The sequence below is a fragment of the Nocardia sp. NPDC006982 genome (genome assembly GCF_042869435.1).
Classification (GTDB): domain Bacteria; phylum Actinomycetota; class Actinomycetes; order Mycobacteriales; family Mycobacteriaceae; genus Nocardia.
In genome coordinates this window covers 1-55257 of sequence record NZ_JBIAFV010000002.1, presented here as the reverse complement: position 1 = coordinate 55257, position 55257 = coordinate 1, and the positions used below count along the sequence as shown (strand labels likewise).

58 protein-coding genes and 1 pseudogene (1 of these 59 only partly in view) are annotated in these 55257 nt (G+C 66.1%); 31 read left to right on the top strand and 28 right to left on the bottom strand.

Annotated elements, in window-relative coordinates; translation table 11 throughout:
* On the bottom strand, positions 1–1246 hold the 5' portion of the coding sequence (locus ACFYOW_RS09265) for a PLP-dependent aminotransferase family protein (protein ID WP_387286201.1). It extends 92 nt beyond the left edge of the window; 1246 of the gene's 1338 nt are visible here — the first part of the coding sequence; the start codon lies at positions 1244–1246; its stop codon lies beyond the left edge, outside the window.
* Between the two features lie 85 nt (positions 1247–1331).
* Between ACFYOW_RS09265 and ACFYOW_RS09260 the strand changes: the two genes are divergently transcribed.
* Positions 1332–1973 carry a DJ-1/PfpI family protein gene (locus tag ACFYOW_RS09260; protein WP_387286199.1) on the top strand — a complete coding sequence of 214 codons (642 nt, stop codon included), beginning with the start codon at positions 1332–1334 and terminating at the stop codon, positions 1971–1973.
* Here the strand turns inward: ACFYOW_RS09260 and ACFYOW_RS09255 are convergent.
* The 4 genes from ACFYOW_RS09255 to ACFYOW_RS09240 all read right to left on the bottom strand — a co-directional run bounded on the left by ACFYOW_RS09255 (position 1963) and on the right by ACFYOW_RS09240 (position 6718).
* A complete protein-coding gene (locus tag ACFYOW_RS09255; RefSeq protein ID WP_387286197.1) occupies positions 1963–3339 on the bottom strand; it encodes a sensor histidine kinase in 1377 nt (458 codons plus the stop codon). The genes ACFYOW_RS09260 and ACFYOW_RS09255 overlap by 11 nt on opposite strands.
* Positions 3340–3346: 7 nt before the next feature.
* The gene (locus tag ACFYOW_RS09250; protein WP_387286195.1) at positions 3347–4063 is read right to left on the bottom strand and encodes a response regulator transcription factor; all 717 of its coding nucleotides are present in this window, start codon (positions 4061–4063) and stop codon (positions 3347–3349) included.
* Positions 4064–4147: 84 nt separating this feature from the next.
* The gene (locus ACFYOW_RS09245) at positions 4148–4534 is read right to left on the bottom strand and encodes a hemophore-related protein (protein WP_387286193.1); all 387 of its coding nucleotides are present in this window, start codon (positions 4532–4534) and stop codon (positions 4148–4150) included.
* 144 nt (positions 4535–4678) lie between these two features.
* Entirely contained in the window at positions 4679–6718 is a 2040-nt protein-coding gene (locus ACFYOW_RS09240; protein ID WP_387286191.1) for an AMP-binding protein, read from the bottom strand.
* Positions 6719–7037: 319 nt separating this feature from the next.
* Between ACFYOW_RS09240 and ACFYOW_RS09235 the strand changes: the two genes are divergently transcribed.
* The 6 genes from ACFYOW_RS09235 (at position 7038) to ACFYOW_RS09210 (ending at position 15083) form a co-directional block, all read left to right on the top strand.
* The gene (locus ACFYOW_RS09235) at positions 7038–11153 is read left to right on the top strand and encodes an ATP-binding protein (RefSeq protein WP_387286189.1); all 4116 of its coding nucleotides are present in this window, start codon (positions 7038–7040) and stop codon (positions 11151–11153) included.
* Positions 11150–11563, top strand: coding sequence for a roadblock/LC7 domain-containing protein (locus ACFYOW_RS09230; RefSeq protein ID WP_011207200.1), 414 nt, complete (start codon positions 11150–11152; stop codon positions 11561–11563). Before ACFYOW_RS09235 ends, ACFYOW_RS09230 begins: the two co-directional genes overlap by 4 nt.
* Before the next feature lie 7 nt (positions 11564–11570).
* Positions 11571–11945: a DUF742 domain-containing protein gene (locus tag ACFYOW_RS09225; RefSeq protein ID WP_040686485.1), complete on the top strand. Its 375-nt coding sequence runs from the start codon at positions 11571–11573 to the stop codon at positions 11943–11945.
* A complete protein-coding gene (locus ACFYOW_RS09220; protein WP_174414979.1) occupies positions 11926–12528 on the top strand; it encodes an ATP/GTP-binding protein in 603 nt (200 codons plus the stop codon). Before ACFYOW_RS09225 ends, ACFYOW_RS09220 begins: the two co-directional genes overlap by 20 nt.
* Positions 12529–12620: 92 nt before the next feature.
* Positions 12621–14123 carry a carboxyl transferase domain-containing protein gene (locus ACFYOW_RS09215; RefSeq protein WP_387286187.1) on the top strand — a complete coding sequence of 501 codons (1503 nt, stop codon included), beginning with the start codon at positions 12621–12623 and terminating at the stop codon, positions 14121–14123.
* 105 nt (positions 14124–14228) lie between these two features.
* Positions 14229–15083 (top strand): aldo/keto reductase, encoded by an 855-nt coding sequence (locus ACFYOW_RS09210; RefSeq protein WP_387286186.1) that lies wholly within the window; start codon positions 14229–14231, stop codon positions 15081–15083.
* 4 nt (positions 15084–15087) lie between these two features.
* Here ACFYOW_RS09210 and ACFYOW_RS09205 read toward each other — a convergent pair whose 3' ends face one another.
* A complete protein-coding gene (locus tag ACFYOW_RS09205) occupies positions 15088–16215 on the bottom strand; it encodes an NAD(P)-binding domain-containing protein (protein WP_387286184.1) in 1128 nt (375 codons plus the stop codon).
* A gap of 90 nt (positions 16216–16305) precedes the next feature.
* On the opposite strand from ACFYOW_RS09205, the gene ACFYOW_RS09200 reads away from it, so the two are divergent.
* The 5 genes from ACFYOW_RS09200 to ACFYOW_RS09180 all read left to right on the top strand — a co-directional run bounded on the left by ACFYOW_RS09200 (position 16306) and on the right by ACFYOW_RS09180 (position 21165).
* Positions 16306–17031, top strand: a complete 726-nt coding sequence (locus ACFYOW_RS09200; RefSeq protein ID WP_387286182.1) for an enoyl-CoA hydratase — start codon at positions 16306–16308, stop codon at positions 17029–17031.
* On the top strand, positions 17032–18174 hold the full coding sequence (locus ACFYOW_RS09195; protein ID WP_387286180.1) for an MBL fold metallo-hydrolase: 1143 nt from the start codon (positions 17032–17034) through the stop codon (positions 18172–18174).
* 34 nt (positions 18175–18208) lie between these two features.
* The gene (locus ACFYOW_RS09190) at positions 18209–18535 is read left to right on the top strand and encodes an antitoxin (protein WP_387286178.1); all 327 of its coding nucleotides are present in this window, start codon (positions 18209–18211) and stop codon (positions 18533–18535) included.
* Positions 18536–18584: 49 nt separating this feature from the next.
* Entirely contained in the window at positions 18585–20894 is a 2310-nt protein-coding gene (locus ACFYOW_RS09185) for an ATP-dependent DNA ligase (protein ID WP_387286176.1), read from the top strand.
* Between the two features lie 91 nt (positions 20895–20985).
* Positions 20986–21165: an antitoxin gene (locus tag ACFYOW_RS09180; protein WP_040686491.1), complete on the top strand. Its 180-nt coding sequence runs from the start codon at positions 20986–20988 to the stop codon at positions 21163–21165.
* 44 nt (positions 21166–21209) lie between these two features.
* Here the strand turns inward: ACFYOW_RS09180 and ACFYOW_RS09175 are convergent, their stop codons facing one another.
* Positions 21210–21857, bottom strand: a complete 648-nt coding sequence (locus ACFYOW_RS09175) for a cysteine hydrolase family protein (protein ID WP_387286175.1) — start codon at positions 21855–21857, stop codon at positions 21210–21212.
* 281 nt (positions 21858–22138) lie between these two features.
* Here ACFYOW_RS09175 and ACFYOW_RS09170 point away from each other — a divergent pair, with 281 nt between their 5' ends.
* Positions 22139–23380, top strand: a complete 1242-nt coding sequence (locus tag ACFYOW_RS09170; protein ID WP_387286173.1) for a lipase family protein — start codon at positions 22139–22141, stop codon at positions 23378–23380.
* A gap of 58 nt (positions 23381–23438) precedes the next feature.
* Here the strand turns inward: ACFYOW_RS09170 and ACFYOW_RS09165 are convergent, their stop codons facing one another.
* The 5 genes from ACFYOW_RS09165 to ACFYOW_RS09145 form a co-directional block, all read right to left on the bottom strand.
* Entirely contained in the window at positions 23439–24083 is a 645-nt protein-coding gene (locus ACFYOW_RS09165) for an ammonium transporter (protein ID WP_387286171.1), read from the bottom strand.
* A 214-nt stretch (positions 24084–24297) separates the two neighbouring features.
* Positions 24298–24981, bottom strand: coding sequence for a hypothetical protein (locus ACFYOW_RS09160; RefSeq protein ID WP_387286169.1), 684 nt, complete (start codon positions 24979–24981; stop codon positions 24298–24300).
* An 18-nt stretch (positions 24982–24999) separates the two neighbouring features.
* Positions 25000–25737 (bottom strand): energy-coupling factor transporter transmembrane component T family protein, encoded by a 738-nt coding sequence (locus tag ACFYOW_RS09155; RefSeq protein WP_387286168.1) that lies wholly within the window; start codon positions 25735–25737, stop codon positions 25000–25002.
* Positions 25737–27851, bottom strand: a complete 2115-nt coding sequence (locus tag ACFYOW_RS09150) for an ATP-binding cassette domain-containing protein (protein ID WP_387286166.1) — start codon at positions 27849–27851, stop codon at positions 25737–25739. The genes ACFYOW_RS09155 and ACFYOW_RS09150 overlap by 1 nt, the downstream gene beginning before the upstream one ends.
* An 88-nt stretch (positions 27852–27939) precedes the next feature.
* Entirely contained in the window at positions 27940–29406 is a 1467-nt protein-coding gene (locus ACFYOW_RS09145; RefSeq protein WP_387286164.1) for a flavin-containing monooxygenase, read from the bottom strand.
* Between the two features lie 134 nt (positions 29407–29540).
* Here ACFYOW_RS09145 and ACFYOW_RS09140 point away from each other — a divergent pair, with 134 nt between their 5' ends.
* Positions 29541–30599 (top strand): AraC family transcriptional regulator, encoded by a 1059-nt coding sequence (locus ACFYOW_RS09140; RefSeq protein ID WP_387286162.1) that lies wholly within the window; start codon positions 29541–29543, stop codon positions 30597–30599.
* Here the strand turns inward: ACFYOW_RS09140 and ACFYOW_RS09135 are convergent.
* Together ACFYOW_RS09135 and ACFYOW_RS09130 are read right to left on the bottom strand one after the other, a co-directional pair.
* Positions 30596–31375: a metallophosphoesterase gene (locus ACFYOW_RS09135; protein ID WP_387286160.1), complete on the bottom strand. Its 780-nt coding sequence runs from the start codon at positions 31373–31375 to the stop codon at positions 30596–30598. The genes ACFYOW_RS09140 and ACFYOW_RS09135 overlap by 4 nt on opposite strands.
* A 161-nt stretch (positions 31376–31536) precedes the next feature.
* Entirely contained in the window at positions 31537–31971 is a 435-nt protein-coding gene (locus tag ACFYOW_RS09130; protein WP_387286158.1) for a MarR family winged helix-turn-helix transcriptional regulator, read from the bottom strand.
* A gap of 86 nt (positions 31972–32057) precedes the next feature.
* Here ACFYOW_RS09130 and ACFYOW_RS09125 point away from each other — a divergent pair, with 86 nt between their 5' ends.
* Positions 32058–32702 carry a TIGR03086 family metal-binding protein gene (locus tag ACFYOW_RS09125; protein ID WP_387286156.1) on the top strand — a complete coding sequence of 215 codons (645 nt, stop codon included), beginning with the start codon at positions 32058–32060 and terminating at the stop codon, positions 32700–32702.
* A gap of 58 nt (positions 32703–32760) precedes the next feature.
* Here ACFYOW_RS09125 and ACFYOW_RS09120 read toward each other — a convergent pair whose 3' ends face one another.
* From ACFYOW_RS09120 to ACFYOW_RS09100, 5 genes are all read right to left on the bottom strand, one after another.
* Entirely contained in the window at positions 32761–33120 is a 360-nt protein-coding gene (locus ACFYOW_RS09120; RefSeq protein ID WP_387286155.1) for a hypothetical protein, read from the bottom strand.
* 82 nt (positions 33121–33202) lie between these two features.
* Positions 33203–33994: an RluA family pseudouridine synthase gene (locus tag ACFYOW_RS09115; protein ID WP_387286153.1), complete on the bottom strand. Its 792-nt coding sequence runs from the start codon at positions 33992–33994 to the stop codon at positions 33203–33205.
* Positions 33995–34327: 333 nt separating this feature from the next.
* Complete coding sequence (locus tag ACFYOW_RS09110; RefSeq protein ID WP_387286152.1) at positions 34328–35335, bottom strand: adenylate/guanylate cyclase domain-containing protein; 1008 nt, start codon at positions 35333–35335, stop codon at positions 34328–34330.
* Between the two features lie 52 nt (positions 35336–35387).
* A complete protein-coding gene (locus ACFYOW_RS09105; RefSeq protein ID WP_387286150.1) occupies positions 35388–37727 on the bottom strand; it encodes a galactose oxidase-like domain-containing protein in 2340 nt (779 codons plus the stop codon).
* Positions 37728–37791: 64 nt separating this feature from the next.
* Positions 37792–38391 carry a PadR family transcriptional regulator gene (locus ACFYOW_RS09100; RefSeq protein ID WP_387286148.1) on the bottom strand — a complete coding sequence of 200 codons (600 nt, stop codon included), beginning with the start codon at positions 38389–38391 and terminating at the stop codon, positions 37792–37794.
* Positions 38392–38504: 113 nt separating this feature from the next.
* Between ACFYOW_RS09100 and ACFYOW_RS09095 the strand changes: the two genes are divergently transcribed.
* Positions 38505–38960 carry a hypothetical protein gene (locus ACFYOW_RS09095; protein ID WP_387286146.1) on the top strand — a complete coding sequence of 152 codons (456 nt, stop codon included), beginning with the start codon at positions 38505–38507 and terminating at the stop codon, positions 38958–38960.
* A 58-nt stretch (positions 38961–39018) separates the two neighbouring features.
* Here the strand turns inward: ACFYOW_RS09095 and ACFYOW_RS09090 are convergent, their stop codons facing one another.
* Positions 39019–39507 carry a dual specificity protein phosphatase family protein gene (locus tag ACFYOW_RS09090; protein ID WP_387286144.1) on the bottom strand — a complete coding sequence of 163 codons (489 nt, stop codon included), beginning with the start codon at positions 39505–39507 and terminating at the stop codon, positions 39019–39021.
* Positions 39508–39582: 75 nt separating this feature from the next.
* On the opposite strand from ACFYOW_RS09090, the pseudogene ACFYOW_RS09085 reads away from it, so the two are divergent.
* The 4 genes and pseudogenes from ACFYOW_RS09085 to ACFYOW_RS09070 form a co-directional block, all read left to right on the top strand.
* Positions 39583–39810: pseudogene (locus tag ACFYOW_RS09085) on the top strand (DUF6480 family protein); the annotation flags it as partial.
* Positions 39811–39902: 92 nt separating this feature from the next.
* Entirely contained in the window at positions 39903–41123 is a 1221-nt protein-coding gene (locus ACFYOW_RS09080; protein WP_387286143.1) for a cytochrome P450, read from the top strand.
* On the top strand, positions 41120–41686 hold the full coding sequence (locus ACFYOW_RS09075; RefSeq protein WP_387286142.1) for a TetR/AcrR family transcriptional regulator: 567 nt from the start codon (positions 41120–41122) through the stop codon (positions 41684–41686). Before ACFYOW_RS09080 ends, ACFYOW_RS09075 begins: the two co-directional genes overlap by 4 nt.
* A gap of 83 nt (positions 41687–41769) precedes the next feature.
* The gene (locus ACFYOW_RS09070; protein WP_387286140.1) at positions 41770–42753 is read left to right on the top strand and encodes an aldo/keto reductase; all 984 of its coding nucleotides are present in this window, start codon (positions 41770–41772) and stop codon (positions 42751–42753) included.
* A gap of 1 nt (position 42754) precedes the next feature.
* On the opposite strand, the gene ACFYOW_RS09065 is transcribed toward ACFYOW_RS09070, so the two are convergent.
* Entirely contained in the window at positions 42755–43087 is a 333-nt protein-coding gene (locus ACFYOW_RS09065; protein ID WP_387286139.1) for a hypothetical protein, read from the bottom strand.
* A 218-nt stretch (positions 43088–43305) separates the two neighbouring features.
* Between ACFYOW_RS09065 and ACFYOW_RS09060 the strand changes: the two genes are divergently transcribed.
* The gene (locus ACFYOW_RS09060; protein WP_387286137.1) at positions 43306–43638 is read left to right on the top strand and encodes a hypothetical protein; all 333 of its coding nucleotides are present in this window, start codon (positions 43306–43308) and stop codon (positions 43636–43638) included.
* A 92-nt stretch (positions 43639–43730) separates the two neighbouring features.
* A complete protein-coding gene (locus ACFYOW_RS09055; protein WP_387286135.1) occupies positions 43731–44249 on the top strand; it encodes a hypothetical protein in 519 nt (172 codons plus the stop codon).
* A 399-nt stretch (positions 44250–44648) separates the two neighbouring features.
* Here ACFYOW_RS09055 and ACFYOW_RS09050 read toward each other — a convergent pair whose 3' ends face one another.
* Genes ACFYOW_RS09050 through ACFYOW_RS09025 form a run of 6 tightly spaced genes read right to left on the bottom strand, consistent with a single transcriptional unit; the run spans position 44649 to position 48181 of the window.
* The gene (locus tag ACFYOW_RS09050; RefSeq protein WP_387286133.1) at positions 44649–45536 is read right to left on the bottom strand and encodes an ABC transporter substrate-binding protein; all 888 of its coding nucleotides are present in this window, start codon (positions 45534–45536) and stop codon (positions 44649–44651) included.
* A 24-nt stretch (positions 45537–45560) separates the two neighbouring features.
* On the bottom strand, positions 45561–46325 hold the full coding sequence (locus ACFYOW_RS09045; protein WP_387286131.1) for an SDR family NAD(P)-dependent oxidoreductase: 765 nt from the start codon (positions 46323–46325) through the stop codon (positions 45561–45563).
* Positions 46326–46350: 25 nt separating this feature from the next.
* Positions 46351–47085: an SDR family oxidoreductase gene (locus ACFYOW_RS09040; RefSeq protein WP_387286129.1), complete on the bottom strand. Its 735-nt coding sequence runs from the start codon at positions 47083–47085 to the stop codon at positions 46351–46353.
* A gap of 31 nt (positions 47086–47116) precedes the next feature.
* Entirely contained in the window at positions 47117–47491 is a 375-nt protein-coding gene (locus tag ACFYOW_RS09035; RefSeq protein WP_387286128.1) for a hypothetical protein, read from the bottom strand.
* Between the two features lie 26 nt (positions 47492–47517).
* Positions 47518–48051, bottom strand: a complete 534-nt coding sequence (locus tag ACFYOW_RS09030) for a nuclear transport factor 2 family protein (protein WP_387286126.1) — start codon at positions 48049–48051, stop codon at positions 47518–47520.
* 1 nt (position 48052) lies between these two features.
* Complete coding sequence (locus ACFYOW_RS09025) at positions 48053–48181, bottom strand: hypothetical protein (protein ID WP_387286125.1); 129 nt, start codon at positions 48179–48181, stop codon at positions 48053–48055.
* Positions 48182–48281: 100 nt separating this feature from the next.
* Between ACFYOW_RS09025 and ACFYOW_RS09020 the strand changes: the two genes are divergently transcribed.
* Genes ACFYOW_RS09020 through ACFYOW_RS08990 form a run of 7 tightly spaced genes read left to right on the top strand, consistent with a single transcriptional unit; the run spans position 48282 to position 51864 of the window.
* Positions 48282–48893, top strand: coding sequence for a TetR/AcrR family transcriptional regulator (locus ACFYOW_RS09020; protein ID WP_387286123.1), 612 nt, complete (start codon positions 48282–48284; stop codon positions 48891–48893).
* Entirely contained in the window at positions 48890–49849 is a 960-nt protein-coding gene (locus ACFYOW_RS09015) for an NADP-dependent oxidoreductase (RefSeq protein ID WP_387286121.1), read from the top strand. Before ACFYOW_RS09020 ends, ACFYOW_RS09015 begins: the two co-directional genes overlap by 4 nt.
* Complete coding sequence (locus ACFYOW_RS09010; RefSeq protein WP_387286120.1) at positions 49813–50055, top strand: WXG100 family type VII secretion target; 243 nt, start codon at positions 49813–49815, stop codon at positions 50053–50055. The genes ACFYOW_RS09015 and ACFYOW_RS09010 overlap by 37 nt, the downstream gene beginning before the upstream one ends.
* Before the next feature lie 5 nt (positions 50056–50060).
* Entirely contained in the window at positions 50061–50294 is a 234-nt protein-coding gene (locus ACFYOW_RS09005; RefSeq protein ID WP_387286118.1) for a hypothetical protein, read from the top strand.
* 5 nt (positions 50295–50299) lie between these two features.
* A complete protein-coding gene (locus ACFYOW_RS09000) occupies positions 50300–51301 on the top strand; it encodes a hypothetical protein (protein ID WP_387286116.1) in 1002 nt (333 codons plus the stop codon).
* Positions 51271–51489 carry an EndoU domain-containing protein gene (locus ACFYOW_RS08995; protein ID WP_387287409.1) on the top strand — a complete coding sequence of 73 codons (219 nt, stop codon included), beginning with the start codon at positions 51271–51273 and terminating at the stop codon, positions 51487–51489. The genes ACFYOW_RS09000 and ACFYOW_RS08995 overlap by 31 nt, the downstream gene beginning before the upstream one ends.
* A 12-nt stretch (positions 51490–51501) precedes the next feature.
* Entirely contained in the window at positions 51502–51864 is a 363-nt protein-coding gene (locus ACFYOW_RS08990) for a hypothetical protein (protein WP_387286114.1), read from the top strand.
* Between the two features lie 534 nt (positions 51865–52398).
* Here the strand turns inward: ACFYOW_RS08990 and ACFYOW_RS08985 are convergent.
* Positions 52399–52914, bottom strand: a complete 516-nt coding sequence (locus tag ACFYOW_RS08985) for a nuclear transport factor 2 family protein (RefSeq protein WP_387286112.1) — start codon at positions 52912–52914, stop codon at positions 52399–52401.
* A 53-nt stretch (positions 52915–52967) separates the two neighbouring features.
* Here ACFYOW_RS08985 and ACFYOW_RS08980 point away from each other — a divergent pair, with 53 nt between their 5' ends.
* Together ACFYOW_RS08980 and ACFYOW_RS08975 are read left to right on the top strand one after the other, a co-directional pair.
* Positions 52968–53615 (top strand): winged helix-turn-helix transcriptional regulator, encoded by a 648-nt coding sequence (locus ACFYOW_RS08980; RefSeq protein WP_387286110.1) that lies wholly within the window; start codon positions 52968–52970, stop codon positions 53613–53615.
* On the top strand, positions 53612–54343 hold the full coding sequence (locus ACFYOW_RS08975; protein ID WP_387286108.1) for a hypothetical protein: 732 nt from the start codon (positions 53612–53614) through the stop codon (positions 54341–54343). Before ACFYOW_RS08980 ends, ACFYOW_RS08975 begins: the two co-directional genes overlap by 4 nt.
* Positions 54344–55257 lie beyond the last annotated feature (914 nt).

Here is a 55257-nt window from a genome sequence, read left to right as displayed (position 1 = left end):
GCGCGTGTGGCACATGCGCGGACGTGGCGAACGGTTCCGCCGTGGACACCAGTACCTGTTCGCGCAGCAGCGCGGCCGCTGTCTGGTCGGCTCGCACCTCCTCGGGCAGGGGGAGCCAGAGGAAATACGACGACGGATGGCTGATCTGAGGGAGCCCCGCCAGAACCGCACGGGCGATCGACTGCCTGATCCTCGCATCATCGCGCTTTTGCGCTTCCAGCCTGGTGACGGTGCCGTCGTCGAGCCACCGGCACGCGATCGCTGTCATCACCGCGGGGGTATTCCAGGTGGTGGTGCGGATCGCGCGTTCGATGGAGGGCACCAATGTGGTTGGGGCAGTCACGAATCCGAATCGCAGACCGGTCGCTACGTTCTTGGAGAGCCCGGAGACATAGACGGTCCGTTCCGGTGCGAGCGCCGACAGTGGGGGTGGCGGCTGCTCGGCCAGGAAGGCGTACGCGGCGTCCTCGATGATGAGCAGTTCGTATCGGCGCGCGATCTCGACCAACTGCTCACGGTGGTGCTCCCCGATGACCCAGCCCAACGGGTTGTGCAGTGTCGGCATCGTGTACACGGCACGGACCCGCCGCGTCGCGCAGAGCTGTTCGAGGGCATCGAGATCCGGTGCGTCACCCACAGCGGGAAGCGGTGCCAGTTCCAGATGCAGCGCACGGGCGAGCACCTTGAAGCCCGGATAGGTCAGGGCATCGGCCGCCACGACGTCTCCCGGCCGCAGCGTCGCCATGGCAGTGGTGGCCAATCCGTGCTGAGCGCCACTGACGATCAGCACCTGATCCGCGCCGACCGGCAAACCATTACGCCGCAGATGGCGGGCGACTGTGGCCCGCTCATCAGGTCGTCCGCCGTGCGGCTGGTAGCGCAGCAGGGCCTCCAGGTCACCCCGGGACGCCAGCTGACGCAATGCCTGCCGCAGCATATCGGCCTGGCCAGGTAGTGCCGGGTAGTTGAAGTTGAGATCCACCACGTCCGACGCGGCCGCCTGCAGGTCGATGCCGTGGCTGGGCGGCAGCGCGATTTCGCGAACAAAGGTGCCTCGGCCGGGTTCCCCACTCACCAGACCCATGGCTTCGAGCTCGGCATAGACCCGCGACGCGGTCACCAACGCCAGCCCTTCGCCGGCCGCGAGTTGGCGATGGGTCGGCAGCCGAGTCCCCGAGGGCAACCGCCCCGCTCGGATGTCGGACGCCAGCGCGTCCACGACGCCTTTGTATCTGGAGACGGCCACGCTCAGATTGTATGCATGACAATTTCTTGATTGTATTGGGTCGCGGTCATACGGTGCCTGGTAACGACCGGGAAAGGCAACCGTTATGCACATCGCCATCCTCACCTTCGAGGGCTACAACGAACTCGATTCCCTCATCGCGCTCGGCGTTCTCAACCGGGTCCGGAAGACCGACTGGCGGGTATCGATCGCCAGTCCTACGGCGCGAGTCCGTTCGATGAACGGTGTGGTCATCGAGTCGATGGCGACGCTGGAAGAAGCCGGTAGCGCGGACGCGGTCATTGTCGGTAGCGGTGCGCAGACCCGCGAAGTCGTCGCCGACCGGGAGCTGATGGCGCGGTTGCGACTCGACCCGTCGCGACAACTGCTGGCCGGACAATGCTCAGGGACATTGGTTTTGGCCAAGCTCGGACTGCTCGACGGTGTTCCCGCCTGCACCGATCTGACGACCAAACCGTGGGTCCAGGCAGCCGGGGTCGATGTGCTCGAGCAGCCCTTCTTCGCCAAGGGTAATCTCGCCACCGCGGGCGGCTGCCTCGCATCGCACTACCTCGCGGCCTGGATGATCGCCCGCCTGGAAAGTATCGAAGCGGCCGAAAGTGCTCTGCACTATGTCGCTCCGGTCGGCGAGAAGGATGACTATGTGGCCCGCGCGATGCGCAATATCGGCCCGTACCTGTACGAGGAACCGGCCGCTGTGTCGGCCGGGCGGTCTTTCAGGTGGTAGTCCGGCGCTCCGGAAGGTCGAGTACCAGGCGCACACCGCCAAGCGGACTGTCATCGAAATAGGCTCGGCCACCGTGTAATTGGGCCTGTTGGGCGACCAGGGCGAGGCCTAGTCCGGAGCCGCCCTTGCTGGCTTCGCTGCCGCGGAAGAAGCGCTCGAAAACGGCGGTGCGTTCTTCGACGGGGATGCCGCGGCCATTGTCGTCGACGGTTATCAGTATGTGTCCGTTGGGGATTCGGTGAGCGGAGACCACGGCCTCGGTGGCGCGGCCGTGTTTGACGGAGTTGGTCAAGGCGTTGTCGACCGCGAGGCGCAGTCCGGCGGGCAGGCCGCGGGTGATCAGCTCGGCGTCGGTATCGATGCGGACGGTTACGCCGGGGAAGTGTCGCATGGCGTCGTGGGCGGCTTGGTCGCACAGGTCGCCGACGTCGGTGTCGACGTGATCGCGTTCGTGGGTGAGGTCGCCCGAGGCGAGGCGTTCCAGTGCGGCCAAGGTGGTTTCGACGCGGCCCTGGCTGCGTTGCAGGTCGCCGAGGATTTCGGCGCGTTGCGCCTCGTCGAGGTCGAGGGTGCGCAACACCTCGAGGTCGGTGCGCATGGCGGTGAGCGGAGTACGCAGTTCATGGGCGGAGACGGCGGCGAAATCGCGTGCGGTCTCCAGTGCGGCGGCGGTTTCGGTTTGTGCCTGATCAACCCGTTGCAGCAGGGTGTTCACCGCCTCGGCGAGTTTTTCTGCCTCCCGGACTCCGGAGCCGTCGACCGGTGGCTGTGGATTGTCCGGATCGCGGTAGCCGCTGCGTGCGCCGACCTGCCGGGTGAGATCGACGATCGGGCGGACTGCCCGGCCCGCGAGCAGCCAGCCGAGTGCCGCGGCGGTGGCGATCGCCAGTCCGGCCCCGGCGAGCACCCAGCGCTGTTGCTCGGCGGTTGTGCGTGCCGCTGCGGTGGACGGAATGCCAAGGGAGACAACGCGTCCCGCCGGTTGATTCGCGGTGGTGGTGAGCACGCGGAACGGGGTGCCGTTCACGGCGACGGTATGCGATCCGATCGGCTGCTCGGGCAGGCGGATCGGTGTGCTCGCCACGATCGTGTTGTTGTCGCGGACCGTCACCGCCATGTCGTAGTTCGGACCGACCAGTCCGAGCACACCGACAGCCAAGACCGAGTCGATGAGCACCAATCGCGACGCGATCGCCAACTGCTGGTCGGTCTGGGCCACATTGTTGCGCTCGATGGCCCGTGAGGAGATCACACCGATGATGGTGACGATGATGATCGCGCCGACCGCGGCCGCACCGGCCACCCGGGTGCGAAGGGAGAACGTGCGCTGCCGCCGTTTCCGGGGAGCCGGGAGCTGCGGCGTCATCGCCAACTCACTTGGGCGCTCGCAGCACGAATCCGACGCCGCGGACCGTGTGCAGCAGCCGTGGCGTGCCCTCGACCTCCAGCTTGCGCCGCAAATATCCGACGAAGACGTCGACCACATTGGTGTCGGCGGCGAAGTCGTAGCCCCACACCAATTCCAGCAGCCGCTCGCGGCTCAGCACCACGCCCGCATTGCGGGCCAGCGTGGACAGCAGCTCGAATTCGCGCTTGGTGAGCTCGATTTCGCGGCCGTTCAACAGTGCCCGGTATCCGGCGACATCGACTTCCAGCGGGCCGACCGTGATCGCGCCCGGCGTGGCGGGGGCCGGAACGTCCGAGCGGCGGCGCAGCAGCGCCTTGATCCGCGCCACCAATTCGGCCAGGACGAACGGCTTGGTCAGATAGTCGTCGGCGCCGGACTCCAGTCCGGAGATCCGGTCGTCGACGGAGGCGCGGGCGCTGAGCACACAGATCGGGACTTCATTGCCCAACGCCCGAAGTGCCGTCACCACGCCCGCACCGTCGAGCACCGGCATATTCATATCGAGCACCACCGCGTCGGGCGCTTGGTCGGTCACGCTGCGCAGCGCCTCGGCGCCGTCGCGGGCGACCCGCACCTGGAAGCCGGACAGGCGCAGGCCGCGCTCGACCGACGCGAGCACGTCCTCGTCATCGTCGACGACAAGGACGGTCGGGTTCGCGCTCCGCTCGGTCACATCACTCATTGTGCTCGCCGGACTCCCCGATCTTCCGTCCACACCGACAGGTGTTGCCGATCATCTCCGATGATGACGGGCCGACTGATGAGCTCAGTAGCTGTGGCAGGCTTCGGCCACGGTGCGGATGGTCTCGGCCAGCCCGGATGCACGCGGGTCGTTCTCGGCGTCCTGCGCGGCGCCGGGGTTCTCGTTGATCGCCGCCTGGAGTTCGGCGCGACGCTGTTCGACCGGCTGATCGAACTTGCGCTGCAGTTCGGCCTTCTGGGTCGGGTTCGAGTCGAGCATCGCCGCCAGCTGCGGGGCCTTGGCGTGCAGCGCCGCATCGACCTGGGCGAAGGAGCAGTCGGAGGTCAGCAGCGGCCCGGCCAGCGTCATCGGATCCGCGGCCGCGATGGCCGGGGAGAGCAACACGGCCACACTGGCCATGCCGCCTGCGGCGAGAGCGGCGACGGCCGGGCGACTGCGGAAGAGCTTCATGGGGTGTGCCTCCAGATTTTCGGGGTCATGATGCTTCGAGGGTGCTGTGGATCCAGCGCCCTAGACGCTATTGCCCCGCACTGGCGCATGTGTGAATTATCCCTGAGGATTCTCTAAGGGGTGAAACGCAATGCAATCGCAAAGTTATGACGGCACAATCGGATCGCCGTTGGGTGCAACGACTTCCGGGCCGGGCTCCTGCGGGCGGCTGGCCCGGATCTGGACCTCGAGTGCGGCGAGCACCGAGGCATCTTCGATGGTGGACGGCACCTCGTAGGTATCGCCCGCGGTGATCTGCCGGATCGTCTTGCGCAGGATCTTGCCCGACCTGGTTTTGGGCAGCGCGGTGACGACGACGGCGTCGTGCAGGGTGGCGATCGCGCCGATCTGCTCGCGCACCCGGGCGATCAGTTCGTCGCGCAGGCGGTCCGGATCGATCTCGACGCCGGACTTGAGTACCACGTAGGCGATCGGCCGCTGGCCCTTGAGTTCGTCGGGCAGGCCGATAACCGCGCATTCGGCGACGGCTTCGTGTCCGGCGATGGCGGCCTCGATGCTGCCCGCCGAGAGCCGGTGCCCGGCCATATTGATCACATCGTCGCTGCGGCCGAGCACGTAGAGGTACCCGTCGTCATCGAAGTATCCGGAGTCGCCGGTGAGGTAGTGACCCGGGAACGCCGACATATAGGAGCGTTGGAAGCGGTCTTCATCGCGCCATAGCCCGGTTAGTGTCCCTGGTGGTAGTGGCAGGCCGATGACGATATTGCCTTCGGTGCCCGGTGCGACCGGATTGCCCTCGGCATCGAGCACCCGCAGCCGGAAGCCGGGTACCGGCACCGACGCCGAACCCGCCTTGATCGGAAGTTGCTGCAGGCCGAGTAGATTCGCGCAGATCGGCCAGCCGGTCTCGGTCTGCCACCAGTGGTCGACCACCGGGCAGTCGGGCCGATCGGCGAGCAGTGTTTCGCTGGCCCACTCGTAGGTGGCCGGATCCAAACGCTCACCGGCGCAGAACAATGCGCGCAGCGAGGACAGGTCGTGGCCGTGGGCGAGAGCGGCGTCCGGATCGGCCTTGCGAATGGCGCGCAGCGCGGTCGGCGCGGTGAACAGCACCCGCACGTTGTGCTCGGCGACCACCCGCCAGTACGCGCCCGCATCCGGTGTCCCGACCGGTTTGCCTTCGTAAAGCAGCGTTGTCGCGCCGACGAGCAGCGGCGCGTAGACGATGTACGAATGTCCGACGACCCAGCCGACATCCGAGGCGGCCCACATCACCTGGCCCGGCCCGACGTCGTAGATATTGCGCATGGACCAGGACAGGGCGACCGCATGTCCGCCGTTGTCGCGGACCACGCCCTTGGGCTTCCCGGTCGTGCCGGAGGTGTAGAGGATATAGAGCGGATCGGTCGCGGCGACCGGAACCGGATCGGCGGGTTGCGCATCGCGCACCGCGTCTGCCCAATCGAGCCATTGCGCCGCGACGGTCTGGGTGGAACTCGGCAGTGATTCGGTGGCGGGCTGTGGCGTGGGGAAGTGGATGGTCGGAAATTCCGGTCGCTGCTTGACGATCACGTGACGCGGTGCGCTCGTCTCGGCGAGGTCGAGGGCCTGCAACACGATCGGCGGGTAGTCGATCGTTCGGCCCGGCTCCAGCCCGCCCGAGGCAGTGATGATCAACACAGGTTCGGCATCATCGATGCGGGCGGCCAGCTCGGGTGCGGCGAAGCCGCCGAAGACCACCGAATGCACCGCGCCGATGCGGGCGCAGGCCAGCATGGCGATCACCGCCTCGGGGATCATCGGCAGGTAGATGACCACGCGGTCGCCCGCGGCGACACCCAAACGTGCCATCGCACCGGCGAACTCGGCCACCTCGGCGAGTAGTTCGGCGTAGGTGAAAACGCCTCTGGTGCCGGTCATAGCGGAGTCGTATATTAGGGCGGGCTGATCGGCCCGGCTTGCTTCGTCCGGAGTGTTGCCGCCGTGCACATGCCGGTCGAGGGCGTTGAAGGAGGTGTTGAGGCGAGCATCCGGAAACCACCTGGCCATCGAGCGAGCCGTGGTGTCGACGATGTGGGCCGGCGGGGTCACCCAATCGATCGCCTCGGCCGCCTCGGCCCAGAACTCAGCGGGATCGACCAAGCTGGTCTGATAGACCGGCCGGTACGTCTGGTTTTCCGTCAATCCCGTGACTCCCTAGCCTCGCCTCGATGCCCGCCTCGATAGATCAGCACGATTGTGGCAGACTTCACGCGACGCCCGGGTGGGTGCCGCGACCTTTGGTTTTGCCAGCTATCGGCAGGTCAAGGCCCGTAGCTATACTCAACGTCACCCAAGCTGTTATTGATCCGTTAGAATCTGATGTCACTTATTTGGGCCGTCGTAGACGCAATTTCTCGGCCAGCCGCAGTTCCTCGGCCAGCTCTGCCTGTCGAGCCAGCATGCGATTGTCTAGGTTCGCTGATGGCACGTGGTTGGGGCCAGTTTGGAAAGTGAGTGGGAGATGCGTGACGCCGCAAGGTCCGGCAGCAAACGCTGGGCGCTCGGCAACTGGGACCTGCGCTGGAAGGTTACGGCGGTCCTGGCCGTTCCGCTGGCAGTCGCGGTTGGGCTCGGCGTGTCCAGGATTACCACCGAGTTCGCCGAGGCGAACCGACTGGACGCCGCCGCGAAGAACATCGAGGCGATTCCTGCCGTCACCGCGCTGAGTGCGCAGACGGCGACGACCGCCGGTTCGCAGATGATTTCGATCATGCCGAACGTGTCGATCGTGTCGGACAAGAACCTGGCCGACCTCGACAAGGTCATCGCCGATGCCGAGCAGTCGGTCGGCAAGGTCGACGGTGTTGCCGGCGCGCGCGGCGCGCTGGAAGACATGATCACCCAGGCCAAGGCGGTGCGCGCCCAGGGCAAGAACGTCTCGACGCAGACCCCGGCCGAAGTCATCGGGACGATCGACAGGGTCCGCAACGACAGTGTGCACATTGTGGAGTCCACGGTCGGCCAGGTCAGTGATCAGGCCATCGAACAGGCGAAGCTGCGGCTGGTCGACTCGTTGAACACCCGTTACGCGCTGGTCGCTGAGGTCGCCGCATTCCCCGAGGTGCTGCGCGGTTCGGCGGCGGGCGTGCAGAGCGCGATCACCGCGGCCAATACCGAGCGGGCGATGCTCAACGTGCTTGCCCACCGCTTTTCCGATGGCGATACCTCGATCGCCGATCTGCGGGCCGGTATCGATAACCGGATCTCACTGCTGACCAGCCCGGAGGCCCAGTCCGGCAAGATCCCGGTCGGTGATCTGAAGAACTCGCTCACCGGCAGCCTCGATGTCTACGAGCGCGTGGTCGCCAAGTCCACCAAGGACATCGACTCGGCGATGAGTTCGCTGGTGTCCAACGCCAACACCGGCGCGTGGACCTATACCGCGGTCGTCATCGCGACCATTCTCGCCGCGCTGTTGCTCGCGGTGTTCGTCGCGCGCTCGATGATCGTGCCGCTGCACCGGCTGCGTCTGGCCGCGCTGCGCGTGGCCGAGAGCGATCTGCCGCACGAGGTCGCCCAGCTGCGTAACGGCGCGTCCCCCGAGGATGTGCCGCTCGAGCCGATGCCGATCCGCAGCCACGAGGAAATCGGTCAGCTGGCCCGCGCCGTCGACGATATCCACGGCCAGGCGCTGCGTTTGGCCAGTGACCAGGCGCAGATGCGTGTCCAGGTCAACGACATGTTCGAAACCCTGGCGCGGCGCTCCAAGTCTCTCGTCGACCATCAGCTCAGCCTGATCGAGGCGATGGAGTACGACGAGAAGGATCCGCGCCTGCTGGAAAACCTGTTCCGGCTGGACCACCTCGCGGCTCGTATGCGCCGTAACGGTGACAACCTGCTGATCCTCGCCGGTACCCGGCAGCGGCGCAGCAAGTCCGCGCCGGTCGAGATCGCGGACGTGCTGCGTGCGGCGATCTCCGAGGTCGAGGACTACGAACGCGTGAAGCTCGGTGCGACACCGCGTGGTTCGCTGGTCGAGCCCGCCGCCTCGGATATGGCGCACCTGTTCGCCGAGCTATTGGACAATGCGCTACGCGCGTCGCCGCCGGAGACCGACGTGAAGTTCACCTTCGCGCAGGGACACGACCAGGGCATGCTCATCGAGGTCGCGGACCGCGGCATCGGTATGCCGCCCAGTGAAATGGCCGATATCAACCGGCGGCTCGAGCAGACCGCCGAGCCGGGTCCGGACACGGCGCGGCACATGGGTCTTTTCGTGGTCGGCCGGTTGGCCGAGCGCCACGGACTCACCGTGCGCCTGCGCCCGACCTTCGATACCGCACGCGATCCAGGCGTCACGGTCACCGTGCAGGTCCCGGCCGGTCTGATCGTGCTCGGACAGGGCCAGACCACGGCGATGCCGCAGGCCGCACCGCAGGTCGCCGCGGCCGCTCCGCAACGGCAGTCCGCCGCGGCATCGATGCAGATGCGCGCGATCACCAGGACGCCGGGTGGCAATGTCATGGTCACCGTCGATCCCGGTGTGAGCGGACCGATTTCGACGAGCAGTCCGGCACCGGCAGCGGGCAGTGGTCCGATCCCGACGGCGGGCGGGCTACCACAGCGTTCGCCCGGCTCGACCATGTCCTCGGGCGCCTCCGGGCTGCGTCAGGAACCGGCGCAACCGAATCCGACCCTGCGCCCATCGGCCGGACAGGCACCGAGCGGTCCGCAGCGCGGCAAGCTCGCCGCGGCGAATCTGCCGAGACGCAATGTCACTCCGGGCGGTCCGCCGCCGAGTCGGCCGGGCGCCGAGCCGACGGTTTCCGGTGGCGGTCTGCCGCCGCGGAATTTGAACTCGGGTGGACTGCCGCAGCGTCAGCCCGGCACGAATGGTGTGCCGGAGGGCGGTCAGCCCAGTGGTGGTCTGCCGCAGCGTCAGCCGGGCAGCAACGGTGCGCCGCCGCGCGAGGGCGCGGGCGGTCTGCCGCAGCGTGCGTCGGGACTGAACGGTCTGCCGCAGCGCGAACCGGGTGCAGGCGGCGTGCCGCCGCGCGATACCGGATCGGGTCTGCCGCAGCGTGATGCGTCGGGTGGATTGCCGAAGCGTGAGCCTGGTTCGACCGGACTGCCGCAACGGGATTCGGCCGCCGGTGGCCTGCCACAGCGGGATTCGGCCGCTGGCGGTCTGCCGCAGCGGGAGCCGGGCGCGACCGGTTTGCCGCAGCGTCAGTCGCCTGCGAGCGGTCTGCCGCAGCGGGAAACGCCGAATGGTTTGCCGCAGCGTGAGAGCACGGGTGGTCTGCCGCAGCGTGAGAGCACGGGCGGTTTGCCGCAGCGTGAGAGCACCGGTGGCCTGCCGCAGCGTGAGAGCACCGGTGGCCTGCCGAAGCGTGATCCGTTGCGTGATCCGTTGAGCAGTCTGCCGCAGCGTGAGAGCTCTGGCGGTTTGCCGCAGCGTGAAAGCGCCAGTGGCTTGCCGCAGCGTGAGAGCACCGGCGGTCTACCGCAACGGGATTCCGCATCGAATGGTCTGCCGCAGCGTGAGTCCCGCGTGACCGGTATCCCGCCGCGGGACACCGGTTCGGGCTTGCCGCAGCGGGATTCCGCTTCCGGTGGTCTGCCGCAGCGTGATGCTCTGGGTGGTCTGCCGCAGCGTGAGAGCACGGGCGGTTTGCCGCAGCGTGAGAGCACCGGTGGCCTGCCGAAGCGTGATCCGTTGCGTGATCCGTTGAGCAGTCTGCCGCAGCGTGAGAGCACCGGCGGTCTACCGCAACGCGATTCGGCCTCGAATGGCCTGCCGCAGCGGGACACCGGTTCGGGCTTGCCGCAGCGGGATTCCGCTTCTGGCGGTCTGCCGCAGCGGGAGTCCGGTGCCACCGGTCTGCCACAGCGTCAGTCACCCGCGAACGGTTTGCCGCAGCGTGAGGCTCCGACCGGTCTGCCGCAGCGTCAGTCGGGCGGGACGCCGAGCGGCCTGCCCCAGCGCGACGGTCTGCTACCTTCCCGCGACAGCCTGCCGCAGCGGGAGTCGGCTGCTACCGGTCTGCCGCAGCGCGATCCGGGAGCGACCGTGCTGCCGCGCAAGGAAGTTCCGCCGGGTGTCGGTCTGCCGCGACGGGATCGTGGTGCGGCCCAGCCCGCGGCCGGCGGTGAGACACCCGCGATGTCCGAGAGCGGGGCGACGACCGCACCGCGCGATCCGGGCCGGCACAGCTTCAAGCCCGATCCGGAAAAGGCGGCGTCGTTCTTCCAGACCAGGTTGCAGCCAGCCGTCGACTCTGATTCGGTGATGGGCGGGACACCGATCTTCGCCGAAATGATGTCGGCGTGGCTATCGGATCCCAACCAGGACCGGTCCCAAGTTGCTGCCTCCTTCGAATCACCCGGCGACGAGGGCTGGCAGGCGGCCCGCCGCGCCAGCGAGGCCCAGGCCGAAACAAAGACGGCCGCCGGGTTGCCTCAACGCAATCCGGGCGGGAGGCTGGTCCCCGGCGGTGTCACCGGCAACGCCGATCGCGCGCCGCGTCGCGATCCAGAAACGATCAGGTCCAGCTTGAGTCGTCACCAGCAGGGCGTCCGGGATGGCCGCGCAATGAAGGCAATGAACCTAACCGGAGATAAAGGAGACCGATGAACCCCGATCTAGGTGGTACGAATCGTCAGCTGGATTGGCTGGTTTCGAACTTCGCCAACGAGGTTCCTGGCGTAGCTCATGCCGTCCTGGTCTCGGCTGACGGCCTACTCATGGCGGCGAGCGCGCAGCTGCCGGTGGACCGTGCCGAACAGCTGTCGGCCGTTACCGCCGGACTGGCCAGCCTCTCGGTAGGCGTCTCGAATCTATTCGAGGGCGGCACCGTGCTGCAGTCGGTAGTCGAGATGGAGCACGGCTACCTGCTACTCATGGCAGTCGGCGACGGCTCGTATCTTGCGGTGCTGACGAATACTTCCTGCGATATCGGCCAGGTGGGCTACGAAATGGCCCTGTTGGTCGAGCGTGTCGGCCAGACGGTGCAGGCCACGCCACGCGTCACGATGGGTTCCTGATGGTGGGATGGACATAGACGATCACCGCATGGGGAGCGCCGAGCCGAGTCTCGTTCGCCCGTACTCCTTGACTGCGGGCCGAACCAGGCCCGCGGTCGAGTTGGCGTTGGAGGCACTTGTCGCATCGCATCCGGTCGCCCTGGAGCGGCAGTTCGAACTGACCAACATCGAGACGTCCATCGTGGAGTTGTGCAGAGAATCGCCGTCCGTTGCTGAAGTGGCAGCGCGTTTGGGTATACCCATCGGGGTGGCCCGCGTGCTCGTGGCCGACCTCATCGAGGCCGGGCATGTGCGAGTTTCGGCGACTTTGAAAGACGATTCCAGCGACGATGAACGTCGCGAGCTGATCGAAAGGGTTCTCAGTGGACTCCGGCGTATTTGATTCGACGGCACAGGTCGATACCCGCACCAGCAAACCGACTTCGGCGAAGATCGTGGTCGCTGGCGGCTTCGGTGTCGGTAAGACCACGTTGGTGGGTGCCGTCTCGGAGATCGTTCCGCTGCGCACCGAGGCATTGGTGACCAATGCCAGTACCGGAATCGACAATCTGACCGGTATTCCGATGAAGTCGACCACCACGGTGGCGATGGACTTCGGCCGGATCAGCCTCGCCGACGATCTGGTTCTGTACCTGTTCGGCACGCCCGGCCAGTACCGCTTCTGGTTCATGTGGGACGACCTGATCCGCGGCGCCATCGGCGCCGTGGTGCTGGTCGACACCCGCAGACTCGAGGACAGCTTCGCGGCCGTCGACTACTTCGAAGCGCGCAATCTACCGTTCCTGGTTGCGCTCAACGAATTCGACGACGCACCGCGGTATCCGATCGAGGACATCCGTCAGGCCCTTGCGGTGCCTGCGGATGTGCCGATCCTGTCCATCGACGCCCGCCGGCGCGAACCCGCCAAGCAGGCGCTGGTCTCGCTCACCGAGTACGCCCTACGCAAGGTCATGCAGGGCTACTGAGCGTTCGCGTCTGTCGCGTCGGCCCCGAATCGAGTGGCTGAGCCTTACCCACCCCGCCGGCTCCGCCGGCTGCCATCCCCTAGGCTCGCTCGGTGAGGATTTCGGCGCGGGAGTTGCTCGGGCAACTGCTCGACTCGGACTCGTTTATCAGCTGGGATCGGCCACCGGTGACGGTGGCCGCATCCCCGCGATACCGCGAGGATCTGCGCAAGGCTGAGCTGGCGGCCGGCACAGATGAGGCGGTGCTGACCGGCGAAGGTCTGCTGCGTGGTCGACGCGTGGCCGTAATCGCCTGCGAGTTCGGATTTCTGGCGGGTTCGATCGGGGTGGCCGCGGCCGAGCGCATCGTCTCGGCGGTCGAGCGCGCCACCGAACTCGGCCTGCCCCTGGTTGCGTCGCCGACCTCCGGCGGTACCAGAATGCAGGAGGGCACAGTCGCTTTCGTGCAGATGGTGAAGATCGCGGGTGCGGTCGCGGCGCACAAGGCGGCCGGGCATCCGTATCTGGTCTATCTGCGCAATCCCACGATGGGCGGCGTCTTCGCGTCCTGGGGTTCGCTGGGGCATATCACCTTCGCCGAACCCGGCGCACTCATCGGCTTTCTCGGTCCGCGCGTCTATAAAGCGTTGTACGGCAGGGATTTTCCGGCAGGTGTGCAGGTCGCGGAGAATCTGTACCGCAGCGGCGTGATCGATGGTGTGCTGCCGGTTTCGGTGTTCCGCCGGATCGCGCATCGTGCGTTGAGTGTGCTCAGTGGTGTGCCGGATCCTGTTGCGGCGGAACCCGGTTGGGCCGCGCCGGTGCGCAGGACCGGGAATGCGGCCGCGGATGTTCCGGCTTGGGAATCGGTTCAGATCTCGCGCCACCCAGGTCGGCCCGGTATCCGTGACCTATTGCGCCATGTGACGCAACGGGTTCCGCTCAGCGGCACCGGGCAGGGCGAATCCGATCGCACCATGGTGCATGCGCTGGCCCGTTTTCGTGGGCAGCCGTGCATTGTTTTCGGTCACGACCGCTCGGGGCAGCAGGGCGAACACACCATGGGACCCGCCGCATTGCGCGAGGCCCGGCGCAGTATGGCGCTGGCCGAGGAATTGCGGCTGCCGCTGGTGTTGGTGATCGACACGGTCGGTGCGGCCCTGTCGAAGGAGGCCGAGGAGCGTGGGCTCGCCCCCGAAATCGCCCGCTGCATAGCCGATCTGGTGACGCTCGACACCCCGACGGTCTCGGTCCTGCTCGGTCAGGGCACCGGCGGCGGCGCATTGGCGCTGCTGCCCGCCGACCGAGTCTTGGCCGCCACCCACGGCTGGCTCGCGCCGCTGCCGCCGGAAGGGGCGAGTGCCATCGTCTACCGCGATACCGAGCACGCCCCCGAACTGGCCGACGCACAGGGCATCCGCGCCACCGACCTGCTCGCCGACGGTGTCGTCGACCGCATCGTCCCGGAATTTCCCGACGCCGCCGACGAACCGGTCGACTTCGCCCGCCGCATGGTCGCCGCCATCGCCGAAGAGCTCACCGGGCTGCGTGCCCGTCCGCTCGACGAGATCCGCGCCTCCCGCCATACCCGCTATCGCCGCCTCGGTCGGTCCTGACGACCCTCGGTAACCAGCACAAACGCGATCCCGCGAGGAAAACCGGAGGTCAACACACCAGGGGTTCTCGTTGACGACGCGGCGCGGCACTTCTACGGTCGGAATGTGACCTTCAGAAGCGAGACCAGCGCCATTCCCTCGATCGTGCTGAACGACGGGAACGTAATCCCGCAGCTCGGCTTCGGTGTGTTCCAAGTACCGCCGGAGGACGTCCAGCCGGTCGTCACCGCCGCGCTGGAGGCGGGCTATCGCAGCATCGATACCGCCGCGATCTACGGCAACGAGGAGGGCACCGGCCGCGCCATCCGGGAATTCGGGCTGCCGCGCGACGAGGTCTATCTCACCACCAAGCTGTGGAATTCCGACCAGGGCTACGACTCCACGCTGCGCGCCTTCGACGCCAGCATGGCTCGGCTCGGCCTGGACTACCTCGATCTCTATCTCATCCACTGGCCGGTGGCGCAGGCCGATCGCTTCATCGAGACCTTCAAGGCCCTGCAGACACTGAAGGCGCAGGGCCGGGTGCGTTCGATCGGTGTGTCGAACTTCACTGTGGCCGATCTGGAGCGGGTCATCGGCGAGACCGGCGAGATTCCGACCGTCAACCAGGTCGAATTGCATCCCCGGCTGGCGCAGCGCGAGCTGCGCGCCTTCCACGATGCGAATGCCATTGCCACCGAGGCGTGGAGTCCGCTCGGGCAGGGCACGCTGCTCGATGATCACACCATCGTCTCCATCGCCCAAGAGGTCGGCGGCACCCCGGCCCAGGTACTCATCCGGTGGCACCTCCAGCAGGGCATTGTCGTCATCCCGAAGTCGGTCACCCCGTCCCGCATCGCCGCCAACTTCGACGTCTTCGGTTTCGAACTCACCCGCGACCAGATGAACGCCATCAACGCACTCGACACGGGCGCCCGCATCGGCCCCGATCCGACCACTTTCACCGCCGGACTCCTCTAGAACTTCAGCGCAGGCCGAGGTGGGCCGTCAGCTCTTGGGCGGCGGCGCGCCCGGCTCGGTTGGCGCCGATGGTGCTCGCGGACGGGCCGTAGCCGATCAAGTGGATGCGCGGGTCGACGGCTACCTGGGTGGCGAGGCGGCCGGTCATGGTGATGCCGCCGCCCGGACCGCGCAGGCGTAGTGGGGCCAAATGATCCAGGGCACTGCGGAATCCGGTCGCCCACAGGATCACGTCTGCGTGCTGGAACGTACCGTCGGGCCAGCGCACCCCATCCGGTTCGATGCTCGCGAATATCGGATGCCGCTGCAGCGCCCCGCGAGCTCGTGCGGCGCGCAGTCGATCGTCGAGCCGCAATCCGGTGACCGAAACCACAGAACCCGGCGGCAGACCGTGCCGCACCCGATCCTCCACTATGGCGACGGCCGCGCGGCCGTCCTCCTCGGCGAACGGCGCGTCACGGAATACCGGCTCGCGACGAGTCACCCAGGTAGTGGTGGTGACCTGCGAGATCTCATCCAACAACTGAACGGCCGACACTCCGCCGCCGACCACCACGACATGCTTGCCCGCGAACTCGTCGGCGGTGCGGTAGTCGCGGGTGTGCAGCTGGCGTCCGGCGAAGGTCTGCGCACCCGGGTAGCGCGGAATGAAGGGATGTTCCCAGGTGCCGGTGCCATTGATCAGGCCACGCACCCGGATCGTGCCCGCGGTATCGGTCTCGACATTCAGCGTCGTGCCCCGACCCGCCGCGAGATCGGGCCCTGCGGCACAGGGGCTTCCGTCGGTATTGCGGTCGCAGACCACGGTCACCGAGACCGGTCTGCGCACCCGCAGATCGAATCTCTTCTCGTACAACTCGTAATAGTGCGGCACCGCGGTGGCCGCCGGCACGGCGTCGGAATCCGGGGGCAATGTCTCGGCGAAGGACATGCCCGGTAGGTCATGTACCCGATTGACGGTGGTCAGGGTGAGCGATGGCCACCGAAACTGCCAGGCCCCGCCGGGTCCCGGTGCGTGATCGACGATGAGGAAGTCCCGTTCCGGGCGCAATCCGATGCGCTGCAGGTGGTGACCGGCCGACAGCCCGGCCTGACCAGCACCGATCACCAGGATGGGGAAGTCTGTCGGCACAAACCGAGATCGTATCGGCTTGGTCGGTATGTTCGGCCACCTGTGGCAGAGTTGATGTAACCACTCGAACCGGTCAGTTGGGGAGGATGCATGCTCGACGTTAGCCGCGATGGCGATGTCGTCACTATCGAACTACAGCGCGAGGAACGGCGTAACGCGCTGAACTTCGAACTCGTCACTCGGCTCCGCGAAGCAGTGTTGACGGCGGCCGAGGAAGCCAAGGTGATTGTGCTCACCGGTCGGGGATCCCTCTTCAGCGCGGGCGCGGACCTGTCCGGGGTCTACGCGGAGGAATTCCTGACGGCCCTGCCCGACATGCTGCACACGATCGAATCCGTGCCGGTTCCGGTGATCGCGGCGATCAACGGCGGTGCGCTCGGCGCGGGCGTGCAGATCGCGCTGGCCTCGGATCTGCGGGTCATGGAACCCGACGCCTATATCGCCATTCCGGCCGCCAAGCTCGGCATCACCGTGGACCGCTGGACCGTGCGGCGGCTGGCATCGCTGATCGGCGGTGGCCCGGCCCGGACCATTTTGCTCGGCGCGGAATCGGTATCGGCCGCCGATGCCTACGCCTTCGGCTTCGCCAACCGACTCGGCACGCTGGCCGACGCACAGGCCTGGGCCAAATCGATCGCCCAGCTGGCCCCGCTGTCGCTGCGGCATATGAAGTTGGAGCTCAACGATGACGGCACCCGCGATCCGGAGAGCGCGCAGCAGCGTGCGGCGCTCGAGGCGGCGTGGACCAGTCAGGACGCCCAGGAGGGGCGGCTGGCCAGGGCAGAGAAGCGCGCGGCGAAATTCGTGGGGCGATAAATGAATCCGAAGAAGATAGTGGGCATTGCCGCCGGTGCACTCGGCCTCGCGTGGGTGGTGCGCGCGGTCTGGGACATCCCGTCGGCGATCGGCGCCTCCATCAATGCCATTGCGCCCTATGCCACCGGCGCGGTGAGCTATCGCAATCGGCAGTTCCACAACACCGAGCCGAGCACCCAGTTCGTCTCGGGAGCCGCTCCGTCCCTGCTGATTTCGGCGCTGACCCGGCGTAATGCCGGTCGTCCGCGCAATGCGGTTCCGCTGGCCACCCCCGACGTGCCGACTGAGGCCGCCGATCTCGCGGTCACCTGGTACGGGCACGCATCGGCGCTCATCGAGGTCGACGGCTACCGGATTCTCACCGATCCGGTTTGGAGCGAACGGGTTTCGCCGTCCGCGCTGGTCGGTCCGGCCCGGCTGCATCCGGTGCCGACGCCGCTGTCGGAACTGCCGCAGGTGGATGCGGTGCTGATCTCGCACGATCACTACGACCATCTGGACAAGGCGACGATCCGTCAGCTGGTGGCTGGGCAGGCCGCGCCCTTCCTGGTGCCGATCGGCATCGGCGCGCATCTGCGGCACTGGGGCGTGCCCGAACATCGGATCGTCGAATTGGATTGGGGTGGTTCGGTTTCCCTCGCCTCGCTGGGGCGTGAGCGCGACGGTACGGATCTGGTGCTCACCTGCACCGAGGCGCGGCACTTCTCCGGACGTGGCCTGATGCGCAACACCACACTGTGGGCGTCCTGGTCCATCATCGGTCCGACGCGGCGGGTCTACTTCGGCGGTGATACCGGATACACCAAGGCTTTCGCGGAGGCAGGGGCCGCGCTCGGACCGTTCGATCTGACGCTGCTGCCGATCGGCGCCTACGACGAGGCCTGGCCGGACATCCACATGAACCCGGAGGAGGCGGTTCGCGCACATGCCGACCTCGGCGTCGGCGATCCGGGACACGGACTGCTGGTGCCCATCCACTGGGCGACCTTCAACCTGGCATTCCACGGGTGGTCGGAGCCGGTGCGCCGGATGGTCGCGGCGGCACGGGCGGCCGGTACCGCGGTGGCGGTGCCGATGCCCGGGCAGCGCATCGACCCCAATGACCTGCCGAGCCGGGATTCCTGGTGGGAGGATATTGGGTGAATACCTAGGTTCGTCGACAGGAAGGAATGCAGGCATGAGTCTCGTGGACACCCTGAAAGGCCTGGTCGGCAAGGGCAGGGACGCGGCAGCCGAGAACGCCGACAAAATTTACGATGCGGTCGACAAGGCCGGTGGGTTCATCGACGAGAAGACCGGCCACAAATACTCCGACAAGATCGGCAAGGTGCAGCAGGCCGCCAAGAAGGCGGTCCCGACGGACCACTCCGCATCGGAGCCGCCCGCGTCCGCACCGAAGCCGCCCGCGCCGGAGCCGCCCACGGCCGCGGCTGAGGAGCCGTCCGTGCCACCGGCTCCCAAGCCGGCTCCCGAGCCCGAAGAGCCGGGACAGCCGCAGGCCTGATCTGTGGCGGGGGCCGATATCTGTCGGTCCCCGCCCCTAAACTTCATTTATGGTGACCCGCCGGGAATTCGGTGGCAGCCCGGGCCGGCCGGGCATCGAGGTTGAGCTGAGCAACCTCGACAAGGTGCTGTATCCGGCGACCGGAACCACCAAGGGTGAGGTCATCGCGTACTACTCGGCCATCGCGCCCGCGATGCTTCCGCATATCGCCGGGCGGCCGGTCACCCGGAAGCGCTGGCCCAACGGGGTCGACGAATCGTCCTTTTTCGAAAAGAATCTCGCTGAGCACGCACCGTCGTGGCTGGAGCGCCACACGATCGAGCATTCCGGCCGCAAGGTCGTCTATCCGGTCATCGATTCCGAGGCCGGACTGGCCTGGATCGGGCAGCAGGCGGCGCTGGAAGTCCATGTGCCGCAATGGCGTTTCGACGGCGACAAGGTCGGCTACGCCACCCGGTTGGTTTTCGATCTGGATCCGGGGCCGGGTGCGGGACTGGCCGAATGCGCGCGGGTCGCGCTGGCGGTGCGCGAGATGGTCGAGGGGATCGGGCTGCACGCCTTCCCGGTGACAAGTGGTAGCAAGGGAATTCACATCTATGTGCCGCTGGATCGGGAGTTGAGTCCGGGCGGTGCGTCCACCGTGGCAAAGCAGGTGGCGACGAATCTCGAAAAGCTGCACCCGGATCTGGTCACCGCGACGATGGCGAAATCGGCGCGCGGCGGAAAGGTCTTCCTGGACTGGAGCCAGAACAATCCGTCCAAGACCACCATCGCACCGTATTCGCTGCGCGGCCGTACCGAGCCGAATGCGGCCGCACCGCGCACCTGGGCCGAGCTGGAGAGCCGGAAGAAGCTGCGGCACTTGCGCTTCGATGAAGTGCTCGCGCGCTGGCGCGATGACGGCGATCTGCTCGCCGAATTGGATCCGGCCGGTTCGAACAGCGATGCGCTGACGAAATATCGCTCGATGCGCGATGCCTCGGCGACCCCGGAACCGGTGCCGTCCGAAACGCCTACCCCCGGGGCGAATGATCGGTTCGTCGTCCAGGAACACCACGCGCGGCGGCTGCATTGGGACGTGCGGCTCGAACGCGACGGCGTATTGGTGTCATGGGCTGTTCCGAAGGGTCCGCCGACCTCGTCGGATCAGAACCGGCTCGCCGTGCACACCGAGGATCATCCGTTGGAATACTTGGACTTCCACGGTGCCATCCCGAAGGGCCAGTACGGCGCGGGGGAAATGACGATCTGGGATTCCGGCACCTATGAAACCGAGAAATGGCGCGAGGACGAGGTCATCGTCACCTTCCACGGCAAGCGACTGCGTGGTCGCTACGCGATGATCCGAACCAATGGCACCCAGTGGCTGATGCATCTCATGCGCGATCAGAATCCGGCCGAGGAAGAGGCGGACCGGGTGTCCAGTGGTCCGGTCGGCCCCGAGGCCGCGTTCATCGTGCCGAGACCGGCTGGGCCCGCGCCCTTTCCACGTGGACTGCATCCGATGCTCGCCACCCACGGTGAGGTCGCCGATCTCGATGACGTCGAGTGGTGCTTCGAAACCAAATGGGACGGCTTCCGGCTGATCGCCGAAATAGACTCCGGGACACTGACTCTGCGCAGCCGGGCGGGCAATGTGGTGACCAAACGTTATCCGGGTATGGCGGTGCTGGCCGAGGAGTTGGCCGGACACGATGTGGTGCTCGACGGTGAGGCCGTGGTGTTCGACGATCACGGCGTCGCGAATGTCGGTCTGCTGCAGGCCGACGCGGCGCGCGCGGTCTTCGTCGCCTTCGATGTGCTGTATCTGGACGGGACTTCACTCATCCGCAAACGGTATTCGGATCGGCGTCGGGTACTGGAAGCAATCGCCGCCAACGCGCCGTCACTGCGGGTGCCGCCGCGACTGGACGGCTCCGGCGCCGAAGCGCTGCGCTACAGCCAGGAGCAGGGCCTGGAAGGTGTGGTCGCCAAGCGCAAGGATTCGGTGTATCTGCCCGGTAAGCGCGGGCATTCGTGGGTCAAGCAGCGCAACTGGCGCACCCAGCGTGTCCTGATCGGCGGCTGGCGGCGCAGCGACGCGCGCAACTTCAAATCGCTGCTGGTCGGCATTCCGCACGAGGGCAGGCTGTATTACGTGGGGCGGGTCGGCACCGGGTTCAGCGAGCCGGTCATGCGGGATCTGGCCAAAAGGCTCGGCAAATTGGAGCGCAAGACCACTCCGTTCGACAACGACCTCACCGCCGAGGAACGCGAGGCCGCGGTGTGGGTGACCCCGAAGCTCAGCGGAACCGTGCGCTTCATGAACTGGACCGAGACCGGCCGCCTCTGGCATCCGGCCTGGCTCGGCGAGATGTGACGGCGGTCGCTGATGGTTTGCCGGGTCATCGGGGAGTTCGCTCGGTATCGTTTGTTCGCGGTTGTGTCGGCTCGAAAACGAGGAGTGCGCGGTGGATTTCAAGAACCTGGCGAACAAGGCGCTGGACCTGGCCCAGCAGAATGCGGACAAGGTGGATACGGCCATCGATAAGGTGGGCGATCTCGTCGACAAGCAGACCGACGGTAAGTTCGCGAGCCAGGTCGACGCCGCGCAGGATGCCGCCAAGAAGGCCGTCCGCAAGGACAGCTGAGTCGCCGATGGCGGACCGGGCGTACCGATCCGCCATTCCCGCGGTCAGTTCTGTTCGCGGGCGAGCAGCGGAATGATGGTCGCGCTGTCGGTGACCATCGCGTGCCCTTGGAATTCGAAATCGTCGTAGGCGCGCGCCATTGCCTCTTTATCGCGGCCGCCGACGGCATCGCTGATGATCACCGGCACGAAGCCCAAATCGGTCGAATGGGTGACTGTCGGCGCGATGCCGATCTCCAGTGCGACACCTGTGATCGCATATGCGCCGATGCCGAGATCACGCAGCACCGCGGCCAATGGCGTGCCCTCGAAGGCCGACATGGAGGTCTTGTCGAAGATCACCTCATCGGCCGTTGGCCGCAGCTCCGGAACCAGTTCGAAGGCCGGGGTGTCGCGTTGCAGAATGAATTTCACGTCATCGACACTGTCGACCTGCTGCCAGCTCATCGCCATGCGCAGCGCGAAGGTGCCGCTCAGGCGGCGCGGCAGGAAGAAATGCCGCAGGAAGATAATCGGATAGCCGCCGCGCCGTGCCGCTTCGACCACGCGCGCCACCCGCTCGATGATCTCCGGACCGTCCGGTAATTGGGAGAGCACACCGACCTGCATGTCGTAGACGATCACCGCCATGCGGTGCGGCGCACACACATCGGCGAGTTCTTCGGGAATGTCCAGTCCGTTGCCATGCCGCATGGTCAGCTCACTCCTGTTCGGTACCGGTCACGTTCGGGGTTCGTCCCGACGGTGATCCGGTTGCGCGTAGCCACTTTCGAAGCGCGCTCCAGGCGTGCTCCGCACCAACTGTAACCATGTCGGAAATCGGACACGTACGGCGTAGCCGATGCCCGCCGATGACCGTTGCTGGGCCCTCTGATCAGGCAGTACGGTGGTTTCATAAGAGGCCGCGCGAAGTCGGCGCCGACGTGTTCCCGGCGCACTCCGCGTCGCGTCGCGTCGGAAGACTGGAGGCCGCGATGAACATTTCGGCTGCACCATTCGTCGGCGGTAACCGGAGATTCGGTGCGATATCGACCTTTACCGTTCTCGCGGTCGCGGCGTTCGCATGCGTGCCGATTGCAAGGGCGGTGCCGCCGCCGGATCAGGACCTCTTCTACGTGGCAGCGGTCGATCCGGCTTCGCAGCCCGATGGTGCTGTGCTGCGGACCCGCTCGATCGCTCTATACGGTCTGCCGCTTCCGGTTTCGGCCTGGCAGGTGCAATACCGGACCAACGATACGAATGGCTCGCCGATCGCCGGTATGGCCACCATGCTGGTGCCGAATTGGCCGTGGTTCGGTCCCGGCCAGCGGCCGCTGCTGTCGTATCAGATTGCCGAGGACAGTCTCGATACCCGGTGTGCGCCGTCGTACGCGCTGCGAGGCGGCTGGGATCTCGGCGGCGCCAACACCTATATCGACACACTGTTCATCGCCGAGGCGTTGCGCCGCGGCTGGGCGGTGGTGACAAGCGATTACGAGGGGCCGGACTCCAGATTCCTGGACGGCGTCAACGCTGGCCGCGCGGTGCTCGACGGCATCCGGGCCGCTCGGGCGTTCGCACCGGACGGCGTCGGTCCGGCGAGCCCCATTGGGGCGTGGGGTTATTCGGGCGGTGCCTTCGCGACGCTGTGGGCGGCGCAGATACAACCGGAGTACGCGCCCGATATCCAATTCGCCGGTATCACCTCGGGCGGGGTGCCCGCCGATTGGACAAGCGTGGCGCATGGTGTCGATGGTGGCGTGCAAGCGGGACTGGCAATGCTGGTATTGATCGCTATCGCGAAGAACGAGCCGAATTCCGGTGTGGCGGAACTACTCAACGAACGCGGTCGGATCGCCCTCGCCGAGGACGCCTCGGCCTGTGGTCCGGATCTCCTTTCGAAGTACTTCAACGCGCATGTGGATGATTTCGCGGCGGTGCCGGATGTGTTGTCTCATCCGGTATTGCGGGCGGCGACCGACCGGCAGGAGCTCGGCGGCAGTGCACCGATCATGCCGATGTACCTGTACCACAGTGCAACTGACGATGTGATCCCAGTCGCCGGTTTCACCGATCTGGTCGGGCGCTACTGCGCACAGGGTGCCGATCTCACCTCGGTGCATTCGGCGCTGCCCGGACACAATGCGACCGCGATCGGTGAGGCGGCCGGTGCGATGGGCTTCCTCGCCGATCGTTTCGCGGGTGTTCCGATAGCGCCCGGTTGCCACGGACGATAAACGAAAGATGCGGCGCGCTGAGATGATTCGTTGCGCGCCGCGTCGCCGATGCGCGGTCTTACTTGACCGGACCGTCCTGCCATTTGGTGGTGCCGGGCGGGGCGGACAGCGTGTCGAGCAGATCGATGCCCGCGATGATCAGTGCCGGACCGCCGACCACGAGTGTGCCGATAATCCCGCCGATACCCGCGCCCGCGAGGACGCTGGCGATGACGGTCGGTCCGCCGATAATGCCGGTGAGCCCGACCAGCGCGCCGATCACTGTGCCGATAAAGCCGCCGATGGCGGTGGCAATGCCGAACTGGGACAGGAAGTTGTCCTGTGCGCGCAGATTCTCCCGTGCCGACGCGACGGGCGTGGCCGCCTGCCGCGCCGTCGTGAAGTCCTTGACCGCGGTCAACTCCAGCACCCGGCCCGCGTCGCGGATCTCATGCGGCATGCTGAACTCCAGGCCCTCCTGCCGGAACGACAGCGGCAGCGTGACCACGGTATTGCCCGCGATGTCCTTGATATCCACGGTGTTCGCCGACATTTGGAAGGACCCGTCGGTCAGCGTGGTAATGATCTTGTCGCCCACCAGTTTTGCCTCGTATCCGATGTTCGGTACGGGCGCGGTATCCGGCTGTGCGTACGAAGTGCCCGCGCCGACCGCGACAGCGGCGACGATCGGCACGGCGGCCGCAGTGATCTTGCGGAAAATCATTCCGGTGGTCCAATCTTCATCAGTTCTGGTAAGCCGTAGCAACGCTCCGCACACGAAAAATCCTTCCCCCGACGCTGTGCAGAGCCACGATGTGATCTAGAGAACGCACTCCGATGACACGGTACCGCGCACAAAAGGTTTAGAGGAATGCTTTTCGGGGTATTCAACAATGCTCACATGATGAGTCTTGTTATAGCTCTTCGCTATCCGGTCATCATCCGGGCTGCTGCAAGACATTGATCGCGCGGGCGATCACCAAGATCACCAGCACCAGCGAGATCGCCGATTGCAGCATCATCGTCGCCTTCGCCCATCGCGACATCGGCATCACATCGGTCGGGCTGAACGCCGTCGCATTGGTGAATGCCAGATACAGATAGTCAGGGAACTGTGGCTCCCAGTCGGGTCCGGCCAGGTCCGGGCTCTGCATCTGCACGAACAGGAAGTCCGGCAACGGCTTTCGCGCATGTGCACGAGCCGCGGGTCCGCCGCGATCGAACTCCCAATACCAGAGTCCGAACACCACCACATTGGTCAACCAGACCGAACCGCCCGAGACGAGTAGTTGCACTGGATCGGTGAGAGTTCCATTGAGCAGTTGGAACACCAGTCGACCCGCCGAGACCGCTGTGGCCAGACTCAGCAACCCGGTCAGCAGCAGGCCGCCGCTGCGCAGCCAGCGCTCTTCCCGGTTGAGCCGGAACGGATTCGCCACCACCAACACACCGAGCAACAGGACTTCGAGCACGGGCAGCACCAGCCAGGCGGGCTGTTGGCGAAGTTCCTTCGGCGCGACCTGCAGCACCACGATCACCACCACGGCGAGTGTCGCGGCCAACCGCGACTCACCCTCCGTCTTGCGTTGCCAGGCAGGTACATCCTCGTCTTGGTCCCGCACAGAGGCCAGTATCGCCGATCAGGTCAGCAGATCCAGGACGACCGCGCCGAGGCAGACCGTGACAACAATGGTCAACGCGATCGCGTCATTGCGTCCTGGAGCGCTCGGATGGGCGGTGAGCTGGCCGGTGCCGCCGCGCGCGGTGATGGCCTCGCCCAGTTCGGTTGCCCGGCGGCTGGATACCGCCATCGCGGCGGTGAGGATATCGACGAGCGGATTATCGGCGGCGCGAGTGAGCAGGCCATCCTTCGGGCGCAGTCGGCGTGCCGCACGCAGCACCCGGATCTCGTCCATCAGCAGCGGCAATCCGCGCAATGTCAACGCGATGACCACTGCCCATTCGTCTACGGGCACGCGGAATCGGCGCAGTGGGGAGCCGAGTTTGGCCAGCGCGGGGGCGATATCGCCCATCGGGGTGGTCCAGGCGATCAGGAACGAGGAGGCCAGCAGGATCAGGCCGAAGACAGTGACATTGGTGTAGCGCAGCACGGCGTCGCGGCCCACCGGCACATTGAGCAGGGCGCCGATGCCGATCGCCGCCCAGAACCACCACGGCAGGCGCGGCAGCGTGCTCAGCGGCAGTCGGGCCACCAACCCGATCGCGATCACGAAGACGACCATCAAGCCGAGTACCGGCCAGGACGGCAGGAACATCAGCACCACACTGATCAGGAACGCCCCGATGATCTTGGTTCCGGCCCAGAGGCTGTGCACCGGACTGGAAACCGGCACTTCGCGGAACAGCACCGTACTCATTACCGACCTCCGTTCCCGAGTCGCCAGGCCGGATCGCCTGGGCGCGTTCCCGGCATTGTCGTGCGGGAATCCAGCTGGTGCGTGGGCACATTCGCGGTATCGCGGATCGGATCGGTCTCCAGAATGCGTCCGGCCTCGAGGTGTACGGCCCGGTCGCAGACCGCGGCCAAATCGTGCACGTCATGGGAGATGACGATCAGGGTGAGCCCGGAATCGCGCAGGCGGGCAAGCAGTTCCACGATTTCGGCGCGACCGTGCGGGTCCAGTCCGGCCAGCGGCTCGTCGAGCACGACGACCGGCGCGTGGCTGGCCACAATGGCCGCGAGCACCACGCGCTTGGCTTGGCCGCCGCTGAGTTCCTCGATGGAACGTGCGGCCAGTGCGCGATCCAGACCGACCGCGTCCAGTGCGCGTCCGACCGCACCGGATCCGGTGGCCCGGCCGCCCCAGTCCGCGATTTCGTCGCCGACCGTCTGCTTCTGCAGCTGCAGCCGGGAGTGCTGGAAGGCCAATTCCACCCGGCCGATCTGCTTCGCGATCGGCTTACCGCCCAATTCACAACGGCCGGAACTGGGTTCGATCAATCCCGCCATGATCCAGGCCAGCGTCGATTTGCCGGAGCCATTGCCGCCCACCACGAGTAACGCCTCGCCGCGCCGTACCGTCAGGTCGACGCCGTGCAAAGCCGGTGCGGCCCACGGTGTTCCGCGGTTATAGGTGTGGCGGACCTCGCTCAGCTGCAGGATTGTTTCGCCCATCGGCCGACGCCGGATCTCGCCGGCCGGTCGCGGCCAGGCGGGCAGCCGCTCCACGGTCCGGCCACCGGCCAGATGCACCACCCGGTCGGCTGCGGCGGCATCGGCCTCGTGATGGGTTACCAGCACCACGGCCATCGGATGGCGTTTGGGCAGTTCGGCCAGGAGTGCGACGAGATCGCGGCGACCGTCCGGATCGATCATCGAGGTGGCCTCGTCGGCAATGAGCAGCGCGGGGCGGCGGGCCAATGCCGCTGCCACTGCCAGTCGCTGCTGCTGACCGCCCGAAAGCGTTGCGGTCTCGCGATCGCCCATACCGTCCAGGCCGACCTCGCGCAGCAGGCCATCGATATCGATCGCGGCGGCGAGTTCGGTGGACAGACCCCACACCACATCGTCGGCGACGAGTACACCGAGCGTTTGACTCTCCGGCCGCTGCAGCACCAGCGCGGTACCACCCAGATGGCCGAGGCCTGCGGCGCCCGGCCGGTCCACGCCGCCGGTAGTCGGCGGATGTCCGGCCAGCAGCCGGGTCAGTGTCGATTTGCCCGATCCGTTGTGGCCGACAATGGCCACGAATTCGCCGATATCGACCGTGAGATCGATTCCGGATAGCGCATCCACCGGCGCGCCGGGATAGCGGAAGCCGACCTCGCGCAGTCGCACCGGGAGCGGCGCGATCGGCCGGTCGTCGGGTGGTGCGTCGAGCCGGTCTCGACTGGGCAGCCAGGACAGCCGGTCGAGTACCGAGCCGAGTACGAACCAGGAAAACACCGCTGTCGCGATGAAGCCCGCCAGCACACCACCGCCGACCAGGACCCACCACCAGCGGATCGCGGCATCCGCGGCGTCGGCGACTCCGCGTCCGAGGGGTTCCAGCTGGGGCTGCCGCGCCGCCGTCCGCTCCAGGCCCTCGGCGGTGCTGCGGATGGTGTTGAACAGTAGATTCCGTGACCGGGACAGCACGAACAGCGTTCCGACGGCGAACGCCGCGAAGCCGAGACCGGCGATTACCGACAATCCGAGCACCGCGGGCAAGCCGCCGCGTCGACGTTTGACTATGCCGATAATGCCCGCGACGGTGGCCGAACTGAGAATGCCGAATGCGGGCACGATGCCCGCCGCGACGAAGCAGACCAGCACGGCCGAACCGGTCGCGGTGACCAGGGCGCGCAGCCGATAGCGGTGCGCGATCATGGCCAGCGGCACCGCGGCGACCAGCTGCAGCGCCGCGGCGAACGGAATCAGCGCACCGACGGTGACCAGGCCGACGGTGGCACCGCCGAGTACCGCCCCCACCGCCAATTCGATCGGGCGCAGCGGGCCGCGCTCGGTAGGGCGGGCTGGCAGATCACTCACGGGTCAAGTCTGCCAGGATCGGTGTGGACAGTTCGTGTGGTCTTTCTGTGGAGTGCTTGAGGCTGTGTTGATTTGCTCGCTGTGCTCGCTAGGTGACCCGGGTCAGCTCGTAATCGGCGGCCTTCAGCTTGCGGACGCGACGGCGATAGGCGAGCTGGGGACCCGGCCAGTTGTTCGTGATCCGGCCCGAAGCGGTGCGATACCAGCTGGAGCAGAAGTTCCACGGTGTGCGCGCGAGGCGCTGCTGAACCGCGGTATTGAATAGCTCCTCCGCCTCGGGACGCACCTCGAGCACGTGGCCGGGACGTTCGGCGAGCAGTTGGACGGCCTGGCGGATATAGCGGGCCTGCGATTCGATCATGTAGATGATCGAGCCGACGCCGAGATTGGTATTCGGTCCGTAGACGAGGAACAGATTCGGGAAGTCGGGCACGGTAATGCCGCAGTAGGCGTGCGCGCCGCCCTGCCAGGCGTCGGAGAGCTTGCGGCCCGCGCGGCCGTAGATATTCATGGGCCAGAGGAATTCGGTGCCCTTGAACCCGGTGCCGTAGACGATAACTTCCGCCTCATGCACCTTGCCGTCGGCGGTGCGCACGCCGTTCGGCACGATTTCGGTGATGGCGGCGGTCTCGACCTGCACGTTCGGTTCGAGCAGAGCCGGGTAGTAGTCGTTGGAGAACAGGCCGCGCTTACAGCCGATCGGATAGTCGGGGGTGAGTTTGGCACGCAGTTCCGGATCCGGGACCTGCACTTCCAGATGTTTCGACGCGATTTTCGCGACCAGTCGCACGATCCACGGGAATTCGACCAGGCCGAGCGCGATGAATTCGGCGATGGCCCACCAGCCGAAGCGTTCGACGAGCAGGGCGCCGGGCAGCCGCGCGAAGAGTTTGTGCTGGACCGGGGTGTAGTCGGTATCGAATTTGGGCAGCACCCACGCCGCAGTGCGCTGGAACAGGGTGAGATGTTCGACCCGCGGCTGGATCTCCGGAATGTACTGGATGGCGCTGGCGCCGGTGCCGATGCAGGCGACGCGTTTACCGGCCAACTCGACGCCGTGATCCCATTCGGCTGAGTGGAACGCCTGACCGGTGAAGGTATCGATGCCGGGAATATTCGGCAGCGCGGGCCGGGACAATTGGCCGACCGCGGAGATGAGCACGTCGGCGGTGCGGGCCGTGCCGTCCTTGGTCCGTACGGTCCAGCGGCCGGAAGCGTCGTCGAATTCGGCGTCGGTCACCTCGGCGCCGAAATGGATCGCCTCCAGCAGGCGGTGCCGCTGGGCGACATCGCGCAGGTAGTCGTGGATCGCGGCCTGTCCGGAATATCGCTGCGGCCAGTCCGGCTTGGGCTCGTAGGAGAACGAGTACAGCGGCGACGGCACATCACAAGCCGCGCCGGGGTAGGTGTTCTCCCGCCAGACCCCGCCGATGTCGGTGCCGCGCTCCAGGATGGCGATATCGTCGAAACCGTTGCGCCGCAATTCGATCGCCATCCCGACGCCGCCGAAACCGGCGCCGATGATGATGACCGAGGGTCGTTCGCCGGCTGTCATATGTGGCACTCCTCACAGCACTGTAGATGAGTTCCACTCTAAGACCGCTGGTCGTGTATGTGGGATGATCCTTTCGAGCGACCTGCAAGCAGTCGCTACGGGTGCTATCGAGATTTTCGGCCATAATGTCCGCTGTGGAGCGGGTACAGGATCCGGGCATCCGCGACTGGAACTTTCCGCGCGGCATCGCCAGCGTGGCACTCATGGTCGGCTATGCCGGTGAGCAGGGCGTGCCCGTCGCGCGCATGCTCGCCGGAACTGGGCTGACCGAGGCCATGCTGCACGATCCGGACGCGCAGATCGACGCACGCACCGAACTCGCCGTCATCCGCAATCTCGTCCGCGAACTCGCCGATACGCCTGCGCTCGGTATCGAGATCGGTCGCCGGTATCGGATCACCACCTTCGGCATTTTCGGCTTCGCCTGCGTCAGCAGTCCGACGCTCGGTGAGGCGATCTCGTTCGCGCTGCGCTATCTGGAGCTGAGCTTTACCTTCTGCCTGCCTGTCGCGGAATGGGGGGAGGGCGAATTCATCGCCTGGGTGCACGACGAATCGATTCCGGCCGATGTGCGCCAGTTCCTGGTCGAGCGCGATGTGACCGCCATGCATCAGGTCATGAGCGATCTGATCGGTAAACAGCTGCCGCTGACCAGGGCCGAATTCCGTTTTCCCGAGCCGGCATACGTCGATCGGATCATGGAGGTCACTCATGTGCGGCCGCGTTTCGGACGGCCGGACAACCTGTTCACGATCGATCCGGCCATGCTGGAGCAGCCACTGCCGCAGGCGAATGAGCACACCTGGGCCATGTGCCTCGCGCAATGCCGTGATCTGGTGGATCGACGCCGAGCCCGCACCGGTATCGCGGCCGAGGTACGCGAACTCCTCGTGCCCGGCGGTGCCGACGGATTCGCCGCGCCGCGCGGAATCGACTCCGTCGCACGCGATCTCAATATGAGCACCCGCACCCTGCGCCGCCACCTCGATGCCGCGGGTACCAGCTACCGCGCGCTGCTGGACGAGGTGCGCCGCGCTCTCGCCGAGGAAATGCTCACCGCCACACCGCTTTCGGTGAGCGATGTGGCCATCCGGCTCGGCTACGCCGAATCCTCCACCTTCATCTACGCCTTCAAGCGCTGGACCGGCGCGACCCCGGCCGCCTACCGCCGCGAACGGGTGGTGCGCCGCTAATTCGGCTGCACGCCGATCCGGCCGCCCATTGCAACGCTGCGGAAATGCGTTGTGATGCGGCGATTTTCATCGATGATGTGCAGGGCGATGGCCGGATCCGGCGCGTAGTCCATCACGCGATGGGGGAGCTCGAGTTCCCACTCCCCGCCGAGGACGGACGCGGTGCTCGGGGAGATCAGCAGCGGGCGGCCCGCGAAGGTGGTCGTGGCGGCGGAATGCGCATGTCCGGTGATCACGCCGACGATGCGTTCGTCGGCGGCGACCACCTCGGCCAGTTTCTCGGGCTCGGCCAGCGAGATCTCATCGATGACCGGACTGAACAGATGTGCGGGCGGATGGTGCAGCGCAAGGAGAATGGGCGCGTCGGCGGGTGCGGCGGCGAGTACGCCGCGCAGCCAGTCGTAAGTTTCCTCGGTGAGTCGGCCGCCGGATTCGCCAGGGACGCTCGAATCCAGCAGGACCACGGTCGAATTGCCGACTCGGTGTGCGTGGTTGATCGGCGCGGTCGACCCGGATTCGCCGAGCAGGATCGTGCGGAAGGCGGCGCGGTCGTCGTGATTACCGGGCAGGGCGTAGACGGGGATATCGGCATCGAGTGCGACGCGCGCCTCGGCATATTGCTCGGGCTTACCCGAATCGGCGATATCGCCGGTCACCAGAATGGCATCGGGCCTGCGTCGCAGCTCGGCGAGATAGGCCATGACCCGCTCGACGCGTTCGGCATTTCGGGTGCCGAGATCGAAATGGGTATCGCTGACCTGAGCCACCAGGATCATCGGCGTTCGCTTTCTCTGGGGGATCGCTCCATTGCGTCAGAGGGTGTCGCCGTCGTGTGCCGACACGTTTACAGGCTAGATGACCTGCGGGTTACGCGTCGCCATGAGGCTGACCACCGGTAGAAGGCCGCGGGGTCGGAAGTGGTCGCGCGCACATCGGGTCAGCTCGACGGGTCGACGACCGATGCCCACAGCGTCTGCAGTGACCGCAGGAACGACTTGCGATCGGCGGCGGAGAGCTGGGACAGCAGGCGGTTTTCCTGCTCCTGGATATCGCGTTGTGCCTGGTCGCGGGTGGTTCGACCGGCCGGGGTCAGCGAAATCAGGCGTGCGCGCCGGTCGGCCGGATCGAGGTCGCGCTGGATGAGGCCGCGCTGCTGGAGTTCGTCGAGTGTGCCGATGATGCGCGTCTTGTCCGCGCGGATCTTCTTGGCCAACGCCGCCTGGGTGTAGACGGGTTCGTCGCCGAGTCCGAGCAGGACCACATAGCCCCACATGGTCAGGCCGTGCCGCTCGAGTATGGGCAGTTCCGCCATGGCGAGGGCGCGGCCGAGCGGCGCGATCATCGCGGCGAGGTCGGGGCGCTTTTCCGGCATGGGTAGAAAATACCGCTTGGCTTATGATAAGCAGGAGCTTATGATAAGCATGCGCTTATCAATTTGGATATATCGAGAGGACAGCGATGACCACCGATTCCGACACCGCCCCCGAGTTGCAGACCCTTAAATCGCTGGGAACACAGGTCGATTTGATCGCCCTCAATGCCCAGGCCGTGCGCACCAGCATCGAAGTTGTTTCCCAGCTGACTCCCGCCGATTTGGCCAAGCCGACGCCGTGCGCGGGCTGGACGCTGCACGGGTTGCTGGCGCACATGATCACCCAGCACTACGGCTTCGCGGCCGCCTCCCGCGGCGAGGGCGACTTGTCGCTGTGGCGGCTGCGTCCGCTGGGCGATGACCCGGTCGCGGACTACCGTGCCGCCGCCGAACATGTGCTGGCGTCCTTCGCCGAGGACGGCGTGCTCGACCGGTCCTTCCCGCTGCCGGAGTTCACCCGCGCCTTCGAATTCTCCGGAGCCGAGGCAGTCAGCTTCCACTTCATCGACTACGTCGTGCATTCCTGGGACGTCGCCCGAACCCTCGGCCGCACAGTACATTTCGACGACGACCTGCTCGCGGTCGCGCTATCGGTAGCCGAGATCGTCCCCGGTGGTCCGGCCCGCCTGGCCCCTGGCTCCGCTTTCGGACCGGTCGTCACCTGGTCCGGTGACTCCATGCTCGACCAGATCGTCGCGATCCTCGGGCGGTCCCCGAGCTGGCCTGAGTAGTGTTGCTCGAGCGTGATCACCGCGCACTAATTATCTTGCCGCGCACGGAGTTTCCTGGTCATTCCGCGCGTGGGGTGTGCGGCGGTGAGCCCGTGGGCATCGTCTCCTGTGCACCTCCGCTTCCGTGACGCCGCCCCGCGTAGATCCCTTCTCGCGACAGCCGCGACACATCGGCGGTGATTGCCGTGCGTGATTCGGCCTGCCGCGCATGGAATATTCCGTGCGCGTCGGGCTGGAACGTGCGCGGCAGTGCGCTCGCGTGGGCGGCGTCTCCTTCCCTCGGCATATCCGCTCTGGCGAATTGCGCGATTTTGGTGCCGTACCCGGGATTTCCAGTCATTCCGTACGCGGCGCGCGAGAACGTGAGCAGGGTTGGGTGGCCCGGAGAGAGCTGGTCCTCGTGGCTGCTGTGCCACATCGGCTCTGGTTGTCGCCGCGCGGTTTTGGGTGCCGCATTGGAATCGTCTGGTTCCGTGTGCAGCGTTTGGGTCGGGTGAGGGCTATTCAGTTGGGGGGAGCGGGGATTCGGCGGTGCGCAAGAGTTCGTCGGCGTGTTGGAGGAGGGTGGCAGGGTCGGGGATGGGTTGGAGGGGGTGCCAGAAGTCCGGAGTTGGGGTTGCTTGAAGGGTGAGGGTTGGGGGTGTGCGCCAGGGGGCGGCGAGGGCGAGTTGCCAGGAGTGGAGGTAGGTGCGGTCGTATCGGGCGGTCTTGTCGAATAGGGGGTCGCCGACGATGGGGTGTCCGATCCAAGCCAGGTGTACGCGGATCTGGTGGCGGCGGCCGGTGATCGGGCGCACTGCGAGCACGGTGTGGGTGTCCGTGCCCAGGACCGTGGTGAACTGGGTTGTCGACGGATAGTTCTTGGTGGCCAGGAGATCCGCGTCATCGACGAACCAGCGACCGGCCTGCTCGCGAATGGATTCGCGGGGCGCGGCGATTCGCACGCGGTTCTTGCGGCCGACACTGAGTGGCAGTTCGATGACGCCGCGATCGGGCAGGCCGGTCGATTCCACGATCGCCAGATACGCCTTCTCGGCCGTCTGCTTGTTGAACTGCCTGGTCAGCTGCCCGTGCGCGCCCAACTCCTTGGCCAGCAGCACGAGTCCGGAGGTCACCTTGTCGATCCGGTGCACCGGATACAGCGTTTCCCCCACCGCGGCCGCCGCCTCGACGATATCGCTGTCGTGCCGCTCCCCGGTCACCGAAATCCCGGCGGGCTTGTTCAGCGCCAGCACCGCCGCGTCCTCCTCGATAACGCAGCTCTTCCGCAACTCGGCCCACTCGAACTCCACCGGACGAGCTTAGGTCGTGCGCTGCCGGTGTTTGCCGTTGTGGTGCAGCGTGTGGGGCCCGAGGTGGCGAGCTTAGGTCGTGCGCGGCCGGTGTTTGCCGTTGCGGCGCAGCGTGTGGGGCCCGAGGTGGCGAGCTTAGGTCGTGCGCCACCGGTGTTTGCCGTTGCGGCGCAGCGTGTGGGACGCAGGTGGCGAGCTCGGGTCGTGCGCTACCGGTATTCGCCTTCGGCGCAGCGTGTGGGGCCCGAGGTGGCGAGCTTAGGTCGTTCGCCACCTGTATCGCCTTTGCGGGGCAACGTGTGGGACGCAGGTGGCGAGCTCAGGTCGCGTGCGCTATCTGTACTTGCCGTTACGCCGGAGGGTGTGGGGCCGCAGGCGGTTGAAACCGCGGACGCGCACGCTGCGCAGATTGCGGATATCGAACTCCGGATTGCCGTCCAGGGCCGCGGCGGCCTCGTCATCGACGAGTACGGTGCCGGGGCGGGCGACGCCGGTGAGCCGGGAGGCGATATTGACCACCGAGCCGTACAGATCGCCGAAGCGTTGCAGCACCGGCCCGTATGCCACGGCGACCCGCAGCTCCGGCGTGCCGCCGACCATCATCGTGCTCTCCTGGATGGCCAGCGCGATGCGGGCCGCATCCGTTGGATCCTCGGCCGCGAACATGACCTCGTCGCCGACATTCTTGATCACCCAGCCGCCGTTCTCGGTGATCGCGGCGGTGGTGGTGGATTCGAATGCCTCCAGCAGCATGGAGAGTTCGTCGGGGTGCAGATGCCTGGTGAGCCGGGTGTAGCCGACCATATCGGCGAAGCCGACCGCCAGCTCGCGCACCGACTCGCCCGCCGTGGTGCCCGGATCGAGGGAACGGGCCAGGGCCGCGGCGAGGTGGCGGCGCCACGCGTAGGTATTGAGCTGTTCGAGCGTGGAGATGGCCGCCTCGGTGGCGTCGCGCGCGATTTCGGCCGGATCGGTGCCGGGCGCGGCCGCGGCCATCCGAGCGCTGATTTCGGCGAGCACCACATCGACCTGCCATTCGGCCAGTCGTGCCATGCCCTGACCGAGGGTGCGTGCGGTCGCGGCCTGCTGACGGGAGTCCGCCGAGGCGAGCACATTGAGCGCGCGGAAATTGCGCACCGCTGCGATATCGGCGTCGGCGTAGTCGACGGCGGCATCGTCGAGGCCGGCCGGGAAGCCGAGTGCCATCCACAGTCGCTTGGTCAGGTCGGTGGTGGTCCCGGATTCCTCGGCGACCTGGGTCCGGTTGTAGCGACGCCGTCCGTCGAGCAGATACGACTCCACGACCGACTCGACCAGCTCGGATATCTCGGTGGGAACCATGATCGGTACCTTACGGGCCGGGCAGGCGGTCCGGGACTGTGATCGGTCACAATCAGCCCAGGTGCAGCCACTGTCCGATCGACGGCACGCCCTGGTCGTTCACGACGAACACCAGATACCAGCCCGGCGGCGCGAGTGCCGGATTCGACGGCAGCGTGATCGTCACGGAATCTGCTGCGGCGCTGGTGAATTCGAGATCGATCAGGCGTTGCTCGTTATCGGAGGAGTGGGTGCATGCCCCAGGTCGAACGAGGTTCACCTCGCGCAGGGCCGCAGTAGTGGTCGCGGTAACGGTCGCGCCGTGGGCGACAGTGTCCGTCGCGAGCGTGAGCTGCGGTCGGTCGCCTTGGAAAAGATAAGGCGGCCAATAGGTTTCGATGCGCAATTCCTCGGTCTTGCGCGCCGGGTTCGAGCCGGCGGTGATCACCTTGCCGTCGGGGGTGAGCAGGGCGACGGAGTGGTACAGCCGCGGCACCCGGCTGGGCGCGGTGTGCATCCAGGTGCCCATCGCCGGATCGAAGATCTCGGCGTGCGGCGGCGCGTCGTGCGCCATCTCCTCCATACCGGAACCACCGGTGGCCAGCACCGTACGGTCCGGGAGCAGGACCGCGCTCAGATGCATCCTGGCATGATCCATCGGCGGGGCCGCCTGGTATTCCGGTGTGGCAGAGGTCAGATCGACGATTCTGGTATCGGCCAAAGCCGGTGCGGGGCTGTGCATATCGTATCCGCCGCCGCCGAGAATCATGACCCGCTGTTGCTGCGCGGGCGGCAGCAGCACGCTCGCCGACTGATTGCGTGAACCCGGATCGGTGAGACCGGGTACCTCGACAGTCGTGCCGGTCGCCGGATCCCAAATCGAGGGCCGCATGCCGTTGTTCGCACCGTACTGGCCGCCGGTGTAGAACAACCTGCCGTCGGCGAGTAGCACGAGATGCCCGTACATCGGGATCGGACCGGGAGATGGCAGCTGGGACCAGGTTTCGGTGCCGGCGTCGAATAGTTCCGGCACGACGGATAGGAAGTTGTCGGCACCCAGACCCGACACCGCGACGATATTGCCGCTCGGCAGCGGCGCCAGCGACGGGTACCAGCGGCCGAAAGTCATGTCCGGCTTGGTATTCCAGGTCAGCGTCGCCGGATCGAAGATGAGTGCGTCCTTCAGCCCGTAGAACGGGTCGTAGCGTTCGGTACCGCCCGCCGCGAGCAGTCTGCCGTCCGGCAGGAACGCGTGTCCGACGCAGAACATATCGATCGGGGTTCCGGGTGCGCTCAGTCCTGGTCGCGGGTAATGCCAGACGCGCGTGCGGAATTCGTGGGCGTCGTGGCGGTCCGGATCGTTACCGGAACCGGCGAAAAACAACACATCGCCGGTGTGCAGTACGGCGGCGTGCACCGGGTTGATCTCGGTGCCGAAATCGAGAATGCGCCACAAGCCCATATGTGGTGCGTGCGTCAGATCGGTCTCCAGTTCGAGCACGCGCATATAACCGGCATTGACGCCGTCCGGTGCGTCGATGGTGAAGACCACCAGTTCCGCAGGTGTGCCGTCGTGCGGCAGCAAAGCCAGTGCCGCGCCTTGGTTTTCGGCGAAACCCCACTCGGTCTTGGTCCACACGCTCCAGCCGTCGACCGCGTGCCCGGAACCTTCCAGGCCCCAACCGATGGTGTACACACCGGCATTCACACCGTCGGGGTTGTCCACCGCGAAGACGATCAGTTCCGGCCTGCCGTCGCCGTCCAGATCCGCGGCCGTGATGCCCGCGCCTTGGTTCTCCCAGCCGTACCAGTCGGGCACCGCCACCCACGGCGTCCATTCGCCGACCGCGCCGTCCGCGGTCAGTCCCTTGGCCAACCGGAACTGTCCGCTGTTCTGGCCCGGCGGATTGTCGACCGCCAAAACGACCAGGGTGAGCTGCCCATCGACGGACGTGAGGCAGATATCGGCACCCTGGTTTTCCCAGCCGTACCAATCCGGCACGGTGATCCACGGCGTCCAGCCGCCGGTCACCGTGCCGTCCTCGGCCAGATCGCGCCCGATCCGGTAGCAGCCCTGGTTCTGGCCGGGTGGATTGTCCACGACGAACACCACGAGATCGGGTCGGCCGTTGCCGCTCAGATCGCCGATCGCGATGCCTGCGCCCTGGTTCTCCCAGCCGTACCAATCCGGCACCGGCAGCCACGGGCCCCAACTCTTCGTCGAGCCGTCGGGGGCGAGCCCCATGCCCACCCGATATGACGCGGTGTTCTGACCAGCCGGATTGTCCACCATGAGTACGGCGACATCCAGGGCGCCGTCACCATCGATATCCGCGATCGCGATCCCGCAATCCTGGTTCTCCCATGCGAACCAGTCGGGAACGGGAACGAATTGTCCTGCCACGCAATACATCGTCGCCCCGAACGCGCCATCTTGCGTGTCATGTGCCGAAGTTGTCCGATGATGTGGGTTACGGCTACTGGTGCGGCAGAAGGGATTCCCTGGACCAGGTGAGGGCGCCCGCGGCCAGATCGGCGATAACAGCGTCGAGCCAACGCAATTCGGCCTCGGTGACCGTGCGCTGGTACTCGTCCTCCAGCATCACCACCCTGGGCAGCTGCATCGCGGCGGCCTGGGTCGCATCGGCATCCATCTCGGCGAGCTTGGCGCGCACCGACTTTGCCCGCCGCTCCAATTCCGTGCGAGCACCTTCGGGTCCGAGCAGCATCAGGAACGACAGCGCCGCAGGGAATTCCGGGTATTCGTTGCGAGGTTCGCCGATCATCTCCGCGAGCCAAGTCGCGCAGGCGGCGCGGCCCGCATCGGTGATCTCGTAGACGGTTCGCTCCGGATATTGCTGATCGCGGCCGGTTTCGCGGACCGTGACCAGTCCGGCCTCCTGCAGCCTGCCGATCGTCTTGTACAGCGCGGCGCGCTGGGCGACATTGACGACCTTGTCCTTGCCCCACTCCTTGATCCGCCGCTGGATCGCATAGGGGTGCATCGGTTCCAGATGCAGGATGCCGAGCAGCGCCATCGCCAGGGGAGAGCGCTTGAACTGCGTCGATGCCGTCATGTCGACCATTCTAGTGGTGTCCCGACAACTAGGTTCACACAAACTAGTTGCAAAGAAACTAGTTTGTGTGCCACTATTGATTCACCAGCAGAAGCCGCCCGAAAGGATCGAAAATGACCGCCAAGACCGCCGCCCGCATCCATGTCGACCACGAGACCACCAAGCGCCTCGGCAACTGGACCGACGCCGGCACCTTCGAAATCACCGCCCGCTACGGCAGCGTGGTGATCGACCTGCGTTCGCCGCAGATCACCGGGGAGATCGTTGTCCACGCTGATCTCGACCACGCCATGGTGAAACTGCTCGTCCCGGACGACGCCGTCATCGACCAGACCGAACTGCGCTGGACCGGCCGCGGACGGGTGAAGGATTTCGCACGGCCGCAGGATGCCGCGGGTCGCGTCATCCGGCTCACCGGCACCAGCAACCGCAGCGAATTCCGGGTGCACCGTGCGGGTATCGCCGTGCTGTCGGCAATGTTCTCGCGGGAGTTCTTCGAGGATGCGCGCCGCGCGCATCGCGAAGGCATGCACCCGACCGTTGCCGATCCGGTCAACGCGCCGCGTTGATGCGCATCTGTTGCCGAAACCGCAGTGCCCCGACCGTTAGGTTGGGGCACTTGGCATTTCAGGTTCGGTCTAGGCCGATCGTCAGATACTTCACGAAGAACTCGTTGTTCAGCGCGTAGCGGGAACGCCGCTGCCGAATCAGGTCGATGGCGTCATCGACCGAATACCCGAGATCCAGCAGCGTCTGCGCGACAACCAAACCCGAACGGTTGTATCCGTACTGGCAGCGCACCATGACGCTGCGATGGGCACGTACCGCCGCTGCGGCGATCCTGGCCAATTCGCGCGCCGCCGCCAACTGATCGGCGTGCAGCTCTGCGTCCGGAATCGCGAGGTGATGGTGTTCGATATCGGGTCCCGGCCCGTGCCCCTCGGCCTGGAACAGGCTGATCACCACATCGAATTCGATCCCGACGATCGCGGGCACCCGCGCGCCTTCGATGTTTCCGTAATGATGCCCACCCATCCACAGCTGCGGCACGATCTCGTTCCACGGCGCTTGCGCATCCGGTGTCTTCATCCTGGGCGGCCGTTCCCACTGCACCATCGTTGCCTCCCCACGTTTCGGCCCAGCTTCTACGGTACCGCCGGGCAACGGCCTGGGAACTGCCCCGAAGTCTGGCAATCTTCGAGTGAAGATCCGCGGCGCACTCCCGATCTCGAAGCGGGCGGCGGCGTCCGACCCGGATCGACCCCACCCGAGACGGCGCAGACCTCCGGACTGTCCGCGCCCGAACCGCGCACCAGCCGACACTTTCCGCCGACCGGAGTCGGCTTCATCGCCATGGCCGCGGCGCTGGCAATCCTGTTCATCGTGGTGGCGGTGTTGCTGGTGGTAACTCTGCTCTGACCGCAAGGCCGGTTCGAAGTGGTGCAGGCTTCCCGCTGAACGATGTAGAACGCGTTCTAGACAGTTCTAGTCTTTTGTCTTATGCTCGGATCATGACGACAGAGTTGTCTCACCGACCGCATTTCGAATTGAGATCCGCGGAGACTTGGCGCGACCCGTGGCCGATGTATGCCGAACTGCGCGCGCACGACCCCGTGCACCACGTTGTGCCCCAGGATGATCCGGCGAGCGACTACTTCGTCCTGTCCCGCTATTCGGATGTATATGCGGCGGCGCGGGACGTCGCGACCTTCTCGTCGGCGGGCGGCCTGACCGTCGACTACCACGACCTCGCCGAGATCGGGCTGCCCGAACCGCGGCCGTTCGTCTTCACCGATCCGCCGGATCACACCACCTTCCGCAGACAGGTCATGAAAGGCTTCACGCCGCGGCAGGTGCGATCGGTCGAACCGCAGGTACGCGCGTTCGTCGTCGAGCGAATCGAACGGCTGCGGGCGGCGGGCGAGGGCGATATCGTCGTCGAACTTTTCAAGCCGCTGCCGAGCATGGTGGTCGCGCACTATCTCGGTGTGCCGGAACCGGATCGGCCGAAATTCGACGAGTGGACCGATCTCATCATGACCGCCTCGGCAGGCGGCAGTCCGCTCGATGCCCAGGAGGCCATCGGCGAATTGATGCAGTACTTCACCCATTTGATCGAACGCCGTCGCGCCGAACCCGCCGACGATACGATCTCGCATCTGGTAGCTTCCGGCCTCGGCGCTGATGGCGACTATGCGGGCATCATCTCGATTCTCGGCTTCGCCTTCACCATGATCACCGGCGGAAACGACACCACCACAGGTAATCTCGGCGGTGCGGTGCAATTGCTGACCGAGCGTCCGGATCAGCGGCGGCTGCTGATCGAGGATCCGTCGCTCATCCCTGATGCGGTCGAGGAGTTCTTGCGGCTCACCTCGCCGGTGCAGGGTTTGGCGCGAACCATGGTGCGCGGCATCGAGATTCACGGCACCACCATCGCGGCCGGACGTCGGGTGCTGCTGCTGTATGCCTCGGCGAACCGGGACGAACGCGAATTCGGTCCCGATGCAAGCGAACTCGATGTACGTCGGCGTCCCAAACAGATCCTGACCTTCAGTCACGGTAACCATCACTGTCTCGGCGCAGCCGCCGCGCGCATGGTCGCGTGCGTCGCGCTGGAGGAACTGCTCGCGCGCTGCCCGGATTTCGTCGTGGACATCGACCGGGTGCGTTACGCCCCTGGCAGTTATGTGCGCTGGCCGGATCGTGTGCCGTTCCGGGTGATCGCATGACCGGAGATTGGTTGCGCCCCAAGCGCGCCGATATCGCGGCTGAGCAAATTCTCGACGCGGCCGCGCAGTTGTTCGTCGAGCGCGGGGTCACGAATACCGGGATGGGCGATGTCGCGAAGGCCGCGGGCTGCTCGCGCGCCACCCTGTATCGCTATTTCCCGAACCGCCAAGCGTTGCGAATCGCGTTCGTGCACCGCGAAGCTCGTCGAGTCGGCGCGGCGGTCGCCGAGCGAACTCGGGAGATAACCGATCCGGGCGAGCGCATTGTCGCGGTCATGCTCGCATCGCTGCGCGAGGTCCGTGCCGCCCCGACTCTGATCGCGTGGTTCACCGCGGGCGACGCGGGCATTGCCAATGAAATCGGTCAGTCATCGGAGGTCATCGAGGCCATAGCGGCCGGGCTGCTGCCGCCGACGGCCGATCCGGACCGCTTCCGGCTCGCCCGCTGGTTGGCTCGTATCATTATGTCGCTGCTCACCGCGCCCGGTCGCGACGAGGCCGATGAGCGGGTCATGCTGGAGCAGTTCGTCGCACCGGTCGTCATGGGCGCATTCGCGAACTGACCGAACTCCTTGCATTTGACTTGGAGCGCTCTCCAGGTCGTAGCGTCGATGACGAGATCGTCGACCAAGGAGGAGAGCCCCGCATGATTCCGACCAGGAAACTCGGCCAGTTGACCGTCGGTGCACAGGGTCTGGGCTGCATGGGTATGAGCCAGGCCTACGGCGTGCGCGATAACGACGACGAATCCATCGCCACCATCCACCGTGCGCTGGATCTGGGCGTGACGCTGCTCGACACCGCAAATGTCTACGGCCCGGAGACCAACGAGCGCTTGGTCGGCAAGGCCATCGCCGACCGCCGCGATCGGGTGGTGCTTGCGACCAAATTCGGCATCGTGTGGGGCGAGGACGGGAGCATGGGCGCCCGTGGTGACGCCGCATACGTCAAGCAGAGCTGTGACGCTTCGCTGGCCCGGCTCGGTGTCGACCACATCGACCTCTACTACCAGCACCGCGTCGATCCGAATGTCCCCATCGAGGAGACCTGGGGCGCGCTGTCGGAGTTGGTGCAGGCGGGCAAGGTTCGCTATCTCGGCATCTCGGAGGCATCGGCGGCGACCATCCGCGGCGCGCACGCGGTCCATCCGGTGACCGCCCTGCAGAGTGAATGGTCGCTGTGGACAAGGGATATCGAGGCCGAGGTGCTGCCGACCTGTCGTGAACTCGGCATCGGCATCGTGCCCTTCTCACCGCTCGGCCGCGGTTTCCTGACCGGCGCGATCATCTCCACCGCAGATCTGCCCGCCGATGATTTGCGCCGCCGGCTACCGCGATTCGCCGGGGACAACCTCGACAGCAATCTGGCCATCGTCGCGGCGCTGCGCGAGCTGGCCGCCGAAAAGGGCATTACTGCAGGACAATTGGCGCTCGCCTGGGTGCACAGCCGCGGCGACGATGTGGTTCCGATTCCGGGCACCAAGCGCCGCACTTACCTCGAGGAGAATGTCGCCGCCGCCGAGATCACCCTGACCGCAGACGATCTCGCTCGCATCGATGCCGCTGCCCCTGCCACCGCGTTCGCCGGTGCGCGCTATCCCGAGCACCTCGCCAAGGCCGCCGGTCGCTGAACTATTCGGGAGGCACGCCCATCATCAAACGGACAGCGTGTGCGGAAAGCTCTGGAGGCGTTCCGGTGGATAGTGCGCGGGATCGCTGACTGCCGAGCATCTCGGCAACGGTCAGCAGCGAATTGGCGAGCAGCGCGGCATCCACACCCGCCCAGCGGGGTTCGAGCGCCAAGCCCATGCGCACCAATGCCTGGGCGTGGTCGAGAATGATGGCGCGCGAATTGCGTAGTGCCTCACGGTATTCCCTGGGAGCCCCGCCCGGGGTGGCGAGAATCAGCCGCCACCGGGGTGGGATTCTCCAGGGCCATACCGACGAATGCCTCCACCGGTGCATAGTGGCAGATCTTGTAAATCATGTGGAATCGGTTCGACCGCACGACTTTCGGTGTCGAGAACATACGTTCCTGTTGTATTCGGCGGGAGAAATTGCTACGGTTGCTTTATATTTGCTGTGACAGTGTGCGATGGCGGGGCGCCAACGACGGTAGCTGCACCCGACCTGTATGGATCGAGCATCAGAAGATCTGGTACACGACGGAACGAGGCAAGTCGATGAGGCCGACGCCGACCGCGATCGGATACCTTCGTCAAGACGTGTCGGGCGATGCGATGGACTGGGACATTGCCCAGATCCGCAAGTTGGCAATGCGATACGGATATGACCTCGCCGAGATCGTGCGGCTGGAAGGTGCGGGCACGCATATTCTCGCGGCATTGCGCGAGGTCATCCGCAAGACGGACGCGGAAGCGGTGATCATGCCGAATCTCGCGCATTTGGACGATCGACCGGAAGAACTTGTGCGGGCGTGTGACGTTATCACCGTCAACCCGAACAATACCTATGCCCGACGGGCATATCCCGGGGAATGTGTGTGGGCTGATTAGCCTGCGTCGCACGCGCCGTCTACGATCTTGGCGTTTGCTTGTCGTCAGCTGCTCCATCAGATCAGTTCGATCAAAAGGAGAAGGTATTCGTCATGGCAATTTCCCGGAAGATCGCTACAGCTTCGGTCGCAGTCGCCGCACTCGCCGCCGCATTGGTCGGCACCCAGCAGGCCGCGGCCGAGCCGATTGCCGGCGGCTGCTCCGGCGGCCAATTCAGTTACAACACCAGCCCGCTCGGGATGTCGGTCGCGCCGACCACGGCCACCTGGAACGGCAATCTCACCGGTTGCGCGGGCGCACCCGCGTCCGAGGCCGCGGTCAGCGGCACCTTCAGTGGAACCGGTAGCTGCAACGGTGCCGACGGTCAGATCGACGGCAAGATCAACTGGTCCAACGGCGCGGTCAGCCGGATCAGCGGGCCGTGGCACGTGCCGGGTGGTGTCGCCAGGTCGATGTCCAACACCGTGACCATTACCGACGGCCCCGGCGCGGGTGGCCATCTGGTGGTCGAACAAGGTCCGATCGGCAATGCCATGGCAATGGCGGGGGCGTGTCTCGCGGGCGATCTCCGCAATGCCGACGCGCCGATCCTCGCGGCGCGTTTCAACTGAACCGATGAACGAGTAACGGGTACCGGGCCGTGTGCCCGGTACCCGTTTTCCGGTGGGTGCGAATTTTCGGTCCTCACATAGCACGCCGACCGGTCGAGCCGCGAAATCTGTAGTGCATCACCATCGCCCGCGCCCTCGGTGGTCCCCGCGCCAAATCCAGCTCGCGCTCCAGCACGCAGGCAGGACTACTCGCGAACTCATCAAGCAAGAACGCCTGCGTCTCGCCCAACTGCGCCTGCGGAATCCGGCATACCGGCACTGGAGCATCGCCGACATCCCCTGGGACTCGGCTTCGCTCGGCCACCGCCTTCCGTCAGTGCTACGACGCGAGTCCTCGGGACATCCGTCAGGGTCGAGCAGGATAGTTCAGAGCGCGCGCCTCGCCAGCCCCTCCGACGGCTACGCTGCGGACTGCTCGGCTGGTTCGGTGTGATAGATGTCGGCCGCATCGGGCACGGTGGCCACGCCGAGTTCCTCCGCCACGCTCGATATCGCCTGGGCCGCAACGGACGGATCGTGGCGGCCGTCGGCGGTGAAATACGGTGCGAGGTAGCGTTCGTAATACCGGCGGGCCTCGGTCTCGGCGAGGCTCGGGATGAGGGCGTTGACGTACCGAACGGCGAGATCCGGCTCGTCGTGGATGGTGCGCAGGGCCCGGCGGTTGGCCCGCACAAGGGCCAGAAGCGCCGGATCATCCGTCGCGATGTGGGTGGGGTCCACGGCGACGCCCACCGTGGGGATCCGGAAGTGGTCTCCGACGAAGGCCAGCAGGCGCAGGCCGTGCTGGCGGGCCGTGACCTCGGGCGCCAGGGTGCTGCCGACGAACGCCGCGTCCAGGGAGCCCTCGGCGAGCTCGCGCAGGTGGCGGCTGTAGTCACCCGGTCGCATGACGACCGACTGGACGTCGTGGTCCGGATCCAGCCCGTGTTTCCTGAGCACGATGCGGGAGAAGCATCCAGGAGCGGTGGTCGGCGGGTGGATGCCGATCCTGCGGTCCTTCAGCTCCTCGAGCGACGCGTAGGCGTCGCGGGCGAGCAGCCAGAACAGCGGCCGGTCGGTGTTGACGCACAACACCGTCCACGGGATGCCGCCGGTCACGCGAGATAGCACCGCCCGGCCCAGACCGATCGTGGCGGTCCGCCGGACCCGTTCACCGTCCCAGGCGCATCCGTCGCGCAGCGCGACGTGGACTCCCTCCTGCCGGTAGTAGTCCTGCTGGTCTGCGACGTAGGCGACCAGTTCTTCGTGGATTCCCAGCCCGACATAGGTCAGGTCGATGGTGTGCACGTGCGCCCTCCTTTCGAAGTCCTGTCAGTCCATGGCCATTCCGCCGTTGACCGGCGCGGTGATGCCGGTGATGAATCCGCTGTCGTCGCCGGCGTAGAAGGCGACGGCCCGGGCCACGTCGTCGGGGGTGGCGATGCGGCCCAGCGCCGTCTGGGCTGCCTGGTGCTGCTGGTGTTCCTGCTCGAGGACGGTGTTGACCATGGTGGTCTCACCCACCGGCCCCGGGGCCACGACGTTGACCGTGATCCCTTGCGGCCCCAGTTCCTGCGCGACGTAACGGGCGAACTGGCTCAGGGCCGCCTTCGAAGTGCCGAGCGCGATCATGCCCGCACGCGGTCGTCGGCTCAGCACGGTGCCGAGGTAGACGATCCGGCCGTAGCCGCACTTGGTCATGCCGGGGACGACGGCCTTGGTCATCAGGAAGGCAGCGCGCATCTCCTGTTCCAGTTTGCCGCCGAGTTCGTCCCACGAGATCTCGTCGAACGACTTGACCGCGTAGGGGATCAGGGCGTTGTGGATCAGGACCTCGACTTCGCCCATGGCGGCCCGGACCTGCTCGACCATGTCGCGCACGGCGGACTCGTCGCGCACGTCCGCCCGCACCGCCATTGCCCGGCCGCCTGCGGACACGATCGACGCGACCACGTCGTCGGCCTCGTCGCGGCTGCTGCGGTAGTTGATGACGACCCGCATCCCTCGCGAGGCGAGCAACCGGGCAGTGGCCGCGCCGATCCCCCTGCTCGCGCCGGTGATGAGGGCGATCCTCCCCTCCTGTCGAACGCTCGGCATGTCTGCCTCCGAAGAGCTCGTCGGGTCAGCGTGACCGCAGCCAGTCCCGGAAGTGCGTGGTGGCGAGGTGGGCACCTTCGGGCGCGGTGAGCACATCGCCTTTTACCGCTGCGAACAGGCCTGCGGACTCGTCGGTGACGACACGGCGGTTGTCGCCGGTCATCTCCAGTGTGATGCGGCCCAGCTCATCGAGCGGGAAGACTTCGGGGCCGCCGATATTGCGTGTGCCCCGCAGCGGAGCACCCGCGGCGACCTCGGCGACAGCGGCCGCGACCTCGGCGGAGCTGATGGGCTGAATCGCAGTGGCGGGCAGGCGCACGACATCACCGTCGGTGGTCCAGTCCAGCGACGCCACCACGAATTCCATGAACTGCGTCGCGCGCACGATCGAGTACGGGATCGGACCGGCCTCGACCAGGTCCTCCTGCAGGGTCTTGGCCCGGTAGTAGACGAGGTCGGGCACCTGGTCGACACCGACGATCGACAGCGTCACGATGTGCCGGACACCTGCGGCCTGCGCGGCGGTCAAGAGGTGGGGCACTGTCGTGCGGAAGAAGTCGAGGGAGGCCTCGTCGAAGGTCGGCGAGTTGGCCACGTCGACGACGACCTCGGCGCCGCGCAGCGCGTCGTCGAGCCCGTCGCCGGTGAGGAGATCGATCCCGGTCGACCGCGAGTGCCCGGTCGCATCGTGTCCGGCCGCGGTGAGCTCCTGTACGACCTGGGAGCCGATGAGTCCGGTGCCGATGACTGCGATTTTCATGAGATGTCCTTCCGGTAGAAGTGGGTCTCGGTCAGGAGCCTTTCTCGTGTTCGATCCCGGGGCGGATAGCCTCGTAGAGCACTGTGTCGACGGTCGTCCCCAGCAGATCGGCCGCACTGCAGTCGAGTTCGCGTGGTAACTGCGAGTTCAGCAGCCGCTCGACCGCGCCGCGGGTGATCTCGCCCAGCAGTTCCGGCGGAGCCGACAGCAGTCCCCGCCGGTGTCCATCGTGGAACAGCTGGTCGAGCCGCTGGTAGACCACCGCGCCGATCCGCCCGAGTTCGCTGCTCCCCGCACGCAGGAACCGCTGCACCTGCGCACCGAACGGCTTGCCCTCGGTCTCCGCGACCGCCGCCACGAGCGTGCGCTCCACTGCCGCGAACTGCCGATTCAGCACCGCGGTCATCAGGCTCCGCCTACGTTCGCACGCTGTCAAGACATGGTTCGGTAGGACGGGTCGGTGGTGTCGCGGCGGCCCTGGAGGTAGCCCTGGTCGGTGAAGAACGGTGATTGCAGCACCCTGGCGTCGGCGGTGCACATGACCTCGACGGTGGAGCGTCGTAATGCGATGCGCCAGTGGCCGTTTCGGCGTTCCAGCCGGTCGAGGTAGCGGCCGCTCACGAGTTGTGCGGTGCGGCCGTCTATGCCGAGTAGTACGACGATCGAATAACTTTCGCAGTGGGCGATGTCGCCGTCGATGTCGCAGGTGTGGGTGGTGATGTTGTGGGTGTGCGCCTGCGAGGTGGCGGCGTGCACGGCGTTGGCCCAGTCCGCGTAGTCGGTGCCGGTGTTGATGGTGTTGCCGTGTTTGTCGGTGGCGTCGGGGTGGTAGGCGCTGCTGAGTAGCTCGGCGTCGTGCCGATCGCAGCCGCGGGCGTGGCGGGCGATGCAGTCGAGGATTTCCGTCCGGTCTTCGAGGTAGCGAATACGCCGCTGCAGGCCCTCGATATCGGATTCCGCTCCCATGTCAGACGACCGCTTCGCTGTGGGCGAGGGTGTGGTGCACGAGCCGCCGCGAGGTCGGCTCGAACGGGACGGTGCGGTGCGGCATTTCGGCGCCGATGATCGGTTTCGCTGCGTGGATGGTGACGGTCACGATGGTCCCTTCTTATTGTTCAACCGTATAAGAATAGGATATTCAATACTTGAGAGGTAGATTCTCGCAATAGAGATGCTCCGGCGTCGGTGGAGGTGTGATGGCAGCGCGGCGGGGAGTGGGCTCGCGGAGCTCGCAGACCCGTACGGAGATCGTGCGGGCGGCCGGCGAGCTCATGCTCGAAAACGGCTATGCGGCCGTGACCCATCGGGGTGTCGCGAGCCGGGCCGGTGTGGCGCCGGGGCTGGTGCAGTACTACTTCCCGACGCCGGAGGAGTTGTTCATCGCGGTCCTGACTCGGTGGACCGACCACACCGTGCAGCGTCTGGCCGCGGTCGGCGAATCCGGTCGGCCCCTGCGGGAAATCTGGGAGTACGCGAACGATACGGCCGGCACCGCGATGCTGCTGGAATTCATGGCGCTGGCCAACCATCGCAAGGGCATCGGTCCGGTGATCGGTGCGGGTGGTGAGCGCGTGCGGCAGACTCTGCTCGCGATCCTCGACCGGACGGTACCGCGATATCGCCTGTCCGGCACCGAGATTCCACCCGCGGCGCTGCTGTTCCTGATGTCCGCAATCCCGCGGATGGCACATCTCGAGGAGACCTTCGGCACCTACACCGGTCATGCCGAATCGATCGCGCTGGTCGAGAGATTCCTCGACGAAGTCGAACCCCGCACCGCGCCAGAAAACGGATCGGAGCAGCCATGACGCTCATGAAGGCCGTCGCTCAGCGCAGCCTGGGTGGTCCGGAGGTACTGCGAACCATCGAGGTGCCGCGTCCGTCGCCGCGGCCGGGGGAGGTGCTGTTGCGCCTGCGGGCGACCGCGGTCAACCCGGTGGACTGGAAACTGCGGTCCGGGCACGTGACCCATTTGGGTCCGCCGCCGTTCACGCTCGGATTCGACGTGTGCGGCACGGTGACCGAGATCGGTACGGATGTCACCGGATTCCAGTCGGGCGACGAGGTTTTCGGCATGATCTTCAGCCGCACCGGCGCCTACAGCGAATACGTCGTTGCCCGCGCCGACTCGCTGGCGCCGCTGCCGTCGGGCCTCGACGTCGTGCAGGCGGCTGCCTTACCGACCGCCGGGCTGACTGCTTGGCAGGCGCTGGAATTGGCCGAGCTGCAAGGTGGTGAGCGCATCCTGATCCACGCCGCCGCGGGCGGAGTCGGGCATCTGGCCGTGCAGTTCGCCGCGCTGCGTGGCGCCTCAGTGATCGGCACCGCTCGTGCCATCAACCACGAATTCGTGGCCGCGCTCGGCGCCGACACGGTAATCGATTACACGACAGTCGATTTCAATACCGCGATCAAGGATGTGGACGTTGTGCTCGACCTGGTCGGCGGCGAGTACGGCACGCGCTCGCTGCGGGTGCTCGGACCCCGCGGTCGATACATCACCGCCCAGGACTCCGACGCCACAGGCGACCCCCGCAGCCGACAGGTAACCGGACGCCCATCGCCCAACGACCTGGCCGCGATCGCACGATTGGTTGTCGACGGCCGGATAAACGTGCATATCGATCGCGTCATGTCGCTGGCCGACGTCGCCGCCGCGCATCGACTAGCCGAATCGGGCGGCATCCGAGGCAAACTCGTCCTCACACCCTGGCCTGGAGATTTCTTGTGCCCTCGGCAGGGCACACAAAACATGGGCAACTGAAAAACGCCTGGTCATCGTGGGGGCGTACCGGCACGGGCTGGGAAGGTGTTGCAGCCCAGGCATATTCCGAGGCCCACACGAAATGGGCTGCGGCGGCCCGGGAATTCGCTGAGGGCGTCCGCGACATGAGCGACGCCGCCCGCCAGGCGCACGCGAAGTACATCAACGCTGCCGAGGTCAACAAGCAGATGCTCAACGGCGGGTAACGTCCGTGGGAGCATGGACCATCGACTCCGGCGTCTACTTCGATGCGGCCAAGAAATGCCAGCTTCTCGCCAGCGACATCTCTCTCGCGCTGGGTCCGTTGCTGTCCAAGTTGGTCCATGAGTGCGGTGGAATGGCTGGCAACCACGAGCAGTCCGAGGCGTGGATCACCGCGTACGACCAGTACGCCAGCGATATAGTCGAACTAACAGCGGCCCTGGCGAACGCCCTGCAGCGATAGGCGATGTGCTTGCCGCCGCCGGCTACAACTGGTGGCAGTCTAACCGCTCCACCGCCAGCGGCACTGAACCGACGCGTCCAACAGAGTCCGAACTGCTGTACGACACTGGGATGGACCTCCCCGCTACTGCCAAGGGAGACAACGGAGTCGGGATCGACAGCCCGATCACGGGTCTACTGGAGAAGGTCGGCAAGATCCCCAACGGGGACCTCACCAAGTCGCACACTGCCGCAGACGCGTGGAAAACGTTCTCCGAGCACACGACTATCACCGGGGCCGCAGAGCGGATCAAGGGTGTCAATGCCAAGTTTGCCGGCAGCACCGACCCGAACATCATTGCGATCGAAGAGAAACTGTCAACGCTGCAGAAGGCCGCAGAACTGTTGGCTCAGGCGGCGAAAGCGTTATACGGGCCGGTCCAGGGACATTACGAAGCTCTCGACAAGATGCGCTCCGACATCCAGAAGGCTGTCTCCGACGCCAACAAGGAGCTCACCGCATCAATCGTCGTCACAATCGCGGTCGTCGGGGTCCTAGCCGTCGTAACTGGTGGTACTGCAGCTGGGCCTGCCGCCGCTGGTGGCGCCGCGGTGACCACAGAAGTCGTCACAGCGGCGGCAGCGGTTATCCGCACTGCCGTGCATGCCAGTGACCTCATCCACATCTACGAAGCGGTCACCTCCGTCAGTTCTGCTGGCTCGGGCGTGTTCTCAGCCATCCCCGACCTCTCCCAGGGCGGCACCAAAGCAGCCCTCGAAGGCATCGCGGCAATGACCGTCAAGCTGACCGATGGTGGCAGTAGCGAGAACCAATGGGACAAGGTGGAGGGGGCAAAGCCGAACCCGGCGAACATTACTATCTCTCAAAAACGGCGGATCCATATCCTCGACGGCGACGGGAGCGACGACATCAACGGTGGTGGGCACGCGCCCGGGACTGGAATGCCCAACAAGACCGAGTTCCCCGACACCGATGACTGGGAAGACGACAAATCATCGACCGAATAGTCGACGTCGCGAAGAACCCGGACCAGCCGCCAGTCCTCCAGGACAACGGCAATTGGAAGGTCAACGGCACCCGCAACGGTGTCCAAATCGAGGTCATCGTCGCTCCCGACGGCTCAGTCGTGACCGGCTATCCCATCGGCGGTGCTGGGGTAGTCCGGAACGACGCGAATGGCAACCCGATCAAATAGGCTAGGAGAGCGATGAATCCGGACAGGGTGGCGCGAGAAGCGCGAAAACGTCCGCGAGACCCACAAGCCATCGAAGCCCGTAACCGTCGGCTCAACAAGATGAGCAAGGACTCGCGAGACCTCCTCGAGAGCGTCGCCGACCGCCTGCCTTCTGACCTGGTCGAAAGCTACCGGACCTACAGCAACGTCGGTGAGTGGGCGATGCTCGTCGACGTGCTGTGTGCCAGTCTCATCAAGCGCCAGATCCCGGTCACTGCAGCGGAACGCGATGCCGTGGCGAACGTGCTCGGCCAGTTCAATCCCCCAATAGAGGGATACCGCTACCTCAACGACCCCCAAGGCGTGCTGTCTGAGCTCAACGTGGTCACTGCGTAAAATCCTCGGGGTCCGATCGGGGCCAGACGGCCGAGTCGTCCTTGGCGGCGACGCCTTTGAGCCAGTAGACACTGGAAACCAATTCATCCCTGATCGGATGTCAACCAAGCCCGCGGCAGTCCCGAAGCCCACATCATCGGCAAGACGCAGGCGAGGTGGAGTAAGGATTTTGCTGCGGCGAGGCCGTTTGACCTGCACATTTCGGTTTATTGGCGATCCGGAAGCGGGGAACTTGAGGCTTGCGAGCCACACGGCCGGACACCGCGCAGCGTCCCCCCGCAAGGCCACGGCAGCGGCACGAAACAGAACGAAAGGGAACCGTCACAGCCCTGCTCGGTCTCGGGGTCACCCCGAGGCGGTGTCGGTGCGGTCCCGATGCCCGACCTGCTGGCGACCATCGCCTTCCTCGCCGGCCCACCGAGGCTGCAACCGTGGCTGCCCGCGCTGCCCACTAATTTCGCCGAACGACGGGCGGCGTTCGACGCCCTCGATGAGCCGATCACTGCGAGATCGTTAACAGTTGCACGGTGCCGGTCAGAGGAATGCGGGTACCAAACGGTCCGCCGTGCGCAGCGCAAAGGCGAGAGGTCGTGCGGCCACCGCCGCAAGCGCGCCCTTCAGCTGTCCGCGGCGCCTCGCCGAAACCCGCGGCGGGAGTACTGCGAACAGCGTCGCGAGCGCCGGGAGCGGACGGACGAAGACCGTGTACTCGACGATCTGTCCTTGTTCGTTGCAGCGCACCAGATTCATGGCTTCGAGGTCCACCCCGCGCACGCGGGCGCGGAACGTGAACGATCCCGTATCGCCGACCGCGAGCGGTTCGGTGGTGGTGAGATCGTCGAGGACGGCGAAGATATCGCGGTGCAGTTCGGTGACCTCCTCTCTGCCCTCGAATCGCAGTCGCGTTGTCATCGGGGAGTGAAAGACCACGTCGGGCGCCAAGTGCTCGGCGATGGCATCGGCGTCGCCCCTTTCCCCCGCGGTGCGCAGAGCGGCGAGCGCAGCCGAGAGCGGCGCGGTGGAAAGGCCGGCGGGACCGGAGCCCGACATGGGAACCCCTCTCATGGGTGGACATCCGACTATGCTTGATAAAATCAAGCATTATGGAAGAAGTCAAGCTCAAGCCGAGTCGCTCCTATGGGCAGTTCTGCGGTCTGGCGCGCGCACTGGATGTGGTGGGTGATCGCTGGAGCATGCTGATCGTCCGCGAGCTCCTTCCCGGCCCCAGGCGCTACGGCGAACTCGTGGCGTCGCTGGGCGGGATCGCCACCAACCTGCTCGCCGACCGCCTCCGGAGCCTGGAGTCCGCCGGTGTGATCGAGCGGCGGCCGGGCCCGACGAGAGGCGTTGTCTATGGCCTGACACCGTGGGGTCGTGAGCTGCGTGAAACAGTCGAGGCGCTCGTCCGCTGGAGCTTCCCGCTGATGGTGAGCGGCCAAGGCGACGACGCCTTCCAGCCTCGCTGGCTGGCTGTCGCACTCCCAGCGCTGCTCCGTGGAAAGACGGCTGAGCCTCCAGCCGAGTTGGGCATCGAAGTTGCCGGTCTGTTCATGACTGTGCGGATCGACCAGCACGGTCCCCACGTGAGTGTCCAACCCGACCGGCGCCCCGACACGATCCTCCAAGCAGAGCCGGAGGCAGTTCTGGGACTGGCCGCCGGTGCGATCACGATCGACGATGCACTGTCCGGGGCGAGCGTCCACGGCGATCCGCGCGTCCTGGCCACGGTGCTGATCGGGGCACAGTCATGAGCGGGCTGCTCGACGAGGTCCTCACCGCCCATGGCGGCCTCGAGCGGTGGCGGGCCGTGACCGCCCTGACCGCCCACGGAAGATTTGGTGGTCTCCTGCGATCGCGCTTCCCCGGAAACCGAATGACCAACCTGACCGTGCGGGTGCAGCTGGCACAACAGCACGCCGTCTTTCAGGGCTTCCCGCAACAGGATCAGCAGGCGGTGTTCAATCGAGGTGACGTACGGATCGAGACCTGCGAGGGCGAACCGATCAGCACCCGGCCGAACGCCCGCGCCGCGTTCATCGGGCTCAGCGGACTCCGGCGCAACTTCCGCTGGGACGCTCTCGATGCCGCATACTTCGCCGGATACGCATTCTGGAACTACCTCTCGACACCTCTGCTTTTGACTCGCGAAGGAGTCACCGTCACCGAGGGGGATACCTGGCCCGAAGGTGGCGATCGGTGGCGACGCCTCGAGGTCAGCTTCCCGCCGGACCTGCATACCCACTCCCGGCGACAGACCTTCTACGTCGACACCGCCGGTCTCATCCGCCGGCACGACTACGTTGCCTACCCCGTCGGTCGGTGGGCGCGCGCCGCGCACTGCTGCAATGACTACCGACGCTTCGCTGGACTCGCCTTTCCGACACAGCGACGGGTGCGCCCACGAGGACCAGACGGCCGAACTCTCCCCCTTCCGATTCTCGTCGCACTCGATATCGACCACATCGAGATCGAGACTTGACCGCAATCTGCTCAGCTTTGGATCCTAAGGCGCGAACCCCTTTCTCGTTGAAGTCGTGAATCGCTTGCCGCACATACGATTCGGTGTAGGCGAAGAAGCTGTGCCGTGTCTTGTCCAGCACGATGTCGCCGGATGCCGGCACGAGGGAGCCGATGATCTCTGCGCGCCACTGCCGTTCCTCTCGGCTGAGGGCCGGTAGCCGAACCTGGCGGGAACGGGATGGCGGGCCGCGCGGGGTTGGCGGCGAGCGGGCCGGCGGGGCTGGTCACCGAGCGGGAGTAGATCACCGGCAGCTCGGCGGCGCGGGCCGCGTCGAGAGTTTCGCGCATTCGGCGAATATCGATCATCAGGAGTCCTGTGGGCGGGACACTGCCACATACGGTGGCCGGGAGGTGAAACCCTCCCGGCCACTCGTTAGAGCACCTTTCGCTGTCTACCGGTACACAATGCCGGAAAACGGCGAATTGCCCAGACTAGGCAGTACCACCCCCACCCGTCTCCGGAGACCCTTCGGGAACGTCCCCGCCACCGCCGGGTCCTTGCTCACCGGGTCCCTCCTCGCCCGGTCCCTGCTCACCCGGTCCCTGCTCACCCGGTCCACCCCCACCAGGTCCACCCGGTCCACCCGGAGCACCGCCACCGGGAGCACCGCCACCGGGAATCGGTATGGGGATGGGAATCGGGATGGGGACGGGGACGGGGAGAACTCCGACACCGCCACCGACACCGCCACCGCCACCGGGGAGAACGGGAATAACTCCGCCGCCGCCGGGGGGGATGGGGATGGGAATGGTTGTCACCGGCGTTGTCGGCGGTGCTGTTGTCGTTGTCGTTGTCGGCGGTGCTGTTGTCGTTGTCGTTGTCGGCGGTGCTGTAGTCGTGGACGTCGGTGGGATAGTGCAGTTGGGTCGGGT

Excerpts from the sequence above, each read along its gene's own strand:
- ACFYOW_RS09260 (WP_387286199.1), top strand. The coding sequence starts at position 1,332 with ATGCACATCGCCATCCTCACCTTCGAGGGCTACAACGAACTCGATTCC.
- ACFYOW_RS09255 (WP_387286197.1), bottom strand. The coding sequence starts at position 3,339 with ATGACGCCGCAGCTCCCGGCTCCCCGGAAACGGCGGCAGCGCACGTTC.
- ACFYOW_RS09250 (WP_387286195.1), bottom strand. The coding sequence starts at position 4,063 with ATGAGTGATGTGACCGAGCGGAGCGCGAACCCGACCGTCCTTGTCGTC.
- ACFYOW_RS09245 (WP_387286193.1), bottom strand. The coding sequence starts at position 4,534 with ATGAAGCTCTTCCGCAGTCGCCCGGCCGTCGCCGCTCTCGCCGCAGGC.
- ACFYOW_RS09235 (WP_387286189.1), top strand. The coding sequence starts at position 7,038 with ATGCGTGACGCCGCAAGGTCCGGCAGCAAACGCTGGGCGCTCGGCAAC.
- ACFYOW_RS09230 (WP_011207200.1), top strand. The coding sequence starts at position 11,150 with ATGAACCCCGATCTAGGTGGTACGAATCGTCAGCTGGATTGGCTGGTT.
- ACFYOW_RS09225 (WP_040686485.1), top strand. The coding sequence starts at position 11,571 with ATGGACATAGACGATCACCGCATGGGGAGCGCCGAGCCGAGTCTCGTT.
- ACFYOW_RS09200 (WP_387286182.1), top strand. The coding sequence starts at position 16,306 with ATGCTCGACGTTAGCCGCGATGGCGATGTCGTCACTATCGAACTACAG.
- ACFYOW_RS09195 (WP_387286180.1), top strand. The coding sequence starts at position 17,032 with ATGAATCCGAAGAAGATAGTGGGCATTGCCGCCGGTGCACTCGGCCTC.
- ACFYOW_RS09190 (WP_387286178.1), top strand. The coding sequence starts at position 18,209 with ATGAGTCTCGTGGACACCCTGAAAGGCCTGGTCGGCAAGGGCAGGGAC.
- ACFYOW_RS09185 (WP_387286176.1), top strand. The coding sequence starts at position 18,585 with ATGGTGACCCGCCGGGAATTCGGTGGCAGCCCGGGCCGGCCGGGCATC.
- ACFYOW_RS09175 (WP_387286175.1), bottom strand. The coding sequence starts at position 21,857 with ATGCGGCATGGCAACGGACTGGACATTCCCGAAGAACTCGCCGATGTG.
- ACFYOW_RS09170 (WP_387286173.1), top strand. The coding sequence starts at position 22,139 with ATGAACATTTCGGCTGCACCATTCGTCGGCGGTAACCGGAGATTCGGT.
- ACFYOW_RS09165 (WP_387286171.1), bottom strand. The coding sequence starts at position 24,083 with ATGATTTTCCGCAAGATCACTGCGGCCGCCGTGCCGATCGTCGCCGCT.
- ACFYOW_RS09155 (WP_387286168.1), bottom strand. The coding sequence starts at position 25,737 with ATGAGTACGGTGCTGTTCCGCGAAGTGCCGGTTTCCAGTCCGGTGCAC.
- ACFYOW_RS09145 (WP_387286164.1), bottom strand. The coding sequence starts at position 29,406 with ATGACAGCCGGCGAACGACCCTCGGTCATCATCATCGGCGCCGGTTTC.
- ACFYOW_RS09135 (WP_387286160.1), bottom strand. The coding sequence starts at position 31,375 with ATGATCCTGGTGGCTCAGGTCAGCGATACCCATTTCGATCTCGGCACC.
- ACFYOW_RS09130 (WP_387286158.1), bottom strand. The coding sequence starts at position 31,971 with ATGCCGGAAAAGCGCCCCGACCTCGCCGCGATGATCGCGCCGCTCGGC.
- ACFYOW_RS09125 (WP_387286156.1), top strand. The coding sequence starts at position 32,058 with ATGACCACCGATTCCGACACCGCCCCCGAGTTGCAGACCCTTAAATCG.
- ACFYOW_RS09120 (WP_387286155.1), bottom strand. The coding sequence starts at position 33,120 with ATGTGGCACAGCAGCCACGAGGACCAGCTCTCTCCGGGCCACCCAACC.
- ACFYOW_RS09110 (WP_387286152.1), bottom strand. The coding sequence starts at position 35,335 with ATGGTTCCCACCGAGATATCCGAGCTGGTCGAGTCGGTCGTGGAGTCG.
- ACFYOW_RS09105 (WP_387286150.1), bottom strand. The coding sequence starts at position 37,727 with ATGTATTGCGTGGCAGGACAATTCGTTCCCGTTCCCGACTGGTTCGCA.
- ACFYOW_RS09100 (WP_387286148.1), bottom strand. The coding sequence starts at position 38,391 with ATGACGGCATCGACGCAGTTCAAGCGCTCTCCCCTGGCGATGGCGCTG.
- ACFYOW_RS09095 (WP_387286146.1), top strand. The coding sequence starts at position 38,505 with ATGACCGCCAAGACCGCCGCCCGCATCCATGTCGACCACGAGACCACC.
- ACFYOW_RS09090 (WP_387286144.1), bottom strand. The coding sequence starts at position 39,507 with ATGGTGCAGTGGGAACGGCCGCCCAGGATGAAGACACCGGATGCGCAA.
- ACFYOW_RS09080 (WP_387286143.1), top strand. The coding sequence starts at position 39,903 with ATGACGACAGAGTTGTCTCACCGACCGCATTTCGAATTGAGATCCGCG.
- ACFYOW_RS09075 (WP_387286142.1), top strand. The coding sequence starts at position 41,120 with ATGACCGGAGATTGGTTGCGCCCCAAGCGCGCCGATATCGCGGCTGAG.
- ACFYOW_RS09070 (WP_387286140.1), top strand. The coding sequence starts at position 41,770 with ATGATTCCGACCAGGAAACTCGGCCAGTTGACCGTCGGTGCACAGGGT.
- ACFYOW_RS09065 (WP_387286139.1), bottom strand. The coding sequence starts at position 43,087 with ATGCACCGGTGGAGGCATTCGTCGGTATGGCCCTGGAGAATCCCACCC.
- ACFYOW_RS09060 (WP_387286137.1), top strand. The coding sequence starts at position 43,306 with ATGAGGCCGACGCCGACCGCGATCGGATACCTTCGTCAAGACGTGTCG.
- ACFYOW_RS09055 (WP_387286135.1), top strand. The coding sequence starts at position 43,731 with ATGGCAATTTCCCGGAAGATCGCTACAGCTTCGGTCGCAGTCGCCGCA.
- ACFYOW_RS09045 (WP_387286131.1), bottom strand. The coding sequence starts at position 46,325 with ATGCCGAGCGTTCGACAGGAGGGGAGGATCGCCCTCATCACCGGCGCG.
- ACFYOW_RS09040 (WP_387286129.1), bottom strand. The coding sequence starts at position 47,085 with ATGAAAATCGCAGTCATCGGCACCGGACTCATCGGCTCCCAGGTCGTA.
- ACFYOW_RS09035 (WP_387286128.1), bottom strand. The coding sequence starts at position 47,491 with ATGACCGCGGTGCTGAATCGGCAGTTCGCGGCAGTGGAGCGCACGCTC.
- ACFYOW_RS09030 (WP_387286126.1), bottom strand. The coding sequence starts at position 48,051 with ATGGGAGCGGAATCCGATATCGAGGGCCTGCAGCGGCGTATTCGCTAC.
- ACFYOW_RS09020 (WP_387286123.1), top strand. The coding sequence starts at position 48,282 with ATGGCAGCGCGGCGGGGAGTGGGCTCGCGGAGCTCGCAGACCCGTACG.
- ACFYOW_RS09015 (WP_387286121.1), top strand. The coding sequence starts at position 48,890 with ATGACGCTCATGAAGGCCGTCGCTCAGCGCAGCCTGGGTGGTCCGGAG.
- ACFYOW_RS08990 (WP_387286114.1), top strand. The coding sequence starts at position 51,502 with ATGAATCCGGACAGGGTGGCGCGAGAAGCGCGAAAACGTCCGCGAGAC.
- ACFYOW_RS08985 (WP_387286112.1), bottom strand. The coding sequence starts at position 52,914 with ATGTCGGGCTCCGGTCCCGCCGGCCTTTCCACCGCGCCGCTCTCGGCT.
- ACFYOW_RS08980 (WP_387286110.1), top strand. The coding sequence starts at position 52,968 with ATGGAAGAAGTCAAGCTCAAGCCGAGTCGCTCCTATGGGCAGTTCTGC.
- ACFYOW_RS08975 (WP_387286108.1), top strand. The coding sequence starts at position 53,612 with ATGAGCGGGCTGCTCGACGAGGTCCTCACCGCCCATGGCGGCCTCGAG.